The 56966-nt window shown below is 73.3% G+C and carries 48 protein-coding genes and 1 pseudogene (2 of these 49 cut by a window edge); 24 read left to right on the top strand and 25 right to left on the bottom strand.

The window, feature by feature from the left end:
• Both AB0A97_RS12035 and AB0A97_RS12030 read left to right on the top strand, forming a co-directional pair.
• Nucleotides 1–523: the final stretch of an ABC transporter permease gene (locus AB0A97_RS12035; RefSeq protein WP_361148778.1), read on the top strand. The gene continues 1448 nt to the left of window position 1, outside the view; the window shows 523 of its 1971 coding nt (coding positions 1449–1971); its start codon lies beyond the left edge, outside the window; it ends in the stop codon at nucleotides 521–523.
• Nucleotides 524–1006: 483 nt separating this feature from the next.
• Nucleotides 1007–1753 carry a transglycosylase family protein gene (locus AB0A97_RS12030; RefSeq protein WP_361148000.1) on the top strand — a complete coding sequence of 249 codons (747 nt, stop codon included), beginning with the start codon at nucleotides 1007–1009 and terminating at the stop codon, nucleotides 1751–1753.
• Nucleotides 1754–1984: 231 nt separating this feature from the next.
• Here the strand turns inward: AB0A97_RS12030 and AB0A97_RS12025 are convergent, their stop codons facing one another.
• Both AB0A97_RS12025 and AB0A97_RS12020 read right to left on the bottom strand, forming a co-directional pair.
• Entirely contained in the window at nucleotides 1985–3436 is a 1452-nt protein-coding gene (locus AB0A97_RS12025; protein WP_361147998.1) for an amino acid permease, read from the bottom strand.
• Nucleotides 3437–3514: 78 nt separating this feature from the next.
• Nucleotides 3515–4717 (bottom strand): lactonase family protein, encoded by a 1203-nt coding sequence (locus AB0A97_RS12020; RefSeq protein ID WP_361147996.1) that lies wholly within the window; start codon nucleotides 4715–4717, stop codon nucleotides 3515–3517.
• 272 nt (nucleotides 4718–4989) lie between these two features.
• Here AB0A97_RS12020 and AB0A97_RS12015 point away from each other — a divergent pair, with 272 nt between their 5' ends.
• A complete protein-coding gene (locus AB0A97_RS12015) occupies nucleotides 4990–6075 on the top strand; it encodes a tetratricopeptide repeat protein (protein WP_361147994.1) in 1086 nt (361 codons plus the stop codon).
• Here AB0A97_RS12015 and AB0A97_RS12010 read toward each other — a convergent pair.
• Nucleotides 5972–7399 (bottom strand): lipase maturation factor family protein, encoded by a 1428-nt coding sequence (locus AB0A97_RS12010; protein ID WP_361147992.1) that lies wholly within the window; start codon nucleotides 7397–7399, stop codon nucleotides 5972–5974. The genes AB0A97_RS12015 and AB0A97_RS12010 overlap by 104 nt on opposite strands.
• 95 nt (nucleotides 7400–7494) lie before the next feature.
• Here AB0A97_RS12010 and AB0A97_RS12005 point away from each other — a divergent pair, with 95 nt between their 5' ends.
• Nucleotides 7495–8370 (top strand): DNA-formamidopyrimidine glycosylase family protein, encoded by an 876-nt coding sequence (locus AB0A97_RS12005; protein WP_361147990.1) that lies wholly within the window; start codon nucleotides 7495–7497, stop codon nucleotides 8368–8370.
• 345 nt (nucleotides 8371–8715) lie between these two features.
• Nucleotides 8716–8886 (top strand): hypothetical protein, encoded by a 171-nt coding sequence (locus AB0A97_RS12000; RefSeq protein WP_331787188.1) that lies wholly within the window; start codon nucleotides 8716–8718, stop codon nucleotides 8884–8886.
• A 78-nt stretch (nucleotides 8887–8964) separates the two neighbouring features.
• On the opposite strand, the gene AB0A97_RS11995 is transcribed toward AB0A97_RS12000, so the two are convergent.
• Nucleotides 8965–9588 carry a TIGR03086 family metal-binding protein gene (locus AB0A97_RS11995; protein WP_361147988.1) on the bottom strand — a complete coding sequence of 208 codons (624 nt, stop codon included), beginning with the start codon at nucleotides 9586–9588 and terminating at the stop codon, nucleotides 8965–8967.
• 290 nt (nucleotides 9589–9878) lie between these two features.
• Here AB0A97_RS11995 and AB0A97_RS11990 point away from each other — a divergent pair, with 290 nt between their 5' ends.
• Both AB0A97_RS11990 and AB0A97_RS11985 read left to right on the top strand, forming a co-directional pair.
• Nucleotides 9879–11429 (top strand): AMP-binding protein, encoded by a 1551-nt coding sequence (locus AB0A97_RS11990; protein WP_361147986.1) that lies wholly within the window; start codon nucleotides 9879–9881, stop codon nucleotides 11427–11429.
• 85 nt (nucleotides 11430–11514) lie between these two features.
• Nucleotides 11515–12648, top strand: coding sequence for a methyltransferase domain-containing protein (locus AB0A97_RS11985; RefSeq protein ID WP_361147984.1), 1134 nt, complete (start codon nucleotides 11515–11517; stop codon nucleotides 12646–12648).
• 42 nt (nucleotides 12649–12690) lie between these two features.
• Here AB0A97_RS11985 and AB0A97_RS11980 read toward each other — a convergent pair whose 3' ends face one another.
• The 3 genes from AB0A97_RS11980 to AB0A97_RS11970 all read right to left on the bottom strand — a co-directional run bounded on the left by AB0A97_RS11980 (nucleotide 12691) and on the right by AB0A97_RS11970 (nucleotide 14834).
• Entirely contained in the window at nucleotides 12691–13119 is a 429-nt protein-coding gene (locus AB0A97_RS11980) for a VOC family protein (RefSeq protein WP_361147983.1), read from the bottom strand.
• Between the two features lie 135 nt (nucleotides 13120–13254).
• Entirely contained in the window at nucleotides 13255–14157 is a 903-nt protein-coding gene (locus AB0A97_RS11975) for a LysR family transcriptional regulator (RefSeq protein ID WP_361147981.1), read from the bottom strand.
• Nucleotides 14158–14309: 152 nt separating this feature from the next.
• Nucleotides 14310–14834, bottom strand: coding sequence for a DUF6790 family protein (locus AB0A97_RS11970; protein WP_361147979.1), 525 nt, complete (start codon nucleotides 14832–14834; stop codon nucleotides 14310–14312).
• Nucleotides 14835–14891: 57 nt separating this feature from the next.
• On the opposite strand from AB0A97_RS11970, the gene AB0A97_RS11965 reads away from it, so the two are divergent.
• The gene (locus AB0A97_RS11965; RefSeq protein ID WP_361147977.1) at nucleotides 14892–15365 is read left to right on the top strand and encodes a MarR family transcriptional regulator; all 474 of its coding nucleotides are present in this window, start codon (nucleotides 14892–14894) and stop codon (nucleotides 15363–15365) included.
• A 305-nt stretch (nucleotides 15366–15670) separates the two neighbouring features.
• Entirely contained in the window at nucleotides 15671–16597 is a 927-nt protein-coding gene (locus tag AB0A97_RS11960; protein WP_361147975.1) for an SDR family oxidoreductase, read from the top strand.
• A 30-nt stretch (nucleotides 16598–16627) separates the two neighbouring features.
• Here AB0A97_RS11960 and AB0A97_RS11955 read toward each other — a convergent pair whose 3' ends face one another.
• The 5 genes from AB0A97_RS11955 to AB0A97_RS11935 form a co-directional block, all read right to left on the bottom strand.
• Nucleotides 16628–16825: a hypothetical protein gene (locus AB0A97_RS11955; protein WP_361147974.1), complete on the bottom strand. Its 198-nt coding sequence runs from the start codon at nucleotides 16823–16825 to the stop codon at nucleotides 16628–16630.
• A gap of 179 nt (nucleotides 16826–17004) precedes the next feature.
• Entirely contained in the window at nucleotides 17005–18018 is a 1014-nt protein-coding gene (locus AB0A97_RS11950) for a zinc-dependent alcohol dehydrogenase family protein (RefSeq protein WP_361147972.1), read from the bottom strand.
• A 58-nt stretch (nucleotides 18019–18076) separates the two neighbouring features.
• The gene (locus AB0A97_RS11945) at nucleotides 18077–18553 is read right to left on the bottom strand and encodes an RpiB/LacA/LacB family sugar-phosphate isomerase (RefSeq protein WP_361147970.1); all 477 of its coding nucleotides are present in this window, start codon (nucleotides 18551–18553) and stop codon (nucleotides 18077–18079) included.
• A 10-nt stretch (nucleotides 18554–18563) separates the two neighbouring features.
• Nucleotides 18564–19403: a triose-phosphate isomerase family protein gene (locus AB0A97_RS11940; protein WP_361147968.1), complete on the bottom strand. Its 840-nt coding sequence runs from the start codon at nucleotides 19401–19403 to the stop codon at nucleotides 18564–18566.
• A 147-nt stretch (nucleotides 19404–19550) separates the two neighbouring features.
• On the bottom strand, nucleotides 19551–20870 hold the full coding sequence (locus AB0A97_RS11935) for an aldehyde dehydrogenase family protein (protein WP_361147966.1): 1320 nt from the start codon (nucleotides 20868–20870) through the stop codon (nucleotides 19551–19553).
• A 152-nt stretch (nucleotides 20871–21022) separates the two neighbouring features.
• On the opposite strand from AB0A97_RS11935, the gene AB0A97_RS11930 reads away from it, so the two are divergent.
• From AB0A97_RS11930 to AB0A97_RS11920, 3 genes and pseudogenes are all read left to right on the top strand, one after another.
• The gene (locus tag AB0A97_RS11930; RefSeq protein ID WP_361147964.1) at nucleotides 21023–21451 is read left to right on the top strand and encodes a MarR family transcriptional regulator; all 429 of its coding nucleotides are present in this window, start codon (nucleotides 21023–21025) and stop codon (nucleotides 21449–21451) included.
• A 260-nt stretch (nucleotides 21452–21711) separates the two neighbouring features.
• Nucleotides 21712–23838 carry a restriction endonuclease gene (locus AB0A97_RS11925; protein WP_361147962.1) on the top strand — a complete coding sequence of 709 codons (2127 nt, stop codon included), beginning with the start codon at nucleotides 21712–21714 and terminating at the stop codon, nucleotides 23836–23838.
• Between the two features lie 33 nt (nucleotides 23839–23871).
• Nucleotides 23872–24859, top strand: a pseudogene (locus tag AB0A97_RS11920) (aminoglycoside phosphotransferase family protein).
• Nucleotides 24860–24896: 37 nt separating this feature from the next.
• Here the strand turns inward: AB0A97_RS11920 and AB0A97_RS11915 are convergent.
• The gene (locus AB0A97_RS11915; RefSeq protein ID WP_361147960.1) at nucleotides 24897–25844 is read right to left on the bottom strand and encodes an aminoglycoside phosphotransferase family protein; all 948 of its coding nucleotides are present in this window, start codon (nucleotides 25842–25844) and stop codon (nucleotides 24897–24899) included.
• A 704-nt stretch (nucleotides 25845–26548) separates the two neighbouring features.
• Here AB0A97_RS11915 and AB0A97_RS11910 point away from each other — a divergent pair.
• From AB0A97_RS11910 to AB0A97_RS11875, 8 genes are all read left to right on the top strand, one after another.
• Complete coding sequence (locus tag AB0A97_RS11910; RefSeq protein ID WP_361147958.1) at nucleotides 26549–27724, top strand: CapA family protein; 1176 nt, start codon at nucleotides 26549–26551, stop codon at nucleotides 27722–27724.
• Between the two features lie 184 nt (nucleotides 27725–27908).
• A complete protein-coding gene (locus tag AB0A97_RS11905) occupies nucleotides 27909–28535 on the top strand; it encodes a TetR/AcrR family transcriptional regulator (protein ID WP_361148776.1) in 627 nt (208 codons plus the stop codon).
• 317 nt (nucleotides 28536–28852) lie between these two features.
• Nucleotides 28853–30088 (top strand): cytochrome P450, encoded by a 1236-nt coding sequence (locus AB0A97_RS11900; RefSeq protein WP_361147956.1) that lies wholly within the window; start codon nucleotides 28853–28855, stop codon nucleotides 30086–30088.
• A 43-nt stretch (nucleotides 30089–30131) separates the two neighbouring features.
• Nucleotides 30132–30326, top strand: a complete 195-nt coding sequence (locus AB0A97_RS11895) for a ferredoxin (RefSeq protein WP_030022493.1) — start codon at nucleotides 30132–30134, stop codon at nucleotides 30324–30326.
• Nucleotides 30323–31606, top strand: coding sequence for an FAD-dependent oxidoreductase (locus AB0A97_RS11890; RefSeq protein WP_361147954.1), 1284 nt, complete (start codon nucleotides 30323–30325; stop codon nucleotides 31604–31606). Before AB0A97_RS11895 ends, AB0A97_RS11890 begins: the two co-directional genes overlap by 4 nt.
• A gap of 82 nt (nucleotides 31607–31688) precedes the next feature.
• Nucleotides 31689–34142, top strand: coding sequence for an excinuclease ABC subunit UvrA (uvrA, locus tag AB0A97_RS11885; RefSeq protein ID WP_361147952.1), 2454 nt, complete (start codon nucleotides 31689–31691; stop codon nucleotides 34140–34142).
• A gap of 117 nt (nucleotides 34143–34259) precedes the next feature.
• Nucleotides 34260–34472, top strand: a complete 213-nt coding sequence (locus AB0A97_RS11880; RefSeq protein WP_361147950.1) for an EF-hand domain-containing protein — start codon at nucleotides 34260–34262, stop codon at nucleotides 34470–34472.
• Nucleotides 34473–35722: 1250 nt separating this feature from the next.
• Complete coding sequence (locus tag AB0A97_RS11875) at nucleotides 35723–36406, top strand: transglycosylase SLT domain-containing protein (RefSeq protein WP_361147948.1); 684 nt, start codon at nucleotides 35723–35725, stop codon at nucleotides 36404–36406.
• Between the two features lie 200 nt (nucleotides 36407–36606).
• On the opposite strand, the gene AB0A97_RS11870 is transcribed toward AB0A97_RS11875, so the two are convergent.
• A complete protein-coding gene (locus AB0A97_RS11870; RefSeq protein WP_361147946.1) occupies nucleotides 36607–38052 on the bottom strand; it encodes an amino acid permease in 1446 nt (481 codons plus the stop codon).
• Nucleotides 38053–38240: 188 nt separating this feature from the next.
• On the opposite strand from AB0A97_RS11870, the gene AB0A97_RS11865 reads away from it, so the two are divergent.
• Nucleotides 38241–38462 carry a dodecin gene (locus tag AB0A97_RS11865; protein ID WP_361147944.1) on the top strand — a complete coding sequence of 74 codons (222 nt, stop codon included), beginning with the start codon at nucleotides 38241–38243 and terminating at the stop codon, nucleotides 38460–38462.
• A 52-nt stretch (nucleotides 38463–38514) separates the two neighbouring features.
• Here AB0A97_RS11865 and AB0A97_RS11860 read toward each other — a convergent pair whose 3' ends face one another.
• The 9 genes from AB0A97_RS11860 to AB0A97_RS11820 all read right to left on the bottom strand — a co-directional run bounded on the left by AB0A97_RS11860 (nucleotide 38515) and on the right by AB0A97_RS11820 (nucleotide 49326).
• Nucleotides 38515–39381: an ABC transporter permease gene (locus tag AB0A97_RS11860; protein ID WP_361147942.1), complete on the bottom strand. Its 867-nt coding sequence runs from the start codon at nucleotides 39379–39381 to the stop codon at nucleotides 38515–38517.
• Nucleotides 39378–40262, bottom strand: a complete 885-nt coding sequence (locus AB0A97_RS11855; protein WP_361147940.1) for an ABC transporter ATP-binding protein — start codon at nucleotides 40260–40262, stop codon at nucleotides 39378–39380. The genes AB0A97_RS11860 and AB0A97_RS11855 overlap by 4 nt, the downstream gene beginning before the upstream one ends.
• Complete coding sequence (locus tag AB0A97_RS11850; RefSeq protein WP_361147938.1) at nucleotides 40259–41017, bottom strand: PIG-L family deacetylase; 759 nt, start codon at nucleotides 41015–41017, stop codon at nucleotides 40259–40261. Before AB0A97_RS11850 ends, AB0A97_RS11855 begins: the two co-directional genes overlap by 4 nt.
• Nucleotides 41014–41673 carry a papain-like cysteine peptidase gene (locus AB0A97_RS11845; protein WP_361148774.1) on the bottom strand — a complete coding sequence of 220 codons (660 nt, stop codon included), beginning with the start codon at nucleotides 41671–41673 and terminating at the stop codon, nucleotides 41014–41016. Before AB0A97_RS11845 ends, AB0A97_RS11850 begins: the two co-directional genes overlap by 4 nt.
• A 176-nt stretch (nucleotides 41674–41849) precedes the next feature.
• Complete coding sequence (locus AB0A97_RS11840; RefSeq protein ID WP_361147936.1) at nucleotides 41850–43367, bottom strand: glycoside hydrolase family 3 N-terminal domain-containing protein; 1518 nt, start codon at nucleotides 43365–43367, stop codon at nucleotides 41850–41852.
• Between the two features lie 219 nt (nucleotides 43368–43586).
• Nucleotides 43587–44783 carry a hypothetical protein gene (locus AB0A97_RS11835; protein WP_361147934.1) on the bottom strand — a complete coding sequence of 399 codons (1197 nt, stop codon included), beginning with the start codon at nucleotides 44781–44783 and terminating at the stop codon, nucleotides 43587–43589.
• Between the two features lie 307 nt (nucleotides 44784–45090).
• Nucleotides 45091–45552 (bottom strand): universal stress protein, encoded by a 462-nt coding sequence (locus tag AB0A97_RS11830; protein ID WP_125043827.1) that lies wholly within the window; start codon nucleotides 45550–45552, stop codon nucleotides 45091–45093.
• Between the two features lie 124 nt (nucleotides 45553–45676).
• Entirely contained in the window at nucleotides 45677–48538 is a 2862-nt protein-coding gene (locus AB0A97_RS11825; protein WP_361147932.1) for a peroxidase family protein, read from the bottom strand.
• A gap of 83 nt (nucleotides 48539–48621) precedes the next feature.
• A complete protein-coding gene (locus tag AB0A97_RS11820) occupies nucleotides 48622–49326 on the bottom strand; it encodes a PAS domain-containing protein (protein WP_361147930.1) in 705 nt (234 codons plus the stop codon).
• Nucleotides 49327–49431: 105 nt separating this feature from the next.
• On the opposite strand from AB0A97_RS11820, the gene AB0A97_RS11815 reads away from it, so the two are divergent.
• From AB0A97_RS11815 to AB0A97_RS11805, 3 genes are all read left to right on the top strand, one after another.
• On the top strand, nucleotides 49432–52647 hold the full coding sequence (locus tag AB0A97_RS11815; protein ID WP_361147928.1) for a cytochrome P450: 3216 nt from the start codon (nucleotides 49432–49434) through the stop codon (nucleotides 52645–52647).
• A gap of 133 nt (nucleotides 52648–52780) precedes the next feature.
• Entirely contained in the window at nucleotides 52781–53956 is a 1176-nt protein-coding gene (locus AB0A97_RS11810; RefSeq protein ID WP_361147926.1) for an FAD-dependent monooxygenase, read from the top strand.
• A 57-nt stretch (nucleotides 53957–54013) separates the two neighbouring features.
• Nucleotides 54014–54484 (top strand): hypothetical protein, encoded by a 471-nt coding sequence (locus tag AB0A97_RS11805; protein ID WP_361147925.1) that lies wholly within the window; start codon nucleotides 54014–54016, stop codon nucleotides 54482–54484.
• Nucleotides 54485–54507: 23 nt separating this feature from the next.
• Here the strand turns inward: AB0A97_RS11805 and AB0A97_RS11800 are convergent, their stop codons facing one another.
• Entirely contained in the window at nucleotides 54508–55026 is a 519-nt protein-coding gene (locus tag AB0A97_RS11800; protein ID WP_361147923.1) for a DUF2165 domain-containing protein, read from the bottom strand.
• 44 nt (nucleotides 55027–55070) lie between these two features.
• Nucleotides 55071–56966 carry the 3' portion of a glycogen debranching protein GlgX gene (gene glgX / locus AB0A97_RS11795; RefSeq protein ID WP_361147921.1) on the bottom strand. The gene runs 138 nt beyond the window's last position, so 1896 of the gene's 2034 nt are visible here — the last part of the coding sequence; its start codon lies beyond the right edge, outside the window; the stop codon is at nucleotides 55071–55073.

Below are 56966 nucleotides of genomic sequence, written 5' to 3'. Positions count from 1 at the left end.
CCTGGCCGGCTTCGGCGGCGTCTGCCTGATGGTCACCCACGACCCGGTCGAAGCGGTCTCGCTCGCCGACCGCGTCCTGGTCCTGGAGGACGGGCACACGGTCCAGGACGCCGTCCCCGCCGAGGTGACCCGGCATCCGCGCTCGCCGTGGGTCGCGCGGATGCTCGGCCGCAACGCGTGGCCGGGCACCGCCACCGGCGACGGACTGCGGATGACGGGCGCCGGGCGGCTGGTCGCCGCCGACCCGCTGCCCGAGGGCACCGGCGCGCTGGCGGTCATCGGCCCCGAAGCGGTCTCCGTGCACCGGACGCGCCCGTCCGGCAGCCCGCGCAACGTCTGGCCGGGCCGGGTACGGGAGATCACCGCGCTCGGCAGCCGGCTGCGGGTCCTCGTCGGGTCGCCGGAGGTGCCCGACCTGGTCGGCGAGATCACCCCGCAGGCCGCGGCGGAACTCGGCCTGGCCGAGGACACCGAGGTCTGGGTGAGCGTGAAGGCGACCGAGGTGACGCTCGTACCGCTCTGAGCGGCCCCTCCCGTACCGGAACCAAACCCTCCGCAGGGAGGGGTGCGTTGCGCCGCCCGGGGGCCCGTGCGCGGTGCGTGCGGACGCCCGCCGCGCGTGCCCCGAGCCCCCGAACGCGCTCCTGCGGCACCCCCGGCTCGGACAAGCGCTCGATACGCCCGGGCAGACCATGCGCTCGGTCTCCGGGGGTGCGCCCCTACCCGGCAGAAGGGGGTGCCATGCGGAGCCGTCGGCCCCCACTCCGGCGGTGCGGAGGCAGGGGGTACCGCCGAGGCGCTACCGCGCGCTCTGCCGGTGCCGTCCGTGGCCGTGGTTGTCTCGTACTCGTCGAATTCATGACGGCTCGGAAAACGCACCGCGGGAACTCGGTGGAACCACGGGGAAAGCCCGCGGAAAAGCCGGGAAAGCGCGCGCATTCACGGGACGTCATGCATCCCCAAGGCCGCCGGGAAACCGGGCGGTGAGCGACGGGAGCACAGGTCGATGGAATTTCCTCAGGGAACGGAAACGAGCGGACGCGGTGAGGTCCGGGGGCGTGGGGCCCGGGGAGCGACGGCGGCAGCGGTCCTGCTGGCGGCCGGCGCGCTGAACGTGGCGGCCGAAGGGCCGGCCGAGGCCCGCAGCGGTGCCACATGGGACCGGCTGGCCGGGTGCGAGAGCGGGGGCAACTGGCGGGCCGACACCGGCAACGGCTACTCCGGCGGACTGCAGTTCGCCCACTCCACCTGGCGTTCCTTCGGCGGCGGCAGGTACGGGTCCCGGGCGGCGCGGGCGTCCCGGGCCCAGCAGATCAGGATCGCCGAACGGGTGCTGGCCCGTCAGGGCTGGGGCGCCTGGCCGGCCTGCTCGGCCCGGCTCGGCCTGCGCTCGTCCGGCGCGCGGCACAGCACGCCGGACTCCGCCGCCCGCCGGTCGGCGCCGCGCGCCGACACCCAGGCCCGCACGAACGGTTCGAGCCGGTACCGCGAACGGTTGCGCAGCCCCCGGCACCGGGACGGGTCCGGAAGCCGGTACGGCCACGCCAAGCCGTACAAGCAGCGCGACGCCCGGCCCCGGCGGGCCTCCGGCGGCCATGTCGTCAATCCCGGGGAGACGGTGAGCGGCATCGCGTACGCCTACGGCTGGGGCTGGCAGGAGTTCTACCGCCTCAACCGCCAGGTGATCGGGGCGAATCCGAACCTCATCCATCCGGGAATGCGTCTCGCCGTCCGCCGCTCCGGCACCGGCTGACGCCAGGCCGACAAACCGTAAATCGGCCGGCCGGAACCCGGTCGGCCACCAAGAGGCCATGGTGGGGCATTTCTTCCCACCCTCCCGGGAATTCCCCGTGACGAATTCCCATGGAACGGCGGTCCGGCTGGGGGCGGGCGGACCGCCGCGGGAAGCGGTGGGCACCGGCAGGCCGTCCGTGGCGCCGCGGACGGCCTGCACCGCACCGGCGCCGGCGGCCGTGCACCCGGTTCACCCGGTACGTCCACCCGGCCCGATCCCTCCGGTGCGTCCGGTGGCGCGCCGCCGCCGTACCTCGTAGGCCGCCAGGACCACGCCCACCGTGAGCAGGCTCAGCCAGAACTGGGCCCGGCTGCCCGGCAGGAAGGCCATCGCCCCGATCACCGTGGCCATCAGGGCGACGGTGGCCCGGCTGAGCCAGGGGAACAGCCACATCCGCAGCGTCAGCCGCTGCGGTTCCTCACGTTCCAGCTTGCGGCGCAGGCGGAGCTGGGCGACCGCGATCGCCAGGTACACGAACAGGGCGACGGCACCGTAGGAGTTGATCAGGAACGTGAAGACGACGTCGGGGGAGGCCCACGCCGCGATCACCGACAGATAGCCGGCGGACGTCCCGGCGAGCAGCGCCCGGCGCGGCACCCCGCCGCGGCTGAGCCGGGTGAAGCCGCGCGGCGCGTCCCCGTTGCGGGTCAGCGCGAACAGCATCCGCGACGAGGTGTACAGCGCGGAGTTGAGGCAGGAGAGCACGGCGATCAGGACGACGGCGTTCATGACCGTGGCGGCGGCGGGCACGTCCAGCCGGTCCAGCACCGCCGCGTACGGACTGACCTCGACGGCCGGGGACGTCCACGACACGACCGCCACGACGACGAGCACCGACAGTACGTAGAAGCCCACCACGCGCAGCACGATCGAGCGGATCGCCGCCGCCACGGCGCGCTCCGGCTCCACCGACTCGGCCGCCGCGATGGTCACGATCTCCGCGCCGGTGAAGAAGCCGACGCAGGGCACGACCGCCGCCAGGACCGCGCCGACGCCTTCGGGCGCGAAGCCGCCGGAGTCGGTGAGGTGCGCCAGGCCGCCGTGGGCCTGCGGCCACAGCCCGGTCAGGTACAGCGCGCCGAGGAAGAGGAACACCACGATCGCGATGACCTTGACCGACGAGAACCAGTACTCGAACTCGCCGAAGGAGCGGGCCGAGACCAGGTTGGTCGCGGTCAGCAGCGCCAGCAGCGCCAGGCTGACGGCCCACAGGGGCACGCCGGGCAGCCACAGCCGTACGATCCGGCCGCCCGCCACCGCCTCGACGGCCACCACGATCACGAAGAAGTACCAGTACAGCCAGCCGACCGTGAAGCCGGCGCGGTGTCCCAGGGTCTCCCGCACATGGGCGTAGAACGAGCCGAGGGCGGGCCGGGCCACCGTCATCTCCGCCAGCATCCGCATGATCAGGACGGTGAGGAGACCCGCCGCGAGGAACGACAGCACGGCGGCCGGTCCGGTGGCCCGGATGACCACGCCGCTGCCCACGAACAGGCCCGCGCCGATGACACCGCCCAGCGCGATCAGGCTCATGTGACGCCGCCGGAGGCCCTTGCGCAGTTCTCCGTCGGCCTGCCCGCCGGCCTGTCCGCCGTCCGACACGGTGGCTGGTGCCGTCTCCGGTGATGTTCCCGTGCTCATGCGGGCCGACGCTATCGACGCAATCCTGCGGGGCTGTTGCCGGAGTGTTTCGGATGCCGGGGCAGCGGCCCCCGGGCGTCAGAGCGGCAGCACGCACACCGGAACCGGCGCCGGGAACGGATCGCCCAGCCGCCGCAGCCCGCCCCCGGCGCCCACCGCGAACACCGTCACCGACCCCGACCGCTGGTGCGCCGCGAAGAGCAGCCGCCCGTCCGGCGAGAAGGCCAGGTGGCGGGGGAAGTCGCCGCCGGACGGCACCGTGTCCAGCAGCCGCAGCCGGGCGCCCGCCGCCTCGACCGCATAGCGCGTCAGGCTGTTGTGGCCACGGTTGGCGAGGTAGGCGAAGGCGCCGTCGCGGGTCACCAGGAACTGCGCCGGGTAGCTGGTCCCGGGACCGGTCCCGGTGGACTGCGGCGCGCCCGGCGTGAGCGTGCCGGTGGCCGGGTCGTACGCGCAGACCACGGCGGTGTCGTCGACCTCGTTGGCCAGGTAGGCGTAGCGGCCCGACGGGTGGAAGGTGAGATGCCGCGGGCCCGCGCCGGGGCGCAGCGAGGCGTACGAGATTTGGGTGAGTTTTCCGGTGGTGGTGTCCAGCCGGTAGGTGTAGACGGTGTCGTTCCCCAGGTCGACGGCGAGGACGTGGCGGCCGTCCGGGCCGGTGACGATCTGGTGCGCGTGCGGCCCGGTCTGCCCCGGACCCGGCGGGGGAGCGGTGTGGGTGACCAGGTCCGTACGCTCGCCGAGCGCGCCGTCCCGGGCCGGGTCGACGGGGTGCACGGCGACGCTGCCGGAGAGGTAGTGGGCGCTCAGCAGCCAGCGCCCGCCGGGGTGCACGGAAAGGTGACACGGCCCGGCGCCGCCGGCGGGGCGGCTGCCGAGGACCCGATGGCGGCCGTCGGCGCGCAGGGCGACGGCGGTCACCGCGCCCTGCTGCCGTTCGTTGACGGCGTACAGGGTCCGGCCGCAGGGTGAGAGGGCCAGGTAGGACGGGTCACTGACACCGTCGATCACTCCGGTCGCGGTGATCCGGCCGCGGATCGGGTCGTACGTGCCGAGGCCCACGCCCGTGCCGCCGCCCGCCACGGAGGTGTACGTCCCCAGGAACAGCGGCCGGACCGCGTGCGGCCGGGTGCGAGCCCCGGATGCGGCCTGCTCGGGTGCGGCCTGCGCGGGAGCGGCCGCGCCGCCGAGGCTGCCGCCCGCCGCGGTCAGCGCGGCGCCCGCCACGACCGTGCGGAGAAAGCGGCGGCGGTCGGTCCCCGCCCGTGCCCTGCTGTCCATGCCACACCTCGGGGTCCGGAGATCGTGGTCGGCAGCCAGGGTGGCCCGGACCGGCCGCCCCGGCAAGAGGCGCAACCCGGTCTGCGTGATGTGCAACCGCTCGACGGTGTCGGCCGAAGGCCGGACGACCCGTACGTCCCGATGATGACCAGGTCCCTCTCGCGTAGGACCGGAGGCATACGGCACGACCAATCCGTGGAGGGATTCGCCGGCCCCTCTCCTGTCCGTAGCTTCGTGATCAAGCACATGCACGACCAGGAGGCCACGGATACATGTACGGCAAGGCATTCGCCCCGGAGTACCAAGGCGAGCTGGGCACCGCCCTCAGCGTGAACTCGTCCTACGAGGACGTGCTCGCCACGGCCCGCCGCGCGCGGCGCGACGCCCGCACGGCCCTGGAGCGCGCCCGTGCCTCCCTCGCCGTCGCCGAGGCCAACCGGCGCCTGGGACGGGTCGACGAGGCCCGCACGGCCTGGCGCGACAGCTACCGCAGCGCCCGCGGAGCCGGTGACCGCGGCGCGATGTCCTGGGCCCTGTGGAGCGGCGGCACGCTCGCCCGGCAGTGCGGCTCCCTCGCGCTCGCCCGCAGGCTGCTGGCCCTGGCCGTCACCCTCGCCGACGAGGGCGGCGACCGCCTCGCGCACGGCTACTCCCTCGCCGGTCTCGCCGAGACCGGCCGCATACAGGGCGACTACGCCGCCGTCGCCGACCTGCACGAGCAACTGCTCGAACAGGCACGGGCGCACGGCGAGGCCCGGCACATGGTGTGGGCGATGTCCGGCATCGCGCAGATGCACCGCAACACCGGCGATCACGCCAAGGCCCTGGAGCTGTTCGAGGAGTCCGCGCGCATAGCCGCCGACGGCGACGACGCACGGGGCCGCGCCTGGTCCCTGCGCGGCGTGGCCGACGTACTGTCCGTACAGGGCCACACGGAACGGGCCCTGACCCTGCTCGGTGAGGCCGAGACCATCTGCCGCACCATGGACCTCGCGAGCGCCCTCGCCTACAACCACAAGATGCGCGGCAACGTCCTCTTCCGGGCCGGGCGTTACGCCGAGGCCTGCGCGGTCTACGACGGCGCGCTGCGCGAGTTCGAGGACATGCACGAGCCGCGCGGCACCGCCCTCGCCCGCCTCGGACTGGTCAAGTCCCGCTCCCGGACGGGCGGCTCGAAGGACCAGACACTCACCGAACTGGACGAGCTGGAGCGCGACTTCGAGCGGATCGGGCTGCGGCACGCCCGGGACATGGTCATCGCGTTCCGCGCCGAGCTGCTCCCGTCGGCGGGAGAAAGTCCCGCAGCTCCGTACGGTGCCACCACGCTCCGGTCTCCCGCAGTTCCCGCCACGTCGTGAAGCGGTACTGGAACAGCCGGGCCCGCACCAGCGCGGGCGGCGCGTCCGGGAACGGGTTGTGGCGCAGCAGCCGCAGCGTGTCGGTGTCGTTCTCCAGCAGGCGTTCCACGAACGGCCCGAACCAACTGCGCGCGTAGCCGGGCGAGAGCGCCGCGAACCACATCAGCCAGTCGAGCCTCAAGTGCATGGGCGCGTACTGGCGCGGCATGCGCCGTACGTCGCCCGGTTTGCCCCGGAACCCGTACTCCCGCCACACCGCGTCCGGCGAGGCCACCGCCGAGTCCGTGCCCTCGATCACGATCTCCCGGCGTACGCGGGTGACGCTGCCGAAGGCGCCGTAGGAGTTGACCAGGTGCAGCGGGTCGAAGGAGGTGTTCATCACCTGCTGCCGGGACAGCAGATTGCGCACCGGACGGTAGCTGCGGCAGGCGACGAAGACGGTGACGGCCACGGTCAGCACCGCGAACCAGACCGGGGGAGCGGTGGACGCGGACGCGGGCGCGTCGGCGAGCCAGGAGACGTCCACGGCGGACAGGGCCAGGGCGACGGTCAGCCAGTTCAGCCAGGCGAAGTTGCCGGACAGCACCAGCCAGAGCTGTGTCACCGCGATCCCCAGTGCCGCCCAGGTGGCCACCGGCTGCGGCGTGAACAGCAGTACCGGCAGCACCAGTTGAGCGAAGTGGTTGGCAGCCGTCTCCACCCGGTGCAGCGGCTTGGGCAGCCGGTGGAAGAACCAGCTCAGCGGGCCCGGCATCGGCTGCGTCTCGTGGTGGTAGTAGAGGCAGGTCAGATCGCGCCAGCAGCGGTCACCCCGCATCTTGATCAGCCCCGCCCCGAACTCCACCCGGAACAGCAGCCACCGCAGCAGCCACATCACGAGCACCGGCGGCGCCGTGTCGTCGTTGCCGAGGAAGACGGCGAGGAAGCCGGTCTCCAGCAGCAGCGACTCCCAGCCGAAGCTGTACCAGGTCTGTCCGACGTTGACGATCGACAGGTACATCGCCCACAGCACCGCCCACATCGCCATCGCCGCACCCAGCGGCACGGCGTCGGCCGCCCCGGCGGCCACGGCGGCGGCCAGCAGGGCGCCCGCCCAGGACCACAGGGCGAAGAACCGGTCCGAGTAGCGCCAGTGGAACACCGAGGGCGCCTTGCGGAACGGCGCCCGGCGCAGGAAGTCCGGCACCGGCGTCATCCCGCGCTCGCCCATCAGCGCCCGGAACTGCCGCGCCGCCGCCACGAACGCCACCAGATACAGCACGGCCAGCATCCGCTGGAACACCAGCCGCCCCAGCCACACGTCGCTCTCCGTGAACCAGTCCACAGGACCATCCCTAGCACCGCCGGGCACCTGGCCGCCCGTCCGGCGCGCGGCGCGCACGAGATGTACCGGACCGCCGTACCGTGCAGGCTGGAGCCATGCCCGAACTGCCGGAAGTCGAAGCCCTGCGGGAATTCCTGGACGGGCGCGCCGTCGGCCGTGTCCTGGTCCGCGCCCAGCCGACCGCCGTCAACGTGCTCAAGACGTACGACCCGCCGCTGACCGCCCTCGAAGGCGGTGCGGTCACGGCGGTGGCCCGGCACGGGAAGTTCCTGGACCTCACCGTCGGCGGGCTGCACCTGGTGATCCACCTGGCCCGCGCCGGCTGGCTGCGCTGGCAGGACGCCCTGCCCGACGCCCCGCCGCGCCCCGGCAAGGGCCCGCTGGCCCTCCGCGTCCGGCTGAGCACCGAAGGAACCGGCCCGGCGCCCGGCTTCGACCTCACCGAGGCCGGTACGCAGAAGCGGCTGGCGGTGTACTGCGTGACCGACCCGGCGCTGGTCCCCGGTGTCGCCCGGCTCGGCCCCGACCCGCTCGCGGCGGACTTCACGGAGGATTCCCTGGCCGCCCTGCTGAAGGGGGAGCGGCGGCAGATCAAGGGCGTACTGCGGGACCAGAGCGTGCTGGCCGGCATCGGCAACGCCTACTCCGACGAGATCCTGCACGCGGCCCGTATGTCCCCCTTCAAAGCCGCCGCCCGTCTCGGCCCCGAGGACACGGCCCGGCTGTACGCCGCCGTACGCGACACGCTCATGACGGCGGTGGAACGGTCCAGAGGGGTGGCGGCCGGGGAGCTGAAGAAGGAGAAGAAGAGCGGGCTGCGGGTGCACGGCCGTACCGGGGAGGCGTGCCCGGTCTGCGGTGACACCGTCCGCGAGGTCTCCTTCAGCGACTCCTCGCTCCAGTACTGCCCCACCTGTCAGACCGGCGGCAAGCTGCTGGCCGACCGGCGGATGTCCCGGCTCCTGAAGTAGGGCCCGGTACGGTGGCGTGTACGGCAACCGGGTGAACACCGGGCGGTAACCGGAAGGGCGCCGGGCGGTACGCGGGTGGGGCCGCGGAGCCCGCCGGACACGGGGCGGTGACCGGTGCGCGGGGCGAGGTGGAATCTTTGCATTGTCCCCGACTTGACTTCATATCCGGTAAATGTCGAGCGCCCGCCGGTCGCGGTCGCTAATCTGGTGGACGACGGACGGCTTGTCCGGTAGATGCCAACACCCTTGGCCCGTCGCGGGAAGTGCCACAAACCCTGGCTGACATCCCGGTTTGTGCGAAGGCGCCACCGCGTCGGAAGTGTTCCCTCGATGAAGGAGTGCGTGGTGGCATTGGAAAACGCGCAACGCCAGCAGCCGCGGCCCAAGCCGGGCGAGCGGCCGGGTCGGATCAAGGAAGTCCGCAATCTGGAGGTCTGGGGCCGCTGCGTCCCGGTCAGAGTCGCCGGCTGCGACGACGACCCCACCGAGACCCACATCTTCCGCGGCATCGACTGACCGGGACCGCCGTACCGGACGGCCGGCCCGCAGGCCGCGCACGGCCCGCGGATTCCGGCCGGTCGGCGTCGGCGGTCGTCACGGCCGGCGGCCCAGCAGGCACAGCAGCCGGGTGAGGTCGTCGGCACCGGGCGGCGGCGGGACGGGATCGGCGAACATCGACGTGCCGGCGAGCTCGTCCGCGTACGGCTCGACCTCGCGCAGGGCGGCGGCCGCCAGATCCTGCGGCAGGTGCTCGTCGGCGCGGATCGCCCGGGACAGGTCCCAGGAGTGGACCACCGCGTCCATCATCATCTGCGAGCAGTACCCGGCGGCCGTACCGGTCCCGGACGACAGGTGCACCGTACGGTCCAGCGCCCCGGGTTCGGAGAACGCCGCGACCGCGGCCACCGCCGCCCGGTCCCAGGCACCGGCCGGATCGTCACCGAGCTGGTCACCGTCGTACGCGTCCCCGACCTCTTCGATCGTGGCGCCGTCCCGCACCAGCCGCGGCACCCAGAGCTGCTCCACGGTCAGATGGCTGACCAGGTCGCGTACCGACCACTCGGCGCACGGGGTCGGGTCGTCCCACTGGCCGTCCCGCACCCGGTGGACCCGGCTGCCGAACAGGGCGATGGCCTCACCGTGCCGACGCAGAATCTCGGCATGATCTCCGTTCCCTTCCGTGCCGGGACCGTTCTTGTCCTTTTCGTGTTGGCTCATGTCCACCGAGGATAGGAGCGGGCACGGCGGCCACCGCGGCGCGACGCACGGACACGCCAGGACGGGTACAGCGCGCTCCGCGGCTCGTGCGGGGTGGTGCTGCCGATGCCGAGCCGGCCGCCCACCCGTACCTGTGCGGTGTCGTCGAAGACGGACTCGCGTGTCCGTACCACCGGTGAAACCGTCGCGCCGCCCTGTCCCGAAATGTTTGCTGACAATGTGTCAGCACCCTGGCGGGCTGCCGGAAGCGCTTGTTCAATGGGCGCCAGCCGCAACTGTCTGGAGGCTACATGGACGTCGCCGTCACGCCCCCCGCCATCCGCTGTGCCGGAGTGGAGCACACCTACCCCGTGTTCCAGGAACGGTCCGCCCGCATCGCTGCCGGACTGCGCGCCCTGGGCGTCGAACCCGGGGAGCGGATCGCGATCGTGATGCGCAACGAGCCCGCGCACCTGGAGATAGCCGCCGGAGCGGCCCGGCTGGGCGCCTCGGCCGTCCCCGTCAACTGGCACTTCCGCCACGACGAGCTGCGGCACGTGCTCGGCGACAGCGACAGCAAGGTCGTCTTCGCCCACACCGACCTGGTGCCGGGCGTCGCTGCGGCCCTCCCGGAGCGGGCCCGCCTCATCGAAGTGCCGGTACCCGACGGCACGGCCGCCGCCTGCGGCTTCCCGCCGCCCCCGGTGACCGGCGACCACCCCCTGCTGGACACCTGGCTGTCCGGCCACCCGCCGCTCGCCGAGGAAGCCGCCCGCCGGCCGTCCACCGTCATCTACAGCTCGGGCACCACCGGCCGGCCGAAGGGCGTGCTGCGCGACCCGGTCGGTACGGACCAGCTCGCCGAGGCCGTGTCCAAGTTCCTTGAATACTTCGCCGTGGAACCCGGCGGCCGCACCCTGATCCCCGCCCCGCTCTACCACGCCTCACCCAGCCAGCACGCCGTCCTCGCTCTCGCCGGCGGCCTGGACATCACCCTGATGCCGCGCTTCGACGCCGAGGAGTTCCTGCGGCTGGTCGAGCGCCACCGCATCCAGCAGGCGCAGGTGGTGCCGACCATGTTCGTACGGCTGCTGCGGCTGCCGAAGGACGTCCGCGAGCGCTACGACCTGTCCTCGCTCACCTCGGTCGTGCACGCCGCGGCGCCCTGCCCGCCGCACATCAAACAGGCCATGATCGACTGGCTGGGCCCGGTGCTCCGCGAGTACTACGGCGGCAGCGAGACCGGCGCCGTGACCTGGTGCGACAGCCAGGAGTGGCTGGCACACCCCGGCACGGTCGGCAGAGCCGAAGGGACCTGCTCGGTGGTGGTCCTGGGCCCCGACGGCGTGGAACTGCCCACCGGCCGGACCGGCGAGGTCTACATCAAGCCGTCCGACACCTGGCCGCAGTTCACCTATCTCGGCGACCCCGCCAAGCGCGCGGCGATGGAGGCCGACCGGCTGCCCGGTTACGTCACGATCGGCGACATCGGCCACCTCGACGCCGACGGTTACCTCTACCTCAGCGATCGCCGCAACGACCTGGTCATATCCGGCGGCGTCAACATCTACCCGGCCGAGATCGAGGGCTGCCTGCTCGCCCTCGACGGACTGCGCGACGTCGCCGTCTTCGGCATCCCCGACGAGGAATTCGGCGAAGTACTCGCCGCCCACGTCGAACCCGAACCGGGCGCCGTCCTCACCACCGAGGACGTACGGGCCCACGTCGCCGACCGCCTCGCCTCGTACAAGGTGCCCAGAACCGTCGTCTTCGAGGAGAGCCTGCCGCGCGACGAGTCCGGAAAGCTGTTCAAACGACGGCTGCGGGAGCCGTATTGGGCTGGGCGGGAGCGCGCGATCTGAGGGCCGCCGGTCCGCGGGACCGGGACCACGGCGGCAGCGCGTTCGTTCCTCTACTGTTGCGCACCGGACGAGACTTGAAGTGGTGATGACCGTTCCACCGCAGGTTCACGCAGGGCAGGCCGCGCTGGTGGGCAGGCTGGCCGAGCGCGGCCTGCTCGCGCCGCCATGGCGGGGCGTCTGGGAACGCATCCCCCGTGAGCACTGGCTGCCGGAGCAGATCTGGGTCCAGCGGCCGGACCGGTGCGAGCCCGTGCCCGTGACCGACGCGGACGCGCGGTACCGGCTGACCTACAGTGACTCGCCCGTGGTGACCCAGGTGGACGACGGCCGGGCCGGCGGGCCGGGCGTGGCGACCTCCGCCAATTCGATGCCGTCCATGGTCGCCAAGATGCTCGGACTCCTCGGCCTCGAGGACGGCATGACGGTCCTGGAGATCGGTACGGCGACCGGGGACGTGGCGTCCAAGCTCTGCCTGCGGGTCGGTGACGACAAGGTCACCTCCGTGGAGATCGACGCGGGCCTGGCGACGCGGGCCCGGGCCAACCTCGCGCGGGCCGGCCTGGCGCCTGCCGTCCACGTCACGGACGGCGCGGGCGGATGGGCGCCGGGCGCGCCGTACGACCGCGTCATCGCGACGTGCGCGCTGCGCACCGTCCCGTCCGCGCTCCCGCGCCAGCTCCGGCCGGGCGGTGTCCTGGTCGCCCCGCTGGTGCGCGACTTCGCTTCCGGCCTGCTGTCACGGTTCGTCAAGGACGCCACGACCGGCGCCGTCACGGGTTCCTTCCATGGTGGCGCCTCGTACATGCCGCTGCGTGCCCACCGGTCCACGGCGTCGTCAGCCGTGGACGGAACCACCCCGCGCCACTGTCACGAACTGCTCGACGGGCAGCCGGACGCGTTCACGGACCTGGCCTTCGGCCTGTACGCCGGTAGCCGCCTGCCCGGGGTGCACATGACCGGGTCGCCCGACCGCCTCTTCCTGTGGGACGGGGCCGGGGCCGGGGTCCTCGCCGAGGAGGGCTGGGCCGCGGTCTACGGCCGAGGCCGCGACCTGTGGCAAGAACTTCTGCACGTCTGGCAGGAGTACGTCGCGGACGGCCGGCCACCGCTCAGCGACTTCGGGGTGACCCTCACCGAGGACGGCGGGTTCCGGACGTGGCTGCGCACGCCCGACGCCGTGGTCGGGCCTGCCCTCACCGTTCCGGCGCGCCGGCTCTGAGGCGAGGCGGCCCCCCTCTCCAGATCCGGGGGGGGGGGGCGCTCAGTCGATGCAGAACTCGTTGCCCTCGATGTCCAGCATCGGAATGCACGCATCGTGGCCGTCGTACAGCGTTCGTACGTGGACAGCGCCCAGCGGGATCAGCCGAGCGCACTCGGCCTCAAGGGCGGCGAGGCGCTCTTCCCCCACGAGTCCGGTGCCGACCCGTACATCGAGATGCACCCGGTTCTTGGCGGCCTTCCCTTCGGGGACGCGCTGGAAGTACAACCGCGGGCCCACACCAGAGGGATCACTACAGGCGAACCACGCGTCCCGCTGCTCGGGCGGCTGCGAGTCGGTGAAGTCGTCCCACGTGGCGAACCCCTCCGGTGGCGGCGGTACGACGTATCCCAACACCTCGCACCAGAAGCGGGCGAGGCGTTCGGGTTCCGCGCAGTCGAAGGTGACTTGGAACTTCTTGATCGCAGACATCGGCGCACCCTACCAGGGGCAACTGCCGCTGTTCCCGGGGGAAACCGGTCGCGATCCCGCGATTCCGTGACCCCGTGGTATCGCGGCCGCCGCTCTCGACCCCTGCTCTCCCCGGGCTCCCCGGCTCGCCGGACCTCAGGCCGGGACGGGCCCGGTGAGACGGGCGCGGGCCGCCTCGCGGAACGCCGTGACCAGGCGGCTGTGGTCGCCCGCGCGGGTCGCCAGCAGGACGTGGCTCGGTTCGACGCCGTGCAAGGGGATGCCGGTGACGTCCGGGCGCATCGTGGCCGCGCGCAGCCCGGCCGCGACGGCCACGGCCTCGCCGGCGGCGATGAGTTCGAACTTGTCCTCCAGCGCGTCGATGAAGGGGCCGTCGGGCGCCGGGCGCCCGTCGGGCCGGGGATCGAAGCGCCAGTAGGCGTTCCAGGCCGGGTCGGCCTGTCGGAGGCGGGGGAGGGGCTCGTCGGCGATGTCGGCGAGGGTGACGGTCTCCCTGCCCGCGAGGCGGTGGTCGAGCGGTACGAGCAGTACCCGCGGCTCGTCGTACAGCACCGACACCCGCAACCGGTCGGCCGGGAACGGTGACCGGGCGACCATCGCGTCCACCTGGTGGCCGAGCAGCGCCGTATGGATCGCGTTGCACCCCACGAACTGGGTGTGCACCTCGGCCTCCGGATGCCGTCGGCGCAGCTCGCGTACGGCCGGGGTGACGATGACGCCCGTGCTGTACCCGACGCCGATGCGGGACGGGTCGGCGGCGGCACGGGCGTGGGCCACGGCCTGTGCGGCGGACCGCAGCAGCGCCTCGGCGCGGGGCAGGAAGGTTTCCCCGGCCTCGGTGAGCCGGCTGCCCCGCGGCGTACGGTCCAGCAGCCGGGCGCCCACCTGCTGTTCGAGGCGGCGTATCTGGCGGCTCAGGGAGGGCTGGGTGATACGGAGGGCCTCGGCGGCCCGGCCGAAGTGCCGGTGCTCGGCGACGGCCGTGAAGTAGCGCACGAGGCGCAGGTCGAGATCGGGCGCGGAAGCTGGGTCGGGCATGTCCGCAGCGTAGTCCGGGGCGGTGGTTCACCGTCGTCGGCTGACCTCCGGACCCACCCGACGGCAGCGGAGGCCGGGGAGGAACGGCCGTCGGTCAGGACGGGCCGTTCACATCGTCGCGGGCTCCGCTGCCGGGCGGCCGGGCGCCGTGGTCAGGTGGCCGGGTGAGCTGCGTGGACGCGGCCGGGGCCGGTGCGGCGGACGTCCCGGGCGGCCAGAGCGATCATGACGGCGGGAATGAGGATGTCGTTGGCCAGGATGCCGCCCGTGTTCCCGGCGGCGTGGTCGCCGTTGGCGAACCACTGGTAGACGTGGCCGATCGCGGCTCCCCACAGGAACGCGGCGGCCGCCAGCCCGCTCGTGAGGCGCTCGCGGGGCGACGCGGACGCGCCACGGAAGCCCAGCAGGGCGAGGCCGAGGTTGGCGAAGGCGATCTCGAACTGGAACGGCGAGGAGGTGAAGCCGATGGCGTCGGCCATGCCCTCCGGGATCGCGAGGAACGAGAGCGTGATCCACAGGCTTCCGATGCCGAGGGCGCCGACGGACCACCAGCGCTGCCAGATCTCCGCCTTCGGCCGGTCCGGGTCGCGGCGGCAGCCCACCAGCGCTCCGAGGGCCGGGACCAGCATGAAGAGAAGGGGAAACGTGGTCTGAACCGCGTAAGGGAGAGTGTCCATGGCGCTGAGTGTTGCATGGTTAATATTAACGACGCAAGTGTCCGGTAGGGTGGACGCATGGACGAAGGACTGGCAGAGCTCCTGTACCGCGTGGTCATGCTGATGGGTGAGGCGGCCCGGCGCCGCTCCGGCCCGGACCAGCGCCTCTCCCCGAGCCAACTGCGGCTGCTGGGCACCCTTGAGGAGATCCAGCCCGCCACCCAGCACCAGCTCGCCGAGGCCCTGACCGTCTCCGACCCCGCCATCAGCCGCGCCCTGCGTCCGCTGGAGGCGGAGGGGTACGTGACGATCAGCGTCGACCCCGCCCACCGGCGCCGACGCCTGGTCGCCCTCACCCCGGCGGGCCAGGCCGCCTTCCTGGCCGAGGGCAAGCCGCTGGAGGAGGAATTCCGCACCGCCCTCCAGAAGGCCGGCTTCCCCTACGAGCGCTATCTCGCGGACACCCACCGGCTCGCCGCGCTGCTGACCCCCACGGAGCCACGGCGCGGAGCCACGGCCCGGAAGCCGGACGGCACATCGGAACTGGAGTGAGCGGGGCGGCGGCGGGACCGAGGAGAAAGTGATTCCCAGCCACCTGTCTCGCCGCTTCCGAAGGCCGCGCCGCCGATCGCGATGCTGCGCAAGGGACGCTGGCTCATCCGCGTACGGCCGGTCCAGCCTGCGGTGATGCCCGAGGCGCAGGTCGCCATGCGGAAGAGGCTTTGGACGAGCGGCGGTTCGCACGCGGACGATGGAGCGGTACCGGCCGGGGGCGGAGCAGCACCGGCCGGGTGGCCTGGCGTCCGTCTGGCGGCCGGGCTCGCCCCCTTTCGTTCATGCACCGAAGGAACTCACCCATGCGCGTATTCGTCACCGGAGCGACCGGATTCATCGGGACCGCGGTGGTCCAGGACCTCCTCGAAGCCGGGCACACGGTCGTCGGCCTGGCCCGCTCGGACACGGCCGCCGCGACGTTGCAGGCGGCCGGTGCCGAGGCGCACCGGGGCTCCCTGGACGATCCCGGCAGTCTGCACGACGGGGCCGCCGCGGCGGACGGCGTCATCCACCTCGCCTACCGTCACGACTTCTCGGACCACGCGGCCTTCGTGGACGCCGGCAAGCTGGACCTGCGCGCCGTCGAGGCGATCGGAAAGGCACTCGACGGTACCGGCAAGCCCTTCCTCGCCACCTCGGGAACGCTGCCGCTCGCGGCGTTGGCGCCGGGCCGCGTCGCAACCGAGGACGTCAGGGCCGAGCCCGGGACGGACCGGCCCCGGCTCGCGACGGAGAACGCGGTCGTGGCGCTGGCCGGACGCGGCGTGCGCGCCTCGGTCGTACGGCTCGCACCGTCCGTGCACGGTGAAGGCGACCGGGGCTTCGTGCCGTTGCTGATCGACACCGCCCGCGCGAAGGGCGCCGCGGCCCATGTCGGTGACGGGGCCAACCGCTGGCCCGCCGCGCACCGGCTCGACGCGGCCCGCCTGTTCCGGCTGGCGCTGGAAGCCGCACCGGCCGGTGCGGTCCTGCACGGAACGGCCGAGGAGGGCGTGCCGTTCCGCGACATCGCCGAAGCGATCGGTGCCGGGCTGGGCGTGCCCGCCGTGGGCATCACCGCCGAGGAGGCGGACGGGCGTTTCGGCGTCCTCTCCGGCATGGTGCCGGTCGACAATCCCGTGTCGAGCGCTCTGACCCGCGAGCTGGTGGACTGGCACCCGGTGCGTCCGTCCCTTCTCGAGGACCTCGCGGCGGGGCACTACTTCTCGGGGCGGACGAGCGTTTTCTGAGGGGAGGGAAGGGGCGTGGGGGAGGAGCGGTCAGCCGGTCTTCTGCGAAGTCCGCTTCGCGGACCGGCGCTCCCGCCGCCAGTCCGAGACGGTGAGCACCACGATCCATCCGAGCCAGGAGCCCAGCCCGGGCCCCAGCATGTCGCTCCACGGCCGGTCGTCCCACAGCACCGTCAACCAGGCGAAGACCAGTGCGGGCGGTACGGCCCACCCCGTGTTCCGTGCCACGCGTCGCCACATGGCTGCCGCCTACCCGGCGAGAGGCAGGGCGCACCTCCACGGCCTGTTGCGGCGGTCACGCCGGACCGCCTGCGCCCCTCCGCCCGCGCCCAGCCGTACACGCCCTCCGTACGTATCCGTCCGTCCGCGCCGGACGGCCTGAACCGCTGGAACCGCCCGCGGCCCGCTCAGTCCACCGGCCCGTTCGGGACGATCTGCAGCTTCCGGCCGGTGCCCAGTTCGAAGGTTCGCAGCGCCTCGGCGTACCGGTCCAGCCCGAAGCGGTGGGTGATCATGGTTTCGCAGTCGATCACGCCCTTGCCCAGCATCTCGACCGCCCGGCCGTACGTGTGCAGGATCGCCATGCTGCCGACGATGCGGATCTCGTCGTTGTAGATCCGGAACGGTGAGAACCGGGCCGTCTCCTGGTCGGGCGCGCAGCCGAACTGCTGGAACGTGCCGCCGCGGATCGGCCGGGTCAGGCCGTCCTCGATGGCCCGTACGTTGCCGGTGCAGTCGGTGACCACCTGCCAGCCGAGCGGGTGGCCGGCGGTGAGGTGGCCGGCGCTGGTGGCGACGGCGTCGGCGCCCAACTGCCGGGCGACCGCCAGCCGCTCCTCGTTGATGTCGACCACCGAGACCGACGCGGCGCCGGCGCGCTGGGCGACCTGGAGGTAGAGCAGCCCCATGGTGCCCGCACCGTAGATCAGGAAGTGGTCGCCGAGCTTGGGGCCGACGAGGTCGAAGCCGCGCAGGATGGTGGAGAGCGGCTCGATCAGCGGGGCGTGCCGGAGCGCGACGGTCTCCGGGAGGCGGTAGCAGTTGCCGGCCGGGACCTTGACGTACTCGGCGGCGGCGCCGTCCACCGTGATGCCGATGGTGCCCCACTTCTCGCAGAGGTTGCCGTGGCCGATGGAACAGAAGTGACACGTACCGCAGTAGACCGCCGGGTCGGCGGCGACGGCATCCCCCTCGGCGAGACCGGTCACCGCCGAGCCCACCGCCACGATCTCGCCGGAGAACTCGTGACCGGGGATCACCGGGTACCGCGTCGGCCCGAACTCGCCCGCCAGCATGTGCACGTCGGTGCCGCACAGCCCGGCGGCGGTCACCTTGACGACCACGTTGTCCGGGCCGGGCACCGGGTCGGGGACCTGGCTGACGGACAGCTTGTGCGGCTCCTCGATGACAACTGCGCGCATGGTCGTGACCGCCTTTCGAAGGGGGAGAAGAAGGGGAGGACCGGGGTGGCGGGCGGTCTCAGACCGCGGGCAGGCCCGGGGACGTCAGGTTGCGCGACTCGACCTGCTTGATCTTCTCCACCTTGGGCGCCGAACCGCCCCCGGCGAAGTCGGAGACCAGCCAGTGTTCCAGGCAGACCAGAGCGGCCTCCACGCCCATGGTGCGGCTGCCGAAGCAGGCGATCTGCGCGTCGTTGGACTTGCGGGCGCGCTCCGCGCTGTAGCTGTCCGGTATCTGGGCGGCCCGGATACCCGGCACCTTGTTGGCGGCGATGGCCATGCCGATGCCGGTGCCGCAGACCAGGACGGCGCGCTCGTGCTCGCCGCGTGCGACGCTGCGCGCGACCCGCTCCGCGACGTCCGGGTAGTCCTCGCCGTCCGCGGCGCTCAGGTCGGTCACCCGGTGGCCGCGTTCGGTGAGGTACGCGGCCATGGTGTCCTTCATGGCGGTCGCGGCGTCGTCGGCGCCGAGGGCGATGCGGTACGTGTCCTGCACGGTGAACTCCCTAGGGGCGGAGGGGAAGCGGGGCGGGCGCGGTGGCCGCGGCGACTTCTTCGAGGACCTGGCGCAGGCCGGCGGTGTCATGGGCGCGCCGGCCGAGGAACAGGCCGTCGACGCTGCCGGCCAGCCGGCCGAAGGTGCCGGGCCCGGCGGTGCCGCCGTAGACGACCCGGCCGCGCACGCCGTGGTCGCGCAGACAGGTGCGGACGGCCGAGGCCACCGTCCGTATGTGCGGGGCGGGCGCCGGTTCGCGGGCGCCGATCGCCCAGACCGGTTCGTACGCGACGATCACCTCGCTGTCCGGTCCCGCGCCGCCGAGGGCGGCCCGTACCTGGATCAGCGTCTCCTCGACGGCTTGCGCGCGGCCGTTGTCGTGCCGCTCGCCCGCGCAGATGACGGGCACCAGGCCGGCCCGTACGGCGGCGCCCGTCTTGGCGGCCACGGTCGCGTCCGTCTCGCCGAAGTTGCGGCGCCGCTCCGCGTGGCCGACTTCGACGTAGCGGGCGCCCGCCTCGGCGAGCATGCCCGCGGACACCTCGCCGGTCCACGCGCCGGACTCGGCCCAGTGCACGTCTTGGGCGCCGTACGCGACGCCGGTGCCGGCCAGCAGCTCCCGGGCGTCGGCCAGGGCGGGGAAGGACGGCAGGACGAACAGATCGACGGGGCGGGGAAGTTCCGCCAGAGCGCCCTTCAGGGCGGCGACGTCCGCGAGCCATGTCCGGGTCGCGGCCAGCCCGAAGTAGAGCTTCAGCGATACGCCGACGACCGGGCGGCGGCCCGCTTCCGGAGGCCCGGAGGCCCCGGAGAGCCGGGCCGCCGCAGACGGCGAGTTCTCAGGGATCACGTCGTTCATGATGCTTCAAACAAAAGCACATGTGAAGTTCTCAGATCAAGACGTTATGTTTCCCGGTCTGGTGAGATTTTTGTGGGGATGGGTGGGAGGGAGCGGGGGCGGCGTGCCGCGTACGGCTGTGCGTGCCCCCGCACGGCCTCAGGCCAGCGGCTTGGACAGGACGGCCTTGCGGTGGCTGAACGTCTCGATCGAGTACCGGCCGTGGTAGCGCCCCATCCCGCTCTCCCCGACGCCGCCGAACGGCAGGTCGGACACGGTCAGATGGGCGACCGGCAGGCCGAACCCGAGGCCGCCCGACGAGGTCTCCCCGGTCAGCCGCCGCCGGGTCTCCGCGGACTCCGTGAAGGCGTACAGCGCCAGCGGCTTGTCCCGGTCGTTGACGAAGTCGATGGCCGCGTCCAGGTCCGCCACCTCGACGACGGGCAGGATCGGCCCGAAGATCTCCTCCCGCATCACCGGGGCGTCGGGCGCCACACCGCCGAGCACGGTCGGCGCGATGTACTTGCGCTCCCGGTCGTGCGCACCGCCCGTGACCGTGCGGCCGGAGCCGAGCAGGCCGGTCAGCCGGTCGAAGTGCCGCTCGTTGACGATGCGGCTGTAATTCGGCGCGGCGGCGGGGTCGTCGCCGTACAGGGCGGTGACGGCGCGGGCGAGGGCGGGCTCCAGGCGGGCCGCCGTCTCCGGGTCGGTCAGGACGTAGTCCGGCGCCACGCAGGTCTGGCCCGCGTTGAGGAACTTGCCGGCCACCAGCCGCGCGGCGACCGCGTCGGCGTCCGTGTCGCGGCCCACGAAGGCGGGCGACTTGCCGCCCAGCTCCAGGGTGACCGGGGTCAGATGCTCGGCCGCCGCGCGCATCACGATGCGGCCGACGGTGCCGTTGCCCGTGTAGAAGATGTGGTCGAAGCGCTGCTCCAGCAGGGCTGTCGTCTCCGGGACGGCGCCCTCGACCACCGCGACGGCGTCCGCGTCCAGGAAGCGGGGCAGCAGGCGGGCCACGGCGGCGGAGGTGGCGGGCGCCATCTCGCTGGGCTTGGCGACCACGCAGTTGCCGGACGCCAGGGCGCCGACCATGGGCGCGAGCAGCAATTGCAGGGGGTAGTTCCACGGGGCGACGACCAGGACGACACCCAGCGGGTCGAACACCGTCCACGCTTCCGCGCCGCTCAGGTGGGGCGGCACCGGCGCGGGCTCGGGCCGCAGCCATTCCTCCAGGTGGTCGAGGGTGTGGTCGATCTCGCGCAGCGTGAAGTCGATCTCGGTGCGGTACGCCTCGGTCTCGCCCTTGCCCAGGTCCGCGTGGAGGGCGGCGGCGAAGTCCTTGCCGTGCTCGGTGAGCAGGGCGCGCAGCCGCCGCAACTGGTCGGTGCGCCATTCCAGGGAGGCGGTGCGGCCGGTGCGGAAGGTGGCGCGCAGGCGCGCGACCACGGCGTCCGGCTGCTCGGGGGTGCTGCTGGTCATGGTGTCTCCGATGCGTACGGGGTGGCGCGGGGCCGGGCGGCGGGGGCGGGGATGTGGTCCCGCCGCCCGGGCGGTCGCTTGACAAGGTCAAGCACCCATTCCATGTAAATGCCAACGATTGCGGAAGTCAAGTAACCCGCTATCCTGACCGCGTGTCCGACACCACCCGGCCCGCCCCCGACGACCTCCTCCCGCCGTTCGCCCGTACGGTCCGCGGCTACTACGACGATCTCGCCGCCGCCGCCCTGCGGCACGGCCTGAGCACCGCGCAGGCCCGCGCGCTCATCGCCCTGGAGGAGCCGCTCTCGATGAGCGCGCTCGCCGGCCATCTGGTCTGCGACGCCTCGAACGCGACGCGGCTCATCGCGCGGATGCAGGAGCGCGGGCTCGTACGGCGGGAGGCCGCGCCCCAGGACCGCCGGAGCAAGGTGGTCACGGCCACCGAGGAGGGCCGGGCGCTCGCCCTCCGGGTGCGCGCCGACATGCACGCCGTGCGCGGCGCACTCGAAGCGCTCACACCCGAGGAACGCACCGCACTGCTGCCCTTGCTGGAACGCCTGGGCGCGCTGCTGAACCGCTGAAACCCGGTCGGCTGTCCGCCTGGGCTCCGCTTCCGGACCGCTGAGGCCCCGCCTCCGGACCGCTGAGCCCTCGTCTCCGGGCCGTCGGGCCCCGCCTCCGGACCGCTGCGGCCCCCTCGGGCCGTCCCCGCCGGATCCGGCCCGACCCGGCGGGGGACGACCCGCCGGGATCCCGCTAAAGTCGGATGAATACCCGCTGGTGGATGGGCCTGTGCGGGCTGTTTCGGGGTGGGCTGCCCCAGGGGAGGACGTAGATCCACATGAGTCGCCGCTCCAACGGATTAGTGGCCGTCTGGGCCGAGGCGCAGCGTCAGCAGCAGCGCCGCCAGGAGGCTCAGCGGCGAGCCGGAGAACAGGCCCGCCGCGACCAGGAGCGGCAACAGCGCGACACCGAACGCGCCATGGCCCGCATGCAGCGCGAACGCCGGGACGCGTACCGGCAGCAGCGCGAGGCCGACGCCCGTCGCCGCACCGAGGAACTGGACGCGCGCATGGCCGAGCTGTCCGGCCTGCTGGCCGACGGCTGCCGGGCCCCGGCGTTCACCGCCGACGCGCTGCGCCGCCCCGAGTACGTCGAGGCGTTCGCACCGGGCCGGCTCGCCGTGCCTATACCGATGCCCGACCCGGCCGCCTACCCGCCGCAGGCCACCGGATGGAGCCTCGGCGGCGCCCGCCGCGCGCAGGCGCAGGAAGAGGCCCGGGCCCGTTACGAACACGACTGGCACGCCGCGCAGGCGGCGGAGGCGCAGCGCCTGCGCCAACTGGAGGACTACCGGAGGCAGTACGACCAGTGGGCCGCCGGTCGGCTGGCGGAGATCAGGAACCACAACGCCGCGGTCGGGGAACTGCTGACGGGCCTGCGCGGTGGCGACCCCGACGCGGTGGTGGAGTACTTCTCCGCCGCGCTGTACGCCGCCACCGGTTGGCCGCAAGGCTTCCCGCGCCGGGTCCACGCGGCCTTCGACGCGGCGGCCCGTCAGCTCGTACTGGACTGGGAGCTGCCCGGCTTCGACATCGTGCCCGCGACCAAGTCGGTGCGCTACATGTACGCGGCCGACCAGGACAAGGACGTCGCCCGGCCGGTGACCCAGCGGCGGGCGGCCTACCGCGACGTGCTGGCCCAGTCCGTCCTGCTGGTGCTGCACGACCTGTTCACGGCGGACCCGTCCCGCACACTCGACTCCGTGGTGGTCAACGGCTTCGTCGACGACGTGGACCCGGTCACCGGGCGCCCCGCGCAGCTCTGCCTGGCCACCGTCACGGCCTCCAGGGACGCCTTCGAGGAACTGCACCTGGCGCAGGTCAGTGCCGTGGACTGCCTCACCGACGGGCTGCGCGGCCGGCTGTCGGCCCGCCCCGAGCAGCGGTCGGCGGTCCGGCCGGCGCGGCAGCCGGGCGAGGTCGGCGGCGGCGTGGTGACCCACGGCGGCGCGGCGGAGCCGGACCTGTTCACCATGGACCCGATCGCCTTCGAAGGGCTGGTCGCCGAGCTGTTCCGCGCGATGGGGATGCAGGCCGTGACGACCCAGCGGTCCGGGGACGGCGGGGTGGACGTGGACGCGCTGGACTCCGACCCCATCCGGGGCGGCAAGATCATCGTGCAGGTGAAGCGCTACCGCAACACCGTGCCGCCGACCGCCGTGCGCGACCTGTTCGGCACCGTCCAGTCCGAGGGCGCCAACAAGGGCGTACTGGTGACCACCTCCCGCTTCGGGCCCGGCGCCCACGCCTTCGCCAACGGCAAGCCGCTCACCCTCGTCAGCGGCCCCGAACTGGTCGACCTGCTGGCCCGTCACGGTCTGCGCGGACGCCTCGGCGCCGCCCCGGTCCCGGCCCAGCGGCAGGCGCCCGCCGAGGAGGAGGCGGCACAGGACCCGGACGCGGCCCCGGAGGCGGAGCGGGACGCGGGCAGCATCCTCGGCATGAACTGGTCCGGCAGCGTCTCCCTCGACGTCTGCGCGCTGGTCTGCCAGGGCAACCGCGTACTGAGCGACGACCACTTCGTCTTCTACAACAACCCGCGCACCCCGGACGGCACCGTACGGATGCTGTCCGGCTTCGCCCCCGACCGGGCCGCCGTGCAGGTGGCCTTCGACGCCCTGCCCGCCACCGCCGACCGGCTCGTCCTCGTCGCGGCCGTCGACCCGGAGACCGATCCGCACGCGGACCTGTCCGGCTTCACCGACGCGTGCATCCGCCTGGTCGACGCGTCCGGCACCGAACTGGGGCAGTTGGAGGTCTCCGACGGGCGCAGCGGCGAAACGGCGCTGGTACTCGGCTCCTTCCGCCGCCGCGCCAACGGCGACTGGGACTTCGTCCTCGGCGGCAAGGGCTACGAAGGCGGCTTGGAGGCGCTGGTGCAGGAGTACGGGATCGAGGTGGCCTGAGCCCGGCCGCGGCAGACGCTCCACGTCGTGGCCATGGTGACGCCTGAGAACGTGGATGTCTCGGCAGCCGACCGCGGCGACCACGGGTGGGAGGGCACGCGTGCCTGGGGGGAGAAGCAGGCGGGCGGCGGTGCCGGGTCGAGGCCGCCGAGCGGCTGCGCGGCGGCTGGACCTCGGAGAGGCGGCGGCTGCGGATCGGCGGGCCCGATGTGCCGCGGTGGCTGGTACTCGGATCCATCGTCCGGCCGTTCTTCGCGCGGCACGCGGAGGGCCTGCTCACGCGCGAAGCGGACACCCTGCGTCTGCTCGGTGGGACGGACGTGCCCGCGGCGGCGTTCCACGCGGTGGACGCGACGGCGGCACACTGCGCGCCCACCCGTCGTTGCCGATGTCCCTGCTGCCCGGCACGGTCCGCGTGGACGAGGCGGAGGCAGCCCTGCGTACGCCGTTGCCGGCGCGCCAACTCATGGGCATCCACCGGATACACGTCCCGGCCGAGGCCCGCCCGCGCGGGTACGAGGCGTGGGCCGCGCCCGACCGGGTGCGCCGGCCCGAAAGCACCGGCCGCCCGGGCCTGTGGGAGCGGGCCGTGGACGTCATCCGCCGCGAACCCCCTGACCACCGGCCGTGTTTCCTGCACCGGTACGTCCATCCGGGCAATGTGTTCTTCACCGGACAGGGCACCGGCCTGCGGATCACGGGCGTCGTCGACTGGGGGGGGGAGACGTCCTGGGGGCCGGCCGACCTGGATGTGGCGCACTGCTCCACGGCCCTGGCCCTGCTGCACGGCGTCGAGGAGGGGATGCGGCCGGCCGACGCCTACGTGGCGGCCGGAGGGGCGTTGAGCGACAACCCCGCGGATCACCTGTACTGGCGCGTCCTGAACGCGCTCGGGTTCGCCCCGGACACCGGGAAGGCAGGGGAGCCCTGGCGGGAACTGGGGCGCGACGACCTGACTCCGGGCCTGTCGGCAAGCAGGCTGGAAGACTGTCTCCAGGAACTGTTCCGCACGTTCGGCTGATCGCACCCGCCCGGGGGAGGGGCGCCACCGCCGCTTCTCACAGTCCCGCCAGCCCCGCCAGTACCGCCGCCACCTCCAACTCCTCCTCGCCGTCCTGGATGTCACCGTGGTCGGCGCACCACAGAGCGTTCTCCACCGTGCGGGCCGCCGCCCATGCCAGCAGGCGGGCCGGGGGCTCGGAGAGGGCATCGGCCACCAGGGCGAAGCGTTCGCGCAGGACCGGGCGCGGGTCGTCGTACTCGAACGGGTCGTCGATCTGCTCCAGCAGCGGCCAGGGGTCGTAACCGGGGTCGCCGACCATGGACTTGGGGTCGATGGCCAGCCACGGGCGACGCCGGGCGGAGAGGACGTTGCCGGGGTTGAAGTCGCCGTGCACCACGACCTCGCGGGTGGCGGTGGCGGGCAGTTCGCGCAGCAGCCGGGCGCCGAGCCGGACGAGCCCGGGGTCGTAGCCGGGCCGGATCCGGGCCATGCGGTCCTCGACCGTGCCGGCCCATTCGGCGCACACGTCCGCGACCCGCTCCAGTTCGCCGTCGGGCGGTGCGGGCGCGGCCCACAGTTCGCGCAGGACGCCGGCGGCGAGCAGCAGCCGTTCGTCGGCGGGGAGCGGACTGTCCTCCAGTTCGCCGCCCGGTGTGCAGCGTTCGATCAGCAGCGCGTACCGCTCCCGGTCGTGGCGGAGCAGCCGTACGGCGCCGCTGCCGTCCCAGGCGCGCAGGGCCGGTGCCTCCCCGGCGGCCTCCCGGTGCGGCCAGGTCACCTTCAGCACCGCGTCGCCGCCGTCCGGTAGTCCCACGGGGGCGACCCACGAGCAGCTGCCGCCGTGCAACGGCGCACCCAGCCGCAGGTCCCACTCCTCCTGGACGGACCGGACGGTGGCGGGCAGCCGGTCCAGCCACGCGCGCCCGTCCGGGGTGCTGCCCACGGTGGCGTACACGGGGAGGTCGGCGGGGAAGAAGTCACTGTTCAGAGAGGCTCGGGCCATCCGGGCACCCTAGCTTTCCCGGGTTTCCCGTGGGGCTCGTTCACTTTCGGATCGAGTGATCCCATATCTCTGACGGTTCGTGCGGCGGGTCGAGCATGACGGCATGACCGATCCGGAACCCCTCGCGGACGGCACGGCGGGCCCTTGCTCCGGAGCCCGGCCCCCGGCCGCTGAACCCGCACTCCGGGCGAACTCACCCTGAGCCACGTCCCTGACGCGGGAGTCCTCACCCACTTCCACGGCGATCACACCGGGTGGGCCCGGCCCGACGCCGTCGGGGGCGATCCACGGAGCCTGTTCCCGGGCGCGCGGTGGATGGTCGGGCAGGGTGAGCCGGAGAGCGCCGAGCCCGGGGCCGGCCCGGTTCTGTCCGGTCAGGACGTCCGTACGGTGAGTGGCCGACGGGACCGAGATCGCCGACGGCATGCGCGCATGGTCCCTTCCGGGGCACCCTCCCGGGCACCCGGCCTGACCGGCGGCGTACGGACGCCCGGAGCCGGGGCGGTGCCGTACAGGAGCCCGGAGCCCGGCCGGCGCCATGCAGAAGCCCGAAGGCCGACCACCACCCCGGAGCGTGCGGATTATGCGGGCTCCGCCGGTCCGCGCGAGCCGGTGCGCCCCGGTCGGGCGGTGGCGGGGGACCACCGGTGTCAGCGGGTGTATTAATCGGTTTATTGCTCTATTCGGGCTGTTATGCGTCTTGCATGAACCAGCACCGACCGTACGGCGCCGCTCTGCTCCTGATATTGGCCGTGGGCTGCGCGGCCCAGCAGGGCCCCGGACGGCCCACGCGTCCCGCCTCCGGGCCGGGCGACCGCGCTTCCGCCGCCGCGACCGCCGCGCCGCAGCACTCCGGACACCGGGCCTCCCGGGGGTTCACCCTCGCCGCGTCCGGGGACGTCATCGCCTCGTACCCGTCCGTACTGGAGACGGCGCGCCAGGACGCCGGAGACGGCGGATACGACTACCGGCCCATCCTCGCCGGGGTGAAACCGGTGATCGAGGGGGCCGACCTGGCGATCTGCCACCTGGAGACGCCCTTCGGTCCCGACGGCGGCCCGTTCACCGGATATCCCGCCTTCAAGGCGCCGCCCCAGGTGGCCGACGCGCTCAAGGCCACCGGCTACGACTCCTGTTCCACGGCGTCCAACCACACCCTCGACGACGGCGCCGAAGGCGTCCGGCGCACCCTCGACCGGCTGGACCGGGCCGGAATCAAGCACACCGGATCGGCCCGCGACGCGGCCGAGGCCGGCCGGCCCGCGCTGCTGAAGGCGCCCGGCGGGGCACGCGTGGCCCAGCTCTCGTACACCTACGGCACGAACGGCGTCCCGCAGCCGCAGGGCAAGCCGTGGACCGTCCGCGTCATCGACGCCAAGAAGATCGTCGCGGACGCTCGGGCCGCCCGCCGGGCCGGCGCCGACGTGGTCGTGGTCAGCCCGCACTGGGGCACCGAATACCGGACCGAGCCGGACGCGCAGCAGATCGAGGTCGCCAAGGCGCTCACGGAGGCGCACACCGGCGGCCGGCCCGACATCGACCTCGTCATCGGGACGCACGCGCACACCCCGCAGCCGTACGAGAAGCTGAACGGCACCTGGGTCGTCTACGGCATGGGCGACCAGATCGCCGGGATCATGGAGAGCCCGCGCGGCAACTGGGGCACCATCGCCCGCTTCCGCTTCGAGCCGCCCGCGAGGGAGGGGGAGCGCTGGCGGGTCACCAAGGCCGAGTACATCCCCCAGCTCTCCGCCCACGGACCCCCGCTGCGCATGGTCAACCTCGCCGCCACCGGGGACCGCCCCGACGTGCGGGAGGGCATCCGCGAGGCCGTCCTCAGCCGGGGAGCGGAGGGTGCCGGGCTGACCATGGGCCGCTGACGGGCGCGCGGCCGACGAAGCCGCGCCGGTGGCCCGGTAAGGGAGCGTTCCGCGATGTGAAACCCTGAGGACCGGCCCGGACCGGTCCTGAGCACTATGGACGCGGGCGTGCCGGACGGCCGCTCCGTCCGGTGGACGGCGAACGGTGGACAGTGGCGCGGAGCGCGGGAAGGGCGTGACGGCGGTGGGTGAGAGTGCGGCCGTGCGGCCCCGCAATCCGCGCGGACAGGGCGAGCGCCTGCGGGAGGAACTCCTGCGCGCCACCGAACGCCTCCTCGAAGAGGTCGGCAGCGAGGACGCCCTGTCGCTGCGCGCCGTGGCCCGCGAAGCGGGTGTCGCCGCCCCCAGCATCTACCGGCACTTCGCCGACAAGACCGAGCTGGTGTGGGCCGCGCTGGAGGTCAGCTACGAGCGGCTGCGGGCGGCGATGGCGGAGGCGTCGGCGGCGGCGGACACCGACGATCCGGTGGACCTGCTCCGCGCCCAGCTCCGCGCGTACTGCCGGTACGCCGTCGAGCACCCCGCCAAGTACCGCCTCCTGTACGAGACCCGTCAGACGCCGGTCGAACCGGAGCGACTGGCCGGGCACCCGGCGGGCCGCCTGGTGCGGGGGCTGCACGACGCCCTCACCGCGTGCGAGGCCGCCGGGTGGCGGGTGCGCGGGACGCGCGAGGAGGCGCCGTACGTGCTGTGGGCGGCGGTGCACGGCCGGGTCATGCTGTGGCAGGTCATGCCCAGCCGCAAGGACGCCGAGCGGCTGTACCGCTACGTGGACGAGATCCTGCATCTGCTGATGGAGCGGGAGAGCTGAGCTTCTGGCCCGGGTGCTTCGGGAGAGCTGAACTCTTGAACCGGGTGCTTCGGGAGAGCTGAGCTTCTGGCCCGGGTATTTCGGGAGCACTGAGCTTTTGCACCGGGCCCTTCGGGAGCGCTGAGCCCCCGAACCGGGGCGCTTCGGGAGCGCTCCGGTCATTTCCGGCACCCCGGCCGACGCGGTGTGCCGCTCATCGATCACCACCCCCACCCCCCACCGTCGCACCCCTGCGTTACGCATGTAAGTTTACGGGCGTTAGGTGAACGTCCGACACCGGGCGCACGCCCCTGCCCGCGTGCTCCCCAAGGAGCGACATGACCCCCTCTCCCGCTTCACCCGCCCCCGCGCCGGCCGCCGCGCCCGCGCTGCCCGTGCAGCCGCCGCAGGGCTGCCCGTTCGACCCGCCCGCCGAGTTCGCGCGACTGCGCACCGAAGCACCGCTGTCGAAGATCTCGCTGCCGGACGGCACCGAAGCCTGGCTGGCCACCCGGTACGCCGACATCCGCGCCATCCTCGGCGACACCCGCTTCAGCTCCGACACCACCCGCCCCGGCTACCCGCTCAGCGGCATGACCGGCGGCGCGACCACCGAGCACCGCGGCTTCATCCGCATGGACCCGCCCGAGCACACCCGGCTGCGCCGCATGGTGACCCGGGAGTTCATGGTCAAGCGGGTCGAGGCGATGCGCCCCGAGATCCAGCGCCTGACCGACGAGCTGTGCGACGCCATGGAGAAGCGCGCGGGCCAGGACGTCGACCTCGTCGAGGCGCTGGCACTGCCGGTGCCCTCGCTCGTCATCAGCCTGCTGCTCGGCGTCCCCTACGACGACCACGAGGTGTTCCAGCGGCTCACCGGCACCCTGCTCTCCCGTACGGTCACCGACGAGGAGCGCGAGAGCGCGCGGGCCGAACTGCGCACCTACCTGCACCAACTGGTGAGCGCCAAGGAGGCGGCGCCCGGCGACGACATCCTCGGCCGTCTGATCACCGAGCAGCAGGTCCCGGGCGAGATCACCCACGACGACGTGGTGGCCTTCGCCGCCCTGCTGCTCATCGCGGGCCACGAGACCACCGCCAACATGATCGGCCTGAGCGCGCTGACCCTGATGCGCGACCGGGACACCGCGGACCGGCTGCGCGCCGAACCGGGCCTGATCCGCGGCGCCGTCGAGGAACTGCTGCGCTTCCACAGCATCATCCGCAACGGCCCGCGCCGCGTCGCCACCGAGGACATCGAGATCGCCGGACGGCTGATCCGGGCCGGTGAGGGCGTCGTGGCGGCCGTACCGTCCGCCAACCGCGACCCGGAGGTCTTCGCGGACCCCGACGCGCTCGACGTGTGCCGCCCCAACGCCCAGCACCACGTCGCCTTCGGCTACGGCATCCACCAGTGCCTCGGCCAGGCCCTGGCCCGCGTCGAGCTCCAGGTCGTGATCGGCACGCTGCTGCGCCGCTTCCCCGAGATGCGGCCCGCCGTCCCCGTGGACGAGATCCCGTACCGCAGCGACATGGCGATCTACGGCTGCCACACCCTGCCCGTCACCTGGTGACACACCCCCTCCCCGCCCCGTCTGCCTTCAGGAGCCACCTGCCATGAACATCACCCTCGACGCCGACAAGTGCTGCGCCGCCGGACAGTGCGTGCTGATCGCGCCCGACGTCTTCGACCAGCGGGACGAGGACGGCGTGGTCGTCCTCCTCGACGCCGCGCCGCCCGCCGACCAGCACGACATGGTCCGCGAGGCCGCCGCCATCTGCCCGGCCGCCGTGATCCAGGTGCACGAGTGACCCCCCGCCGCATCGCCGTCGTGGGCGCCTCGGCGGCGGGACTCGCCGCCGCTGAGGCCCTGCGCCGCTTCGGCTGGACCGGCACGCTGACCCTGGTCGGCGACGAGCCGCACCCGCCGTACGACCGGCCGCCGCTGTCCAAGCAGCTCCTCCAGGGCGCCTGGCAGCCCGACAAGCTGCACCTGCGCGCCGCCGACCAGCTCGACACCCTCGGCCTCGACCTGCGCCTCGGCACCCGGGCGACCGGCCTGGACACCGCGACCCGCACCCTCACCCTGGACGGCGGCGAGCGGCTGACCTGCGACGGCGTGATCGTCGCGACGGGCGTCGCGGCCCGCACCCTGCCGGCGGCGGCCGGTCTGGACGGGGTGCTCACCCTGCGCACCCTGGAGGACGCGCTCGCCCTCAAGGAGCGGCTGTCCGGCACGGACCGGCGCCTCGTGGTCGTCGGCAACGGCGTCCTGGGCTGCGAAGCCGCGGCCGTGGCGCGCGAGCTGGGCCACCAGGTCACGCTCGTCGGCCGGGAAGCGCTGCCGATGGCCCGTACGGTCGGCCCGCAGATCGGCGAGCTGCTGGCGGCCGAGCACCAGGAGCACGGCGTACGGCTGCGCACCGCGGCCGTCGACGGCTTCGAGGCGGACGGTGACGGTCCGGCGCGGCACGTGACCGCCGTACGGCTGGCCGACGGCACCCGGCTGCCCGCCGACACCGTCCTCGTCGCCATCGGCTCGGAGCCCGCCGTCGGCTGGCTGCGCGGCGACCCGGCCCTGGACACCGCCGACGGGCTGCGCTGCGACGCGTACTGCGCCGCCGCGCCCGGCGTCTACGCCGCCGGTGACGTGGCCCGCTGGCAGCACCCCGTGCACGGGCGCCACCTGCGCGTCGAACACCGGATGAACGCCACCGAGCAGGGCATGGCCGCCGCCCGCAACCTCCTCGCCGAACTGGAGGAGACCCTGCCGGACGACGGGGACGGGGCACTGGCCCCCGCCGCCGGGCGCGAGCGCCGCCCCTTCACGCCCGTGCCGTACTTCTGGTCCGACCAGTACGGCCTGAAGATCCAGGCGTACGGCGTGCTCAACGGCGCCGACCGGTCCGAGGCCACCGTCCTGGACCCGGACTCCCGCAAGGCCGTCGCTCTCTACGGGCGCGACGGGCAGGCCACCGGCATCCTGGCGATCGGCGTGCCACCGCGCCAGACCAGGGGCCTGCGGGCGCTGATCGCCACCCCCGCCCCCTGGGAAGAGGCCCGCGAAGGCGTGCGCAACGCCCTCGCGTGACGACCGCCGCGGGCCCGCCTCCACCCCGACCTCGGGGGCGGGCCCGCGCGCTGCCGACCGGCGCTGACCGATCATGGAAGGTATGACCGACTCGTACGTACGGGTGCGCGGCGCCCGGGAACACAACCTCCGCAATGTCGACGTGGACATCCCGAGGGACACCGTCACGGTGTTCACCGGCGTGTCCGGCAGCGGCAAGTCCTCGCTCGCCTTCGGCACCGTCTACGCCGAGGCGCAGCGCCGCTACTTCGAGTCGGTGGCCCCCTACGCACGCCGCCTGATCCACCAGGTCGGCGCGCCGAAGGTCGAGGACATCACCGGGCTGCCGCCCGCGGTCGCCCTGGAACAGCGCCGCTCGGCCCCCACCTCCCGCTCCTCCGTCGGCACCGTCACCACCCTCTCGAACTCACTGCGGATGCTGTTCTCGCGCGCCGGTACGTACCCGGACGACGCCCGGGAGCGGCTGGACTCCGACGCCTTCTCGCCGAACACCGCGGCCGGCGCCTGCCCGGAGTGCCACGGCCTGGGCCGCGTCCACCGGGTCACCGAGGAGTCGCTGGTACCGGACCCGTCGCTGTCCCTCCGGGACGGCGCGATCGCCGCCTGGCCCGGCGCCTGGCAGGGCAAGAACCTGCGGGACGTGCTGGCCGCGCTCGGATACGACATCGACAAGCCGTGGCGCGACCTCCCCGCCGCCGACCGGGACTGGATCCTGTTCACCGACGAGCAGCCCGTCGTCACCGTGCACCCCGTACGGGAAGCAGGCCGCATCCACCGGCCCTACCAGGGCCAGTACATGAGCGCCAAGCGCTACGTACTGCACACCTTCGCCGACTCCAAGAGCGAGACACTGCGCAAACGCGTCCAGCGCTACCTGGTCTCCGCACCCTGCCCCGCATGCGGCGGGCGGCGGCTGCGACCGGAAGCGCTGGCCGTCACCTTCGCCGGCCGCGACATCGCGGAGCTTTCCGGGCTGCCGCTCAGCGGCCTCGCCGAGTTGCTGCGCCCGACGGCCGCGTCCGACGGCGACGGGGTGGCGCCGACCCTGGCCCGGGACCTCGTCGCCCGTATCGACGTCCTCACCGAGCTGGGGCTGGGCTACCTCAGCATGGACCGGGCCGCCCCCACCCTGTCCTCCGGCGAACTCCAGCGGCTACGGCTGGCCACCCAGCTCCGCTCCGGCCTCTTCGGCGTCGTCTACGTACTGGACGAGCCCTCGGCGGGCCTCCACCCGGTGGACACCGAGGCCCTGCTCACCGTCCTCGGCCGCCTGAAGGAGGCGGGCAACACCCTGTTCGTCGTCGAGCACGACATGGACGTGGTGCGGCACGCGGACTGGATCGTGGACGTCGGGCCCGAGGCGGGCGAGCACGGCGGGCGGGTCCTGCACAGCGGGCCCGTCGCGGACCTCGCGCAGGTCACCGAGTCCGCCACCCGGCGCTTCCTCTTCGACGACGCGCCGCCCGCCGCACGCCCGCCCCGCGAGCCCACCGGGCGGCTGTCCCTGCACGGCGTCACCCTGCACAACCTGCGCGGTGTGGACGCCTCCTTCCCGCTCGGTGTCTTCACGGCCGTCACCGGCGTCTCCGGATCGGGCAAGTCCACGCTGGTCACCCGGGCCCTCGCGGACGCCGTCACCGATCACCTCGGCGCCGGCCCCGACGAGGACGAGGAGAGCGGCGCGCGGGCCCGGCTCGCCGCCGCCAAGGGCCTGGAGGCGGTCGACCGCCTCGTACGCGTCGACCAGAAGCCCATCGGCCGTACCCCGCGCTCCAACCTCGCCACCTACACCGGCCTCTTCGACGCCGTACGCAAGGTCTTCGCCGCCACCGACGAATCGCGCGCCCGCGGCTACACGGCGGGCCGCTTCTCCTTCAACGTCGCGAGCGGCCGCTGCGAGACCTGCCAGGGCGAGGGCTTCATCGCCGTCGAGCTGCTCTTCCTGCCCGGTACGTACGCGCCCTGCACCGCCTGCCACGGCGCCCGCTACAACGACGAGACGCTGGAGATCACCTACCGCGGCCGTACCGTCGCGGACGTGCTCGGCATGACGGTGGACACCGCCGCGGACTTCCTCGCCGACGTCCCCGCCGCCGCCCGCAGTCTGCGCACCCTCCAGGACGTCGGCCTCGGCTACCTGCGCCTGGGGCAGCCCGCGACCGAGCTGTCCGGCGGCGAGGCCCAGCGCATCAAACTCGCCACGGAACTCCAGCGCGCCCACCGGGGCCACACCCTCTACCTGCTGGACGAGCCCACCACCGGCCTGCACCCGGCCGACACCGAGGTGCTGCTGCGGCAGTTGCACGGGCTGGTGGACGCGGGCAACACCGTGGTGGTCGTCGAGCACGACATGGGGGTGGTCGCGGGCGCGGACCACGTCGTCGACCTGGGGCCGGGCGGCGGCGCGGCCGGCGGCCGCATCGTGGCCACCGGGACACCGGCCGAGGTGGCGGCGTCGGCGGACAGCCGCACGGCGGCCTACCTGGCGCGCCGGACCGGCACACGCCGGACCGGCACGCGCCGGCCTGGCGGCTGACCCGGGGGCGGGGGCGGGGGCCGGGGAACGGGCCGGGGTGGGGTCGGGGGAGTGGTGACAGTCGGTTAATGTACCCAGGTCAATTCAGTGGTACAGCGACTTCAAGGGGGCACTCCCGTGGCAGACAAAGAGACGGCCGAGGCGGCGTTCAACCGGTTCGACGCGGACGGCGACGGCCTGATCACCGCCGACGAGTACAAGCGGGCGATGGCGGAGATGGGAGACCCCTACGTCACCGGGCCGGTCGCCGAGGCCGTCATCGCCGCCAAGGACGCGAACGCGGACGGCAAGCTCTCCTTCGAGGAGTTCTGGAAGTCGCTTCAGGGGTGATTCGGGGTGGGCGGCCGGGGGGCTGGTCCGGGGTGACCAGGGGCGGCCAGGGGGAGCCCGGGGCTGGCTGGGACGGTCCGGGGCGGCCAGGCGGAGCCCGGGGCTGGCTGGGACGGTCCGGGGCGGCCAGGGGGAGCCCGTGACAGGCCGGGGCTGACCCTCCCGGGTACCCCGGCGTGAGTCCGTTCCTGGGCGGAGGGCTGTGGCTTCCTTCCGGCCCGCTCCGGGTAGGCCCCCGTTGGGGGGACGTGGGTGCTCGCCCCGTATGGCGGGCGATCCGTCCCCGGCCCGGTTCGGCCCCGGCCTGCTTTGTCCCCGGCCCGGTCGGACGCGCGAGCTTCGGCGTGGCTACCTCTGGGTAGGCCCCCGGTGGGGGGATGTGGGTGCTCGCCCCGTACGGCGGGCGGCCTGGCCCCGGCCCGGTTCGGCCCCCGCCCGCTTTGTCCTCGGCCCGGTTCGGCCCCGGCCCGCTTTGTCCGCCCGGTTCGGCCCCGGCCCGGTCGGACGCTCGGCCCCGCCCGTTCGGACGCGCGAGCTTCGGCGTGGCTACGCCTGGGTAGGCCCCCGGTGGGGGGATGTGGGCGTCCGCCCCGTATGGCGGGCAGCCGCCCTCGGCCCTCGGCCCTCGGCCCTCGCCCCACCCGGGGCCCGTCCTCGCCCTGGGCCCCGCCTGCCGCCCCGCTCCCCTACGCCCCGCCCCCGCGGCCGCCCAACCGGTCGGCCGCGTTTCTCTTTCCAGAACGCCTATTGCGTTCATAGATTCCCCCGATCAATCCCTTTTCCAGGTGACCGGCACCACTTACCGGTGCGGCGCCACGCCAAACGGTGACGCGGGCCACAAGGGTTTTCGCGGGGCAACCGAAAACCGGGTTCCGAGGCCATTTCAAGCGGTTTCCGCCGGGCGCCACGCCCGGCCTCGAACGTGACGCGCAGCACGGGACTTCGGTCCCTTACGGCCTTTCTTAGTAAACCGCCGCGGACCTTTCGCGGCCCGCGCTCATGGACTGAGACGCGCCGAAAGGCCCTTTCTACGTAAAGGGACCGTAGCCGGGACCCGTGGAGCGGCTATTGCTTTCCAATTCGGCCGTCGCTAATCATTGCTGAGGCGCCGGGTTGATGCGTCGCGTAAATGCCCTCGGGGCGGACGCGGACAAGAACTCGGTTCTCGTGCCGCCAGTGGCTTCCTGCTCGTACCTCCCGCCAATGGCTGCCGCCCGCTCATTTCAGTGATTGGAAGAGGAATCTCCCGCATGACCGCTCACACCCTGCTCCGCTCCGTCCGCGTGACCAAGACCCACAAGCTCTCCGTCGCCGTGCTGGCCGCCGCCGGTGCCACCGCGGCCCTGACGGTCCCCGCCGCGACCGGTGACGCGCACGCCGCCACCTCGGCCGCCCCGGCCGCGGTCAAGCCGGTCTCCGCGAACGGTCAGCCCGCGGGTGCGAACACCAAGGCCGCCGACGCGCCCAAGGCCGACGACGCCAAGGACGCGACGGACACCAAGACCCTCGCCGACTCGGTGAAGGTCACCGCCGTGGCCGCCCAGGGCCACACCGCCAAGGAGGCCGCCAGCCGCGCCGCCGACCGCAAGCCGGTCGAGTCCAAGCCGCAGTACGCGAACAACCTGGACGGCTGGATCAAGGAGTCGCTGGACATCATGAAGAAGAAGGGCATCCCCGGCAGCTACGAGGGCCTGCACCGCAACATCATGCGGGAGTCCAGCGGCAACCCGAACGTGGTCAACGACTGGGACATCAACGCCAAGAACGGCATCCCGTCCAAGGGCCTGCTCCAGGTCATCCAGCCGACGTTCGACCGCTACCACGTCGAGGGCACGGCCAACGACCTGACCGACCCGGTCGCCAACATCACGGCCGCCGCCAACTACGCCGCCCATCGCTACGGCTCCATGGACAACGTCAACTCGGCGTACTGAGCCCGGTGAGCAGGCAGCCGCGGCACACGGACCGCACCGCCCGGGACCACCCTCCCGGGCCGGGCAGGCCGCTGCCGCACGCTGAAACGTGAGCGCCCCAGGACCACGGTCCAGGGGCGCTCCGTCGTGTTCCGGGCCCTCGTGTCCGGCGCGGCCGTCACATCCGTCCGGCGCGGCCGTCACCGCTGTCCGGCGTGGCGTCACAGCCGCCCGTCGCGGTCCTCCAGGTCGGTGATCTCCCGCTCCGCCTTCGCCAGCTCGGAGCGCCGGCGGGAGTACGCGAAGTAGATGACCAGGCCGGCCAGGAACCACACCGCGAAGCGCACCCAGGTCTGCCACTCCAGGAACGTGATCAGCCAGAGCGAGAAGACCACCCCGACGGCGGGTACCACCGGCATTCCGGGGGTACGGAACGTGCGCGGCAGGTCGGGCCGCCTGTAGCGCAGCACGATCACCGAGACGCACACCACCACGAACGCCAGCAGGATGCCGATGTTGGTCAGCTCGGCGGCCTCCCCGATGGGCAGGAAACCCGCGATGGCGGCCGAGGCGACACCCACGGTCCACGTCACCCGGGTCGGCACGTGCCGCCGAGGATGGGTCTTGGCGAACCATTTCGGCAGCAGCCCGTCCCGGCTCATGCTGAACCACACACGGGTGACCCCCAGCATGAACGTGAACATCACCGTGAGAATGCCGATGATCGCGCCCACCGCGATCACGTCGGCCAGACTGCTCAGCCCCACCGACTTGAACGCCGAGGAGAAACCGCTCTCCGGGTCGATCTCCGTGTAGTTCTGCATACCGGTGAGCACCAGGCAGGCCAGGACGTACAGCACCATCGAGATCAGCAGCGAATACAGGATCGCCTTCGGCATGTGCCGCTGGGCGTCCTTGGACTCCTCCGCCGCGGTGCTCATCGCGTCGTAGCCGAACACGGCGAAGAAAACCGTGGCCGCGCCGGTGAAGGCGCCGCTGACGCCGAAGGGGAAGAACGGTGTGTAATTGCCGGTCTCGACGTGGAAGAAACCGACTCCGATGACCAGCAGTACGACCAGGACCTTGAGGCCCACGACGATGGTCTCGAAACGGGCCGCGTTCTTGATGCCGAGGGTCAGCAGATACGCGATGAGCAGGCACAGTGCCGCCGCGAACAGATCGACCTGGTGCCCCTCGCCGGTCCCCGGCGCCCCCAGCATCCAGGCGGGCAGCTCCACCCCCATTTCGCCGAGCAGGAAGTTGATGTAGCCGGAAATGCCGATCGCGACCACCGCCACGATCGCCGTGTACTCCAGCAGCAGGTCCCAGCCGATGAACCAGCCCGCCAGCTCTCCCAGCACCGCGTAGCCGTACGTGTACGCCGAGCCCGCCTTCGGGATGAGCCCCGCGAACTCGGCGTAGGAGAACGCGGCCGCCGCGCTGGCCACGCCCGCGACGAGGAACGACAGCAGCACCGCCGGTCCGGCCTTGCCGTTCGCGACGGTCCCGGCGAGCGTGAAGATGCCCGCGCCGATGAGGCCACCGACCCCGATGGCGGTCAGCTGCCACAGTCCCAGCACCCGGTTGAGCTGTTCGCCGGAGCCGCCTTCCGTGTCCTGGATGAGTTCGATCGGTTTACGCCGCCACACTCCCCGCCCCGCGCGCATCCCCGTTCCCCTTCCTCTCGTCGTCGGCCGACGGCCGATCATCATGGCCCTTCGGAGGCGGCAGGGGAAGGTGACTGTCCGGCGGGGCGGAGTGGAACCGGTGAATCCGGGCACCCGGGCGTGCGGCGGTCCGTACGAGGCCGCGTACGGACGGCCGGCACGGACACCGGCAGGACGAAGGAGCGGACATGTCGAATCACACGTACCGGGTGACGGAGATCGTGGGGACGTCCCCGGAGGGCGTGGACGCCGCGATCCGCAACGGCGTCAAGCGGGCGGCGCGGACGCTGCGGGGCCTCGACTGGTTCGAGGTGACCCAGGTGCGCGGGCACATCGTCGACGGGGACATCGAGCACTACCAGGTCGGGCTGAAGGTCGGGTTCCGGCTGGAGGACACCGAGGAGGGCTGACGGGGCCGGACACGGCCGAGGGGCGCGCCGGGGGCCCGGCGCGCCCCTGCCCTCACGAGTACCGGGTCACCAGCCCCCGGCGCCGGAAGGACGCCACCATGCGGCCCAGGAAGAACAGGGCCAGGAGAAGCAGCGTGACGGTGCCCAGCGTGGCCACGGCCAGTTCGCGCCACGGTGTGGGCCCGCCGCCGGCCAAGGCCCGCCCGGCCGCGAAGACGTGCGTCGTGGGCAGCGCCTGGGCGACCGGCTGGAGCGCCCCCGGCAGCGTCGAGACGGGGTAGAACACGCCGGACAGCGGCATCACCACCGACAGCCCGCCCCAGACGAGGGCCTCCGCGCCGCTGCCGTAGCGCAGCACCAGTCCCACCACCGCCAGGGCCACCGCCCAGCCGCACAGCAGGAGCAGTGCGGCGACCGGGATCAGCCCCAGGCCCAGGGACGTCACGTCGAAGGCGTACGCGCCGAAGGCCAGCGTGGCCACCGCGAGCGTGCTCAGCGCCGTACGGACCAGGGCGAAGAGCCCCACCCCGGCCAGGTACTCCCAACCGCGCAGCGGCGTGGTGAGCAGCCCGATCACATTGCGTGACCAGGTCTCCTCCAGGAAGCCGGTGGCCAGCGAGATCTGCGTCTGGTGGACCAGGTGCCACAGAACGGTGCCGCTGAGCAGGAAGACCGCGAACGCGGTCCCGGTGCCCGGCTCCGTGCCGGTGCCCGGCTCCGTTCCGCCGCCCGTCGCCTTCGCGGCGAACAGGCCGATGGAGCCGTACAGCAGCGTGTCGACGACCGGCCACACCAGCACGTCGAAGATCCGGTGCGGGCTGCGGCGCAGCACCAGCCAGTGACGGCGGGCGACGGCACGCACCCGGTGCGCGCTGGCCGCGGCGGGACTGCGCAGGTCCGGGGCCTCTACGACGCTCATACGGCATCGGCTCCTTCCCGCGCATCGGCCCTCTTCGGAGCACCGGGCCCTTTCCGGGCACCGGCCCCTGCCCGTTCGGCGGCCCCGGTACGGGCGTCGGCACCCGCTCCGGCGTCGCCCCGCGCCCGCTCGCGGTCCCGGGCCTCCGCGAGGTGCAGGAAGACCCCCTCCAGGTCGCGCTGCTCGAACTGCCGCGCCACCTCCTGCGGCGTACCGTCCGCGGTCACCCGCCCGGCCGCCAGGAAGACCACCCGCTCGCACAGCCGCTCCACCTCGACCATGTCGTGGCTCGTCACCAGGAGCGCGGTGCCGTGCCGCTCGCACAGGTCCAGCAGCCCGGTGCGCACCCGCAGGGCGATGTCCGGGTCCAGTGCCGCGGTGGGCTCGTCCAGGACCAGCAGCCGGGGCGTGTGCAGGGACGCCTTGGCGATGCCGACCAGGGTCCGCTGGCCGCTGGACAGCTCGGTGCCGATCGCGGTGGCGAGGTGGCCGATGCCGAAGTGGTCGAGGGCGCCCTCCACCGCCGCGCGCGGCGCGCGCAGCCCGTACAGGTCCGCGTACAGCCGCAGGTACTCGCGCACCCGCAGCCGGTCGGGGAGCGGCAGGTAGCCGGCCGCGAAGCCGACGCCGCGCATGGCGGCCGGGCGCCCGGCGGGCAGCCGGTGACCGAGGACGTGCACACTGCCGGCGTCCGGCGCGACCGCGCCCAGGCACATCAGCAGGGTGGTGGTCTTGCCCGCGCCGTTGGGGCCGAGCAGCCCGACCCGCTCGCCCTCCCGCACGGTCAGCCGTACGCCGTCCACGACCCGGCCGCGGCGGTACTCCTTCACCAGGCCGTGCGCGTCCAGGACGGTCGGCGGCGCCGCGCCGCGCGCGGTCATGCGTCCGCCCCGGCCGGTTGCGGGCGGAGCACCGGCGACCAGACGCGCTCGGCGCGCAGCGGCCCGCTCCGGGCCAGCAGTCTGCCGTGGTCGGCGGCGAGCGGGGCGAGCTGCGAGCCGTAGCAGTGCACCGCTTCCCGCTTACGGGCCCACTCCTCGTCGGTGAGGACCAGGTCGTGCGCGAGGTCCATGCGGTAGCGGGTCGCCAGGTCCTGGTAGGAGAGCCCGAACGTCTGGTCGCCGCCGAGGGCGCGGTCGGTGTCCGGGGTGCCCCACTCGGGCAGGTGGCCGGTGTACGGGAGGTCGGCGTACAGGAGGGGCAGCGGTGCGCCCAGCTCGTCGAGGACGCGCAGGGCCCGGTCGCGCACCCGCCGGTGGTCGGCCTGGTTGGTGCCGATGGGCAGGAGGACGAGCGGGAGCGGCGTCGGAAGGGACCGCAAGTAGGCGTCTATTTCCGTGAGTTCGTCCCCTTCGCCGTACGGCCCGTCGGGGTGGCTCAGTACGGCCCGGTCCACGCCGAGCAGGGCGGTGGCCCGCGCGTCCTCGGCGAGCCGGGCGCGGTGTGCCTCGGCGGCGGTGGAGAAGCCGCAGGTGCTGTCCCACCAGGAGACGGCGTGGTGTTCGGCGGGGGCGCCGCCGAACACGGTCACCACGGTGACCGGGGCCGGGAGCCGGGGGATCAGTCCCGCCAGGGAGAGGACGGCGTCGTCGAAGTGCGGGGAGAGGATGACGGTGCGCGGCGGGGGAGGCGTCATGCGGTTCCTTCGTGCTGGGGCGGTGGCGGGTCGTGGGGAGGGGTGAGTACGGGGACGAGGGCGGCGTCCCAGGCGGCGTCGTCGCCCTCCCAGCGGCCGGGGGCGGCGGCGACGGTGCCCCAGGTGATGCCGGGGCCCGCCGCGTCGGCGTCGGGCGGCGGGGTGCGGCGCAGCCAGTGCAGGTCGAAGCGGTGGCCCGGATGCTGGGACGCGATCACCGCGCGCAGTCGGCGCAGGTCGGCGGCGGTCAGTTCGTCCCAGGCGTCGTGGTGGACGTAGAGCACTCGGGCGGCGGAGCCCGCGAGGGCCCGCCAGCGTCCGGCCAGGGCGGCGAACTTGGCGCGCACGCGCGGGAGTTGCGCGTCGATGTCCGCCTGGGTCAGGGTCGTACCGGCGCCGGCCGCGGGGTGGAACTCGTGGTAGAAGCGGATGTCGGAGCCGCGGTCCAGAGCGCACCGGCCCTCGTCGAACGGCTCGACCAGACCGGGGCGCAGCACGGTACGGAAGTCCTCCGCCACGGCCTCGACGACCGACTCGAAGTCGAGGTCCAGCCAGTCGAAGAAGTGGGCGCGGGTGACCCCCGTGACGCGCCGGATCTGGTACGTCGACTCGCAGTGGTAGCCGAGGCCGACGCAGTGGTCGTACCCGCCGGACAAAACTTGACCGCATCCGTCGGCCGGTCCTCGGCCGTACGCGCCGGCCGGTCCTTGACTGTACGTGTCGGCCGCTCCTCGGCCGTACGCGCCGGTCGCTTCCTGCCCGTATCCGGCCGCCGCCCCCGCGCCCCTGGCCGGGAGCGGGTCCGCGGCCCGGACGCGGGCCTCCTGGGCGCTCACGGCCGCAGCGGGCCGTGCCAGGCCCGGCCGGTCAGATACTCCGCCGCCGCGGTGGCGTTGGCCAGGCCGGCGCCGCGGGTGAACAGGGTCGCGGGGGCGTCGGCGGGCAGCGGACGGGCCGGGGCCAGGCCCATCTCCACGGTGACCAGGTCAGGGCGCCGGGCCCGCAGTTCCTGGAGGACCGCCCGTTGCCACGGGTCGCGCTCCGCGTCCCGGACGACGACCGCGAGCGGGACGCCGTCGTCCGGGGGCGGGGCGACCGCGGCCGGGTCGGTGCCCGGTTCCACCTCGGTGACGGAGGCCAGTGCCCCGAGGCTCCGGAGCGGGGTCTCCAGGCCCCACGGGGCGTCACCCACCGCCAGGTTGGCGGCGGTGGCCAGCCGTACGGTGTGCAGACGGCGGCCGTCGGCGGCCCGGGGCACGCCGTGCGCGAGGAGGGCCCGGCGGGCCGCGGTGAGGCCGACGGGCTCGCGGTGTCTGTCGGGTGCGGGCCCGTCGCCGTCCGGTGTACCGGTGCGCCGGGCCGGGTCGGCCCAGGCGCGCAGCGACGCGACCCGGCAGGCGGCCTCCGCCACCCGCTCCAAGGTCAGCGTGCCCCGGTCCAGTGCCTCCTGCACGGCGTCGTGGATCTCGGGCAGCAGCTTCTCCCCGTCGGTCGCGCCGAGCACCACCAGGTCCGCTCCGGCTGCCAGCGCGGCGACCGCCGCACCGCCGTACCCCCAGCGCCGTACGATCGGCGCCATCTCCAGCGCGTCGGTCGTCACCACGCCCCGGTAGCCCAGCCGTTCGCGCAGCAGACCGGTCACGATCCGCCGGCTCAGCGTCGCGGGCAGGCCGTCCAGCCGGGAGAGCCGGATGTGACCGGTCATCACCGCCCGGGCGCCGGCCGCGATCCCGGCGCGGAACGGCGGCAGATCCACCGCGTCGAGGGACGCCGCGTCACGGTCGATGTCCGGCAGTTCGGCGTGCGAGTCGGTCCGGGTGTCACCGTGCCCGGGGAAGTGCTTGAGGGTGGCGGCGACCCCGGCTTCCTGGACGCCCCGGACGTACGCCGCGGTGTGCCGCGCCACCAGGTCCGGCCGGTCGCCGAAGGAACGTACGCCGATGATGGGGTTGTCCGGGCGGGAGTTGACGTCCGCGCACGGCGCCAGGCACAGGTTGACGCCCTCGGCCCGCAGGTCGCGGGCGATCGCCGCGCCCACCTCCCGGGTGAGCCCGGTGTCGTCGACGGCGCCGAGGGCGTGGCAGCCCGGGTAGGCGCTGCCGCGCCGGTAGTCGAGCCGGGTCACGTCACCGCCCTCCTCGTCCAGCGCGATCAGCAGGTCGGGACGTACGGCGCGGAGCGGATCGGTGACCTCCTCGCGCAACGAGCCGGACCCGGCGGGGAAGTTGATCCCGAACAGGCCGACGCCCGCGAGACCCTCGTCCGCCGCGCGCAGGATCCAGTCGGCGGGCGAGCGGCCCGCGTAGGCGGGGAGCAGGCAGGCGTTGACCAGGGAGATGTCGGCGCGCATGGAAACCTTCCGGTACGGGGCGGCGGGGGCGGCGGCAGCCCGGCGTACGGCCGGGCCGCGGCCGGTGACGGCGCGGCGGAAAGGGGAGCGGCGGGCGGGGAGGCCCGCCGATGGCGGGACGGTGGGCGGGAAGGCTCACCGGCAGAGGGACGGCGGGCGGGGAGGCTCACCGGTGACGGAACGGCGGGTGGGAGGCCCGCCGGAAAGGGTGCGGCGGAGTCAGCGGTCGGCCCGGCGCAGTACGAGTCCGACGCTGCCGCGCTTGCTCAGGTACGCGCGGCCGCCGCAGACCGGCTCCACCCGGGGCGCGACGAGCCGGGTCTCCTCCACCACGCGCCACACCGCGGAGGCGGCGAGCCAGGGCCGCAGCCGTGCCTCCAGCGCCTCGGGTTCCAGCGCGAGGAAGAGCAGGCCGGTGGGCAGGTCGTCGAGGAGCGCGAGGTCCTGGCCGTAGTAGAGCATCTCGATCAGCAGGTACGCGGCGCCTTCCGGTCCGTCCTTGGTCAGCCCGGCGAGGTCTTCGGCGCCGACCTGTACGGCGTCGGTGCCCCGCTGCGCGGCGGCGAGGCGGTGCCGGAAGTGCGGGTTGGGTTCGGTGGCGTGGACGGCGAAGCCGTCCGCCGCGAGCCGGGCCGTCAACGCGCCCTCGCAGGCGCCCACTTCCACCAGTGGTTTTCCGCCGGGCGGGCAGTGGCGCCGTACCCAGGCGGCGGTCGCGTCCAGGCGCCGGGCCTCGTACGGGGAGGTGGCGAACTCCCACGGGTCGGTGACGGCGGCGGCCTCGTCGCCCAGGCTGGCGAGCAGGGCGAAGAGCCGTTCGCGTTCGGTGGGGTCGGCGCCGAAGAACCGCTCGGCGGCCGGGATGCGGGGCGTCTGCACCATGAACTCGGGCGACGGGGTGTCGAGCAGACCGGGCGCCGCGCGGTTGACGAAGTCCAGCTTGGCCGCGATCTGCGCGCGGTCGAGCGGACGGTCCAGGTCGCTGACGAACTGGAGGAACGGGGAGTACCCGACGGCGTGCCGCACGGTCAGCACCGGCGCGGCGGTCTCCCCGGCGGCGTCCGTCGGACCGGCACAGGCCAGGGCGGTGTCCCGGCCCACGCGGCCCCGGCTGCGCCGGTTGTCGGCGGGGGAGTGGGTCCACACGCGGGCGGAGTGGCCGTCGGCGGCCCGGCGTATCAGGCCGGCGAGGACGTCGGGGCCGGGTGAGGCGGCGTTCTCCTCGGCGGGCCGTACGTACGGGGCGAGCAGGGCGAGCCGTTCGGCCGGTGGCGTACCGGCGGGCAGGGAGAGGACGTCTCCCCGGTCGGCCAGGACCACGGCGGCCGGGCCGGCGCCGGGGTCGGGGTCGGTGAGGACGGAGAGGAAGTCGAGGACGGCGTCCTCGACCCGGAGTACGACCACGATTTCGATCATGGACCGGTCCCAGGGGCAGAGCTGGCGGGGGCGGCGAAGCGGGGTGCCGGCGACAGCGCGGTCCGCGCCAGGCGGGCATGCGACGACAGGGCCTGGGCGCGCCGGACCGGACCGGCGGGGCGGTGCTGTGAGCAGGGCGGTGCGGGGTCGGTACGGCCGGGCGCCGTACGTGGAAGGACCCTAACCGCCCCCACCTTCGTGGTCCAGACCAATCTGGTTGACCCCTGCATTCCGGCCACCGCGGTGGCCGGAAACAGCCGGTAGGCGTGCGCTGTGCCCTGTGCCCGGTACCCCGTGCCCCGACCGGTTACGGCACGACCGTCACCGGCCAGCGCCCTGCCTTGACCAGCCGGACCGCCACCGACCCCATGATCCGGTGCCCCGCGGACTCCGACGCGCCCACCACCACGGCGTCCGCCGTCAGCTCGTCGGCCATCTGCACCATGCCCGAGTACGGGTCGCCCCGCAGCGTGTGGAACTCCCAGCGCAGGTCGTAGGTCCCCCGCGCGCGCTCCGTCGCCGCCCGGATCTCCGCCATCAGCTCGTCGGCGACCTCGTTCGTCGCGTCCACGATCGGCGCCCCCATGGCCGCGCCGGCCGGCAGCACCGGCTGGACGTACACCAGGGCCAGCTTGGACCCCTGCCTCCGGGCCAGCCCCGCCGCGTAGGCGGCGGCGCGCCACGACGAGTCCGACCCGTCGACGCCGACGACGATGACCTTCGGGCCGTCCGTACCGCGCTCGAAGGGCGCGGGCGTGTTCTCCTCCACACGAGGAGGTTATCGGGCGCCTTGTACGCGTTTTGCGCAGGGCCGTGCGCGACCCGACCGCAGGGCTGCGCGGGACCCGTGACAGGCCCCGCGCCCCGCCGGAGACGCGGCGCGGCCGCGCCCCTCACGAACCCGCGCCGCCGCCGCGCCCCGGGAGCACCGGCCGCCACGGCGCGAAGGCGGTCGCGCCGCGCGGCAGCATCGCGGCCAGCTCCGGGCAGTGCCGCAGGATGACGGAGTTCATGCCGCCGCGGGCGATCCAGTCCATACCGAGCGGCGTGTACAGCTCCGGCCGGAAATCGACGGTCAGGAACCGGTCCGACTGGATGCGGCGGGTGGCCATCAGGATGAAGACCCGGAAGGCGGTGTCGCTGAAGCCGAAGCCCTCCGGGGGATTCTCGGCGAACAGCCCCACCATGGTGTCGACCTCGTCGACGTTCCGGTAGACCTCCTTGAGCTGCGCGACCGTCTCCGGGTCGGAGCTGATGTCCTCGAAGCGGCGCACCCGCGACTTGTGCAGCCCGGCGCGGAAGTCGTTGTAGCGCGGCACCCCGCGCCGCCGGGTCCGTACGAGGTCGACCACCGACAGGTCGATGATCTCCCCGTCCCGCTCGAAGCGGGTCAGCGCCTCCGGGTAGTTGTGCAGGGTGATCGCGCCCGGGTGGGCGATGCCGAGCGAGTACAGCGTGTCGGTCAGCCCGGTCTTGCGGGCCACCCCTTCGGCCGCCGTGCCCTGGATGTCGTCGAACGTGACGGTCTCCACGCGCTGCCCGAAGCGGTGCTCGCGCAGCTCGTAGTCGTCCGGGATCAGCGGGTGCATCCGGTAGACCGTGACGAAGTCCTCGGTCAGGGAGTACGGCACCTTGTGGTGGTCCGGCAGCGTCTCCGGTATGCCGCGCAGCGCGTGCGACTCGACCAGCCACAGTCCCAGCCTGCTCAGCCACTTGTCCGGCGGGCCCTGCCAGTTCGTCTTCAGGCCGACGTCGATGGCCTCGGTGGCCAGGATCGCCGGCGTCCACTCCACGGTATGGATCTTCGCGATCAGCGCCGAGACGATCAGCCGGGCCGTGTGGTGGACCCGGTCCTGGCTCATGGTGGGGTACTCGGCGTGCAGCGCGTCGCACAGCGCGTTGTGCTCCCGGGCGAAGAGCGTGTGCATCACACTCAGGCCCAGCCACCAGTTCTCGCTGAAGCCGGTCAGCGGGATGCCGCCCGCGCCGATCGGCAGATGCCCGTCCTCCAGCCGCAGCTTGGCGCCGTCCGGCTCGCGCAGCGACCGCGCGGTGGCCTCGTCGCCGCCGTACACCTCCGAGCCGTCCCACCACGGCGACGTGGTGTTGGTGAACAGCAGCGGCGGCTCACCGGGCCGCTCCACACCGATGTTCTCGGCGAACCGCATCACGTCCTCGGGCGGCCCGCCGGGCGTGTTCGTCCAGGCGCTGCCGGGCGGCATCGGGATCTCCACCGACCGCTCGCCCGGCTTGTACCGCCGGTGGTTGACCCAGTCGTGCACCTGGAACTGGATCCACGCCGCGGCCAGGATGTTCAGCGAGGGCGCCGGCCGGAACGCCGTACGGTGCAGCAACTGGCGCGCCGTCGTGACCGGGTTCGGGACGAGGTCCAGGTCCGGCCGGTACACCGGCGGGAGATTGCGTCCGAAGGCCGAGCCGATCGCGCCCATCCGGGGCTCCGACAGGTCGGTGGACGAACCGTCGTACGTACGGGCCGTCCGCGCGCCCTCGTCCACCGTCTCCGGCACCGGCACGGCCTGCGGCGGCGCCTCCGGGACCTCGGTGTCGATGAGGTTGGCGCGGCGCAGCGCCTGCCGCAGCGCCACCAGGTTGAGCAGACTCAGGTCCAGCGGCAGCTTGTGCCACGGCACGTACCGGTTGACGACCCGGAAGGCCGCGCGCACGGGCACCCCGATCACGGTGTTGCGCAGCGGCTCCTCCGTACGGAACCGGGTGCCGAGCCGGTGCCCGGCGCTCGCCCGGTACGCCGCCTTGCGCGCCCGGTTCAGATTGCCCAGCGGACGGAACTCGTCCGTGGTGTGCCACGGGTTGAACGCCAGCGCCTCCACCCGGCGGGCCGCGGAGCGGGCCGCGGCGGTGGTCACGTCCTGCCGCGGGATGGTCAGCCGCCCGACCGGGACGACCGGCGCGTCCGTCTCCCGCCACTGCGCCGCCCCGTTCTCGATGGGCGTGCGCTCCTCGCTCACGTACCGCTGCACACACAGCTCGAACTCGACGTCGGCCAGCGCCAGCCGCCCCGCCAGCTCGTGGCGCAGGTGGTCGGGGTCGTGCCGGTCCGGCCGCGGCGCGGGGGCGCCGCCCGGCGCGGGCCGTAGCTGGTAACGGACCGGCCCCGCGTCGCCCCACATGACCGCGCCCCGGCTCCAGTACGTCTCGCGCGCCAGCGAACCGACCACGTGCCGGGTGGCGGCCTGCACGTTGCGGCGCATCCGCGCCGCCGTACCCCAGCCGACCGCCAGCGGCAGCTTCACCAACAGCCCGAACGCCTTCTGCAACGTGCTGTCGGCCCCCGCCATCGCCCGGGCGAACGCCACGAACTCCCGCGCGTCACGCGCGTGCGACACCGGGAAGTTGGTCGCGAGCAGATCGTGCGTCTCCTCCGCCGACACCTCCACCCGTACGGCGATGCCGCGCAGATCGGGCGAGATGTCCGCCTGCGCCGTACCGCTCGCGTTCGACAGCCGCACCACGGCCGGGTACTGCGCCCCCGGCCGCACGAAACCGGACGCCAGCGCGGCGGGCAGCCGCTCGTCGAACCGCAGCCGGGCGTTCTCCACCCCCAGCACCGCCTTGGCGTGGAAGGCCCGCTCGACGCCCTGTGCCCCACGGCCCTTCCGGTTCGCGAGCTGCACCCGCATCAGCTGCCGCGCCAGCTCCTCGAAGACCACCCGCTCCGCCTCCGGGCTGCCGCCCTCGTACCTCTCGTACTGCGTGTGACTCACGGTGTCGGCCATGGCAGGACACCCTCCGTACGGAAGAAGGGCGCCCGACGCTACTCGCCTCCTCCGCGGCCCGACAGGGTTCGTTTCGGGCGGATTCATGGATCTTTGCGGAGGGGACAGTCGCCGGCGGCCGAGCCCTCCGGCGACTCGGACGACAGCGCTTCCGCCGGCGCCGGCGGCCACACACCCTGCGCCAGCACGCCCACCACGTACGCCTTGGCGACCAGCGCGGTACGGCCCTGCACGCGCCAGCGGCGGGAGAGGCGGGTGAGGTGGTAGTTGACGCCGTCGACGGTGAGGCCGAGGTGGCTGCCGATACTGGCCGTGGTCGCACCGGCGGCGGCCAGGGCGAGAATGCGGGTCTCCACGGGACTGGCCGCCTCGCGCCCCGGGGCCTGGGCGGGCGGCGTGTCCTCGTGGACCCGCAGCAGGGCCAGCAGGACGGGCAGGTTCTCCGACGGGTCGCCGACCGGGTCCACCGTCAACTCTCCTTCCCGCTCACCGCCGTCCGCCCCGGCCCGCCAGCGCACCCCGACCGGATACCGGGACCTGCGGCCCAGGCGCAGCGCGTCGACCAGCCGGTCTATCTGTGCCGGGGAACGGGGCCGGAAGAGGTCCCGCAGGTTGCGGCCGCGCAGCTGCCCGGGCGCCGCGCCCCACTCGGCGGCCATCGCGGGATTGGCGATCAGCACCTCGCCGTGCGCCGTGCACACCGCGGTCGGCACCGGGATGCGGTCCAGCAGGATCAGGAAGTAGTTGCGCCACGGGCCCACCGGGCCGTCCGCCGTCGCCTCGTCCATTGCCCCTTCTCCGGTCCGGCCGCAAGAGCGGACAGCGAAAAACCACTGCACAATCATGCAGTTACCCGGCGTCGCACGGTACACCGGGCGGGTCACGCTGGAGACATGACCGAGACGATCCCGTTCGAAGCAGTCGACGGCGCGGTGCGCCCGTACGAGGAGGTGCCGGTCGTCGACCTGTCGGCCACCGGACTCAGCCCCACCCCGCTCCAGCAGGCCATGGACCTGGTCCGCGAGCACGGCCCGATCTACCGGCGACGGCTGCACGGTCACGAGGCGACGTTCGTCTCCTCACTGGAACTGGTCACCGAGCTGGCCGACGAGGAGCGCTTCGCCAAGGGCATCGCGGTCGCCCTGGAGAACGTCCGCGAGTTCGCCGGGGACGGCCTGTTCACCGCGTACAACGACGAACCGAACTGGGCCAAGGCGCACGACATCCTGATGCCGGCCTTCGCGCTCGGCTCGATGCGCACCTACCACCCGGCGATGCTGAAGGTGGCCCGCCGGGTCCTCGGCAGCTGGGACCGGCGCGCCGCCGACGGGACCCCCGTGGACGTCGCCGACGACATGACCCGCATGACCCTGGACACCATCGGCCTGGCGGGCTTCGGCTTCGACTTCGAGTCGTTCTCCCGTGACACCCCGCACCCCTTCGTCGAGGCGATGGTCCGCTGCCTGGAGTGGAGCATGACCCGCCTCGGCCGGGAGCCGGGCGGCGACTACACCGAGCAGGACGCCGCCTTCCGGGCCGACGCCGACTACCTCGCCTCGGTCGTGGACGAGGTCATCGCCACCCGTACGGGCGAGGGCGGCGGCGCGGACAGGACACCCGGCGGCTCCGACGGCTCCGATGACCTTCTCGGGCTGATGCTCGGCGCCACCCACCCCGCCGACGGCACCACCCTCGACCTGGCCAACATCCGCAACCAGGTCATCACCTTCCTCATCGCGGGCCACGAGACCACCTCGGGCGCCCTCTCCTTCGCCCTCCACCACCTGCTCAAGGACCCGGCCGCGCTGCGTCTGGTCCAGCGGGAGGCGGACGAACTGTGGGGCGACGCCACCGACCCCGACCCGTCCTTCGAGGACATCGGACGGCTGCCCTTCACCCGGCAGGTCCTCAACGAGGCACTGCGGCTGTGGCCCACCGCCGCCGCCTTCAGCCGCCAGGCCCGTGCGGACACCCTGCTCGGCGGCCGCTATCCGCTGAAGGCGGGTCAGCTGGTCACCGTCCTCACCCCGATGCTGCACCGCGACCCGGTGTGGGGCGACAACCCGGAGCTGTTCGACCCCACCCGGTTCGCTCCGGAGGCCGAGGCGGCCCGCTCCCCGCACGCGTACAAGCCCTTCGGTACGGGGGAACGCGCCTGCATCGGGCGGCAGTTCGCGCTGCACGAGGCGACGATGCTGCTCGCGATGCTGGTGCACCGCTACCGCCTCATCGACCACGCGGACTACCGGCTGCGCATCAAGGAGACCCTGACCCTCAAGCCGGACGGCTTCACGATGACCCTCGGCCGGCGCACACCCGCCGACCGCGCGGCCCTGCGCGCCGCGCTGGCGGTCCTGCCCGGCGGGGCGACGGAGCCGGACGGCACGCAGCCCGGTACGGACGACGGGCTGCCCACCCGGGCCCGTCAGGACACCGGCCTGCTGCTCCTCCACGGCACCAACTACGGCACCTGCCGCGACTTCGCCGAACGCATCGCCGACCAGGCCACCGGCCTCGGCTTCACCACCGAGGTGGCCCCGCTGGACGCCGCGGCCGGCGCCCTCCCCACCGACCGGCCGGTCGTCGTCGTCACCGCCTCCTACAACGGCCGGCCGACCGACGACGCGGCGCACTTCATGCAGTGGCTGGAGAGCGCGCAGGCGCAGGCCGAAGGCGTACCGTACGCCGTCCTCGGCGTCGGCGACCGCAACTGGGCCGCCACCTACCAGCGCGTACCGGCCCTGCTCGACGAGCGGCTGGCCGCCCTGGGTGCCGAGCGGCTGCTGCCGCGCGGCGAGGCCGACGCGTCCGGCGACCTGAACGGCGCCGTCCAGGCGTTCACGGCCGCGCTCCGCACCGAACTGCTGGTGCGCTACGGCGACCCCGCGACCATCGGCGCGAGCGCGGCGGCCGATGCCACGGACGCGTCCTACACCGTCCGCGAGGTCACCGGCGGCCCGCTGGACGCGCTCGCCGACCGCCACGGCCTCCAGCCGATGACCGTCACCGAGGCCCGCGACCTCACCGCCCCCGGCCACCCGCGCGTCAAGCGTTTCCTGCGCCTCGCCCTCCCCGAAGGTGTCACCTACCGCACCGCCGACCACCTGGCCGTGCTCCCCGCCAACGGGACGGCGGCCGTGGAGCGCGCGGCACGGGTCCTGGGCGTGGACCTCGACACCGTCCTCGACATCCGCGCGGGAGCGGGCCGTGCGAGCCGGGACGCCCTTCCGGTGGACCGCCCCCTCACCGTACGAGGCCTCCTCACCCACCACCTGGAACTGGGCGCCCGCCCCACGCCGGAGCAACGCGCCGCACTCGCCGTCCGCAACCCCTGTCCGCCCGAGCGCGCCGCCCTCGAAGCGCTCGCCGACGACGACCCGCGCACCGTCCTCGACCTGGTCGAGGCGTACCCGGCCCTGCGCGGCGAGCTGTCCTGGCCGGTCCTCCTCGACCTGCTGCCGGCCATGCGCATCCGCCACTACTCCCTCTCCTCCGCACCCGCCATCGACCCGCGCCATGCCGACCTGATGGTCTCGCTGCTCCCCGGCGGCACCGGCTCCGGACACCTGCACACACTCCGGCCCGGCGACACCGTCCTGGCCCGCGTCCAGCCCTGCCGGGAAGCCTTCCGCCTCGACCCGGCCGACCCGACGCCGGTCATCCTGGTCGCCGCCGGAACCGGCCTGGCCCCCTTCCGAGGCGCCATCGCGGACCGCGTGGCCACCGCCGACGGCCAACGCCCCGCCGCGCTCCTCTACTTCGGCTGTGACGCCCCCGACGCCGACTACCTGCACGCCGACGAACTACGGAAGGCCGAAGCAGCCGGCGCGGTCTCCCTCCGCCCGGTCTTCAGCACCCGCCCCGAAAACGACTGCCGCTACGTCCAGCACCGCATCGCCGCCGAAGCCGACGAGGTCGGAGCACTGCTGGACGCCGGAGCACGGGTGTACGTCTGCGGCGACGGCAGCCGGATGGCCCCCGGCGTACGGGCCGCCTTCCGCGCGCTCCACGCAGCCCGCACGGGCGCCACGGACGAGCAGGCAGAGACCTGGCTGCGCGAACTGACGGACGCCGGACGGTACGTGGAGGACGTGTACGCGGCGGGGTGACACCCGGCGCCACGGCGCCCCCGGCGGGAGCCGGCCCCGCGCACGGGGTCTGGCTCCCGCCGCCGACCGGCGGCAAGGTGGACGAGGGCGGAGCGGACCTCCGCACCGCGGCCGATTCACCTGGGGGAGCGCCATGACCAAGGCTCTGATCATCGGTGGGGGCATCGCGGGAGCGGTGACCGCGATGGCTCTGCGGAAGGCGGACATCGACGCGGAGGTCTTCGAGGCGTACCCGACCGGCGCGGACGACGTCGGCGCGTTCCTCGTCGTCTTCGCCAACGGGCTGGAGGCGCTGCGCGTCATCGGTGCCCATGGCCCGGTCGTGGCGAACTCCTTTCCCGCCGAGCGGGTGGAGTTTCTCAGTGGTACGGGCAAGCGGCTCGGCGAGCGTGCCATCGCCGGCTCCTCCGACGGGACCGCCATGGGCCCCCGTACCCTCACCCGCGCCACCCTCTACCGCGTACTGCACGACGAGGCGCGCCGCCGGGGAATCGCCGTCCGGCACGGCAAGCGGCTGGTCGCCGCCGAGACCGTCGGCGACCGCCGGGTGGTGGCCTCCTTCGCGGACGGCAGCCGTGCCGAGGGGGACCTGCTGATCGGCGCGGACGGCATCCATTCGGTGGTCCGCAAGTTGATCGACCCGGCGGCGCCCCGGCCCCGCTACACCGGCCAGCACACCGTCTGCGGCTACACCCGCGACGTCGAACCGGCGTCCGCGCCCGACACGTACACCATGATCTACGGCAGGCGGGCCTTCTTCGGATGCACGGCGGCGCCGGACGGGGAGGTGTGGTGGTTCTCCAACGTGCCGGGGCCGGAGCGGTCCCGGCAGGACCTGGCCGCTGTCACGGCCGGCCAGTGGCGGCAGCGGGTCACGGCGCTGCTCGACGGTGACCGCACTCCGGCCGCGGCCGTCGTCCGGGCCACCGGTGACCACATCGTCGGTTCGCACGCCTACGACCTCGCCACCACCCCGCGGTGGTTCTCCGACACCATGGTGATCATCGGCGACGCGGCACACGCCGCAGCCCCGAACGCCGCCCAGGGCGCCTCGATGGCGATCGAGGACAGCGTCGTGCTCGCCAAGTGCCTGCGCGACCGGCACGAGCCCCGACGGGCCTTCGCCGCGTACGAGGAGCTGCGCCGCGCGCGCGTGGAACGGGTGGTGGCGCACAGCGCACGGATGGCCCGCCGCTCGGCGCCGGGGCCGGTGCGGCGGCTGGTCCGCGACGTGATGCTGCCGCGTAGCGTCGAGCGCGGTGGCGATGGGGCCGACGACTGGCTGACGGGCTACCGTATCGCCTGGTGAGCGCCGGTGGCCGGCAGGATCGAGCCGGGCCGCGCCCAAGGTTGAGGAGTATGTTTCGTGACAGGTCTCGCAGGGCTTCTGCGGACAGGGGTACTGGGAGTGGCCGCCCCCGGAGTCCATTACCGCGACGTGGTGGCCCAGTGGGGCGAGCCCGAGGCGTTCGCCGCGCGATCTCCGGACCCGGTGTACTGCCTGTACGGCGACCTGGAGCTGGGGTTCACCGCGAAGGGCCGCCTCTGGCACCTGCAGATCGAGCCCGGTGACAGGGTCGCCTCCCTGCCCAGCGCCCCGGGGCAGTACGTCCGGGAACCCGTTCCGGAGATTTCCCGGCTGGTCGCCGAGCTGGCCGCGGACGGCTTTCAGGTCACCCGGTGCGCGCCTTTCGACCCGGAGGACGACCTCTGGCACCGCGTCGACCGGTCCGGCGTGCTGTTCCGCCGGGATGCGCCGGACGGCCCGACGAGGATTCACAGCACGGCCAAGGAGATCTGCGACGCGGACCACGAGGACGCCCCTCGCTACGTCTGAGCGGGCGGCCGGCCCGTGCCCGGCTACCGCTCCTCCGCCCCCCGCAGTTGCACCACCACCAACGCCACCCCCGCCACCACGAAGTTGCGCGTGGCGGCCTCCAGGCCGTTCCAGGTCTTGGACTGCCACATGGAGAACCACTCGCCGCCGATCGCGATGAAGCCCGCGCCGAAGAGCAGCAGCACCATCAGCAGCCCGGCGGTGGCGACACGGCGCGCCCCGATGTAGCCCGAGCCCCGGCGCAGTTCGCGCGCCCCCAGGACGGTCGCCGCGACGAGGACCAGCGCCGCGACCGTCTCCCACGCGACGATCAGGACGTACGCGATGTTCTGGAGCGTGGTGGACTCGACGGCCCGCCACATCAGGTCCGGGTCCTTGAAGGTGGTGTCCATGGCGAGGACGTGCTGGACGAAGGCCTGGTTGGTGCCGAAGTCGGTGATGTTGCCGAACGCGACGAGCGCCATGTAGAGCGCGACCGTGCCGGTGAGCACGGTCGCGGCGAGCGGTAGGGCCTGGAGCGGTCTGGTGGCGCGTATCGGCATTCCGGTTCTCCCTGGCCTGCGGTGAAAGTGCTGTCCCGGGCACTTTACGGGTGCCGTCGGCCGGTCGGCAGCTCAGCCGTCGCCACCAGCACCGTGCGGGCCGGGACGGTGCACACGTCGCCCGTCCTGAGCGTGGCCGAGGCCGCCGGGGCGCCGTCCGGCGCGGTGGTGTCCAGTACCACTTCGTACACCGCGCCGGTCCGCCCGGGCACGGCGAAGCCGACCGCGTCCGCACCGGAGTTGAGGAGCGCGAGGAGGTCGGTGTCCGGTGCTGCCGCGTGGTCTCCGGCGAGGAGGAAGGCGAGGAAGCGGGTGGCCGGGTCGTCCCAGCGGGCCGGGGTCATCGGGCGGCCTTCGCGGTCGTACCAGGCGATGTCCGGTGGAGTGCCGGAACCCGTCAGGAAGCTGGTGCGTTGGAGTACCGGGTGGTCGCGTTGCAGGGAGACCACCCGGCGCACGAAGTCGGTGAGGGGGGTGGGTACCGACCAGTCGTACCAGCTCGTGGGGTTGTCCTGGCAGTAGGCGTTGTTGTTGCCGCCTTGCGTACGGCCGAGTTCGTCGCCGCCGTGAAGCATCGTGCAGCCCTGGGAGAGGAGCAGGGTGGCGAGCATGTTGCGGCGCTGGCGTTCGCGTACGGCGACGATGGCCGGGTCCCTGGACGGGCCTTCGACGCCGTAGTTGGCGGAGCGGTTGTCGTCCGTGCCGTCGCGGTTGTGCTCGCCGTTGGCCTCGTTGTGTTTGTGCGCGTAGGTGACCAGGTCGGTCAGGGTCATGCCGTCGTGACAGGTGAGGAAGTTGACGGAGGCGTCAGGGCCGCGGCGTTCGGGGGCGTACAGGTCGGAGGAGCCGGCGATCCGGCTCGCCAGGTCGCCGACGGCCGGACGGCCCCGCCAGAAGTCGCGCACGGTGTTGCGGTAGCGGTCGTTCCACTCGTTCCAGCCGGGCGGGAAGCGGCCCACCTGGTAGCTGTCGGGCGCGCCGACGTCCCAGGGTTCGGCGATGAGTTTGACGCGGCCGACGACCGGGTCCTGGTAGAGCAGGCCGAAGAAGGCGGCCAGCCGGTCGACGTAGCCGTACTGGCGCGCCAGGGTCGCGGCCAGGTCGAAGCGGAAGCCGTCGACGTGCATCTCGGTGATCCAGTAGCGCAGCGAGTCCATGATCAGGCGCAGTACTTCGGGGCGGCCCGCGTCGAGGGTGTTGCGGGTGCCGGTCGTGTCGACGTAGCGGGACGGGTCGGCCGGGTCCAGGCGGTAGTAGATCTCGTTGGCCAGGCCGCGGAAGCTCAGGGCGGGATCGTCGGGCGGGCCTTCGGCGGTGTGGTTGTAGACGACGTCGAGGATCACTTCGAGACCGGCGGCGTGCAGGGCTTTGACCATCGCCTTGAACTCGGTGATCTGGCCGCCTTCGTGGCCCGTCGAGCTGTAGGCGGCGTGCGGGGCGAAGAAGCCGATGGTGGAGTAGCCCCAGTAGTTGGTGAGGTCGCGGTCGAGGAGGAACGGCTCGGGGAGGAACTGGTGCACCGGCATCAGTTCCACGGCCGTGACACCGAGGCGGTTCAGGTGCCCGGTGACGGCGGGATGCGCCAGCCCGGCATACGTGCCACGCAGGGGCGCCGGCACCTCGGGGTGCTGCGCGGTCAGGCCCTTGACGTGCGTCTCGTACAGGAACGTCCGGGTCCACGGGTGGCGTGGCGGCCGGTCGTCGCCCCAGTCGAACGCCGTGTCGGCGACCAGGGGCAGCAGCGTGCGCGTGCCCGTCGGCTTCAAGGCTTTCGCGTACGGGTCGAGCAGCAGCCTGGACGGGTCGAAGCGCACGCCGCGTGCGGGGGCGAACGGGCCGTGCGCGCGGTAACCGTAGCCCTGGCCGGGGCCCGCGCCCGGGACGTACGTGTGCCAGATGTCGCAGTCCACCGCCATCGGGAGCCGCCGCTCGCCGCCTTC

Source organism: Streptomyces sp. NPDC045470 (assembly GCF_040646595.1).
GTDB lineage: Bacteria > Actinomycetota > Actinomycetes > Streptomycetales > Streptomycetaceae > Streptomyces.
Note: the sequence above shows the minus strand (reverse complement) of the source record. Positions and strands in the feature narration are given on the sequence as shown.

Coding starts and splice junctions, on each gene's coding strand:
- AB0A97_RS11810 (WP_361147926.1), top strand. CDS start 52,781: ATGACCAAGGCTCTGATCATCGGTGGGGGCATCGCGGGAGCGGTGACC.
- AB0A97_RS11895 (WP_030022493.1), top strand. CDS start 30,132: ATGAACATCACCCTCGACGCCGACAAGTGCTGCGCCGCCGGACAGTGC.
- AB0A97_RS12015 (WP_361147994.1), top strand. CDS start 4,990: ATGTACGGCAAGGCATTCGCCCCGGAGTACCAAGGCGAGCTGGGCACC.
- AB0A97_RS11960 (WP_361147975.1), top strand. CDS start 15,671: ATGCGCGTATTCGTCACCGGAGCGACCGGATTCATCGGGACCGCGGTG.
- AB0A97_RS11815 (WP_361147928.1), top strand. CDS start 49,432: ATGACCGAGACGATCCCGTTCGAAGCAGTCGACGGCGCGGTGCGCCCG.
- AB0A97_RS12030 (WP_361148000.1), top strand. CDS start 1,007: ATGGAATTTCCTCAGGGAACGGAAACGAGCGGACGCGGTGAGGTCCGG.
- AB0A97_RS11975 (WP_361147981.1), bottom strand. CDS start 14,157: ATGCCCGACCCAGCTTCCGCGCCCGATCTCGACCTGCGCCTCGTGCGC.
- AB0A97_RS11910 (WP_361147958.1), top strand. CDS start 26,549: ATGAACCAGCACCGACCGTACGGCGCCGCTCTGCTCCTGATATTGGCC.
- AB0A97_RS11860 (WP_361147942.1), bottom strand. CDS start 39,381: ATGAGCGTCGTAGAGGCCCCGGACCTGCGCAGTCCCGCCGCGGCCAGC.
- AB0A97_RS11990 (WP_361147986.1), top strand. CDS start 9,879: ATGGACGTCGCCGTCACGCCCCCCGCCATCCGCTGTGCCGGAGTGGAG.
- AB0A97_RS12025 (WP_361147998.1), bottom strand. CDS start 3,436: ATGAGCACGGGAACATCACCGGAGACGGCACCAGCCACCGTGTCGGAC.
- AB0A97_RS11900 (WP_361147956.1), top strand. CDS start 28,853: ATGACCCCCTCTCCCGCTTCACCCGCCCCCGCGCCGGCCGCCGCGCCC.
- AB0A97_RS11985 (WP_361147984.1), top strand. CDS start 11,515: ATGACCGTTCCACCGCAGGTTCACGCAGGGCAGGCCGCGCTGGTGGGC.
- AB0A97_RS11855 (WP_361147940.1), bottom strand. CDS start 40,262: ATGACCGCGCGCGGCGCGGCGCCGCCGACCGTCCTGGACGCGCACGGC.
- AB0A97_RS11835 (WP_361147934.1), bottom strand. CDS start 44,783: ATGATCGAAATCGTGGTCGTACTCCGGGTCGAGGACGCCGTCCTCGAC.
- AB0A97_RS11980 (WP_361147983.1), bottom strand. CDS start 13,119: ATGTCTGCGATCAAGAAGTTCCAAGTCACCTTCGACTGCGCGGAACCC.
- AB0A97_RS11970 (WP_361147979.1), bottom strand. CDS start 14,834: ATGGACACTCTCCCTTACGCGGTTCAGACCACGTTTCCCCTTCTCTTC.
- AB0A97_RS11825 (WP_361147932.1), bottom strand. CDS start 48,538: ATGGCCGACACCGTGAGTCACACGCAGTACGAGAGGTACGAGGGCGGC.
- AB0A97_RS11840 (WP_361147936.1), bottom strand. CDS start 43,367: ATGCGCGCCGACATCTCCCTGGTCAACGCCTGCCTGCTCCCCGCCTAC.
- AB0A97_RS12020 (WP_361147996.1), bottom strand. CDS start 4,717: ATGGACAGCAGGGCACGGGCGGGGACCGACCGCCGCCGCTTTCTCCGC.
- AB0A97_RS11870 (WP_361147946.1), bottom strand. CDS start 38,052: ATGCGCGCGGGGCGGGGAGTGTGGCGGCGTAAACCGATCGAACTCATC.
- AB0A97_RS11820 (WP_361147930.1), bottom strand. CDS start 49,326: ATGGACGAGGCGACGGCGGACGGCCCGGTGGGCCCGTGGCGCAACTAC.
- AB0A97_RS11875 (WP_361147948.1), top strand. CDS start 35,723: ATGACCGCTCACACCCTGCTCCGCTCCGTCCGCGTGACCAAGACCCAC.
- AB0A97_RS11850 (WP_361147938.1), bottom strand. CDS start 41,017: ATGACGCCTCCCCCGCCGCGCACCGTCATCCTCTCCCCGCACTTCGAC.
- AB0A97_RS11865 (WP_361147944.1), top strand. CDS start 38,241: ATGTCGAATCACACGTACCGGGTGACGGAGATCGTGGGGACGTCCCCG.
- AB0A97_RS11965 (WP_361147977.1), top strand. CDS start 14,892: ATGGACGAAGGACTGGCAGAGCTCCTGTACCGCGTGGTCATGCTGATG.
- AB0A97_RS11925 (WP_361147962.1), top strand. CDS start 21,712: ATGAGTCGCCGCTCCAACGGATTAGTGGCCGTCTGGGCCGAGGCGCAG.
- AB0A97_RS11950 (WP_361147972.1), bottom strand. CDS start 18,018: ATGCGCGCAGTTGTCATCGAGGAGCCGCACAAGCTGTCCGTCAGCCAG.
- uvrA (WP_361147952.1), top strand. CDS start 31,689: ATGACCGACTCGTACGTACGGGTGCGCGGCGCCCGGGAACACAACCTC.
- AB0A97_RS11995 (WP_361147988.1), bottom strand. CDS start 9,588: ATGAGCCAACACGAAAAGGACAAGAACGGTCCCGGCACGGAAGGGAAC.
- AB0A97_RS12005 (WP_361147990.1), top strand. CDS start 7,495: ATGCCCGAACTGCCGGAAGTCGAAGCCCTGCGGGAATTCCTGGACGGG.
- AB0A97_RS11915 (WP_361147960.1), bottom strand. CDS start 25,844: ATGGCCCGAGCCTCTCTGAACAGTGACTTCTTCCCCGCCGACCTCCCC.
- AB0A97_RS11800 (WP_361147923.1), bottom strand. CDS start 55,026: ATGCCGATACGCGCCACCAGACCGCTCCAGGCCCTACCGCTCGCCGCG.
- AB0A97_RS11935 (WP_361147966.1), bottom strand. CDS start 20,870: ATGACCAGCAGCACCCCCGAGCAGCCGGACGCCGTGGTCGCGCGCCTG.